This is a genomic window from Pantoea anthophila, from assembly GCF_006494375.1.
GTDB classification, from domain to species: Bacteria; Pseudomonadota; Gammaproteobacteria; order Enterobacterales; family Enterobacteriaceae; genus Pantoea; species Pantoea anthophila.
Genome location: NZ_VHIZ01000050.1, coordinates 343,124 through 399,720 on the forward strand (window position 1 = coordinate 343,124; position 56,597 = coordinate 399,720).

Below are 56,597 nucleotides of genomic sequence, written 5' to 3' on the forward strand. Positions count from 1 at the left end.
CAACCTGGTGCCGCACTGGGCAAACTGGGATCACTTCCATGAGCTGGATAAAGCGGGCCTGATGATGTACGGCCAGATGACGGCAGGCTCCTGGATCTATATCGGTGCGCAGGGCATCGTGCAGGGCACCTACGAAACCTTTGTCGAAGCGGGACGTCAGCATTACAACAACGACCTGAGCGGACGCTGGATCCTCACCGCCGGACTGGGCGGCATGGGCGGCGCGCAGCCGCTGGCCGGGGTGCTGGCCGGCGCCTGTGTGCTGGCGATTGAGTGCCAGGAGTCGCGCATCGATTTCCGTCTGCGCACCCGCTACGTCGACTACAAAGCCACCACCCTGGATGAGGCGCTGGCGTTGATCAGCGACGCCACCGCCGCGAAAAAAGCGATTTCTGTCGGTCTGCTGGGCAATGCCGCTGAGATTCTGCCGGAGCTGGTGAAACGCGCCAGGGCGGGCGGGCCGAAGCCGGATATCGTGACCGATCAGACCTCGGCGCACGACCCGATCAATGGCTACCTGCCGATTGGCTGGGATCTGGCGCGCTGGGAGCGGGAGCGTGTTTCCCAGCCGAAAGCGGTAGAGAAAGCGGCGCGCGCCTCAATGGCGGTCCACGTCCAGGCGATGCTCGACTTCTGTCATATGGGCATTCCGACCGTGGATTACGGCAACAATATCCGCCAGGTGGCGCTGGATGAGGGTGTCAGCAACGCCTTCGATTTCCCCGGCTTTGTGCCCGCCTATATCCGTCCGCTGTTCTGTGAAGGCAAAGGCCCCTTCCGCTGGGTGGCGCTGTCAGGCGACCCGGAAGATATCTATAAGACCGACGCCCGACTCAAAGAGCTGTTCCCGCATCACAAAACGCTGCATCGCTGGCTCGATATGGCGCAGGAGCGCATCGCCTTCCAGGGATTGCCTGCCCGTATCTGCTGGCTGGGGCTGGGTGAACGGCATCTGGCCGGTCTGGCGTTCAACGAAATGGTGCGCAACGGCGAGCTGAAAGCGCCGGTGGTGATTGGCCGCGACCATCTCGACTGTGGCTCAGTCGCCTCACCGAACCGCGAAACCGAGGCGATGAAAGATGGCTCTGATGCGGTTTCTGACTGGCCGCTACTGAACGCGCTGCTGAACACCGCAGGCGGCGCGACCTGGGTCAGCCTGCATCATGGCGGCGGCGTGGGTATGGGCTTCTCTCAGCACTCGGGTGTGGTGATTGTCTGTGACGGCAGCAAAGAGGCGGATGCGCGTCTGGGTCGGGTGTTATGGAACGATCCGGCGACCGGGGTGATGCGTCATGCCGACGCCGGGTATGAGCTGGCGCAGCAGTGCGCCGCAAAGCACGACCTGAACCTGCCCATGCAGAAGTAACATCCTGACCGGGGCAGGCCGCAGCCTGCCCCGGCTTTCAACCTCACGCTTCGCCCCTGGCGGCAGGCCGCTGACATCACTTCCTTATTACTTATTCCATTTTGATTTAGCCTATAGCCCGATTTAAGCCTGACGGCGATAGACGCCGCGCCAGACGACCTCTAAAGTGAAATCTTCTCATTCTGTATGGAGCGCGACTCTGCATGACCCTTTCCCCTGCCCTGCTTGAAGATGCCCTGCGCTGGCGCCGTGAGTTTCATCGCCACCCCGAATTAGGTTACCAGGAACAGCAAACCAGCCAGTTTATCGCGGAGGAGTTAGCCCGGGCGGGATTGCAGGTGTTTCGTGGCCTGGCGGGCACCGGGGTCATCGGCACGCTGGAGAATGGTCCTGGCCCGGTCATTGGCCTGCGGGCGGACATGGATGCACTGCCGATCACGGAGAAAGGGGAAGCGGCGTGGCGCTCTGCCACACCGGGCGTGATGCACGCCTGCGGCCACGATGGTCACAGCGCCACGCTGCTGGCCGCTGCCCGCCAGCTGGCTGCGACGCGCCAGTTCAGCGGCACCGTGCATTTCATCTTTCAGCCTGCCGAGGAGAACCTCGGTGGCGCACGCAGAATGGTGAAAGAGGGGCTGTTCCAGCGCTTCCCGATGGATGCCATCTACGCGATGCATAACTGGCCGGGGCTGCCGCTGGGGTCACTGGCGGTGAATCCCGGTGCCATGATGGCGTCGCTGGACTCGTTTGAAATCACCCTGCACGGCAAAAGCTGCCACGCGGCGATGCCGGAAAGCGGAGCCGATCCGATGGTAGTCGCCGCCGAGCTGATTCTGGCGCTGCAGACGATCCCGTCGCGTCGCCTGTCACCGCTCGCCTCGGCGGTGGTGAGCGTGACCCAGATCCACGGCGGCGAGGCGATTAACGTTATCCCCGAGCAGATTGTGCTGCGCGGCACGGTGCGCTGTCTGCAGACCAGCGTGCGCGATAAGGTGCGCGGACTGATTGATGAGTTTGTGGCGACTCTGCCGCGTCCGTTTGGCGTCAGCGGTGAAGTGCACTGGTTGCCGGGCTATCCGGTGACCGCTAACCATGCGCTGCCCGCTGAGCAGGTGCACAAGGTGGCGCTGGCGACGCTGGGTGCCGGACAGGTTCACTGGCAGGTGAATCCGTCGATGGCGTCGGAAGATTTTGCCTGCATGCTGGAAGCCTGCCCTGGCGCTTACTTCTGGCTGGGCGCAGATGGAGAAACCCCCTCTGCGCCGCTGCACAACGCCCGCTATGATTTCAACGACGCGCTGCTGCCGATTGGCATCCGTTTCTGGCAGGATCTGGTGGAACAGGCCCTGCCGCAATCCTGAGTCAGTAACCGGCGGCGCGGATCTGCTCCTCCGCCGCCGCCAGTGAATCGCACTGACCGCTGGCACGCAGGCAGCAGGCGATCTGCAGCCGCAGCGACGCGGGCAGCGGGCGCTGCTGATTCAGCACCTCCTCAATCCAGCGCGCCGTCACCTCTGCCGTTTTATCTGTCGGCAGTTCAACGGCCACTTCTGGCTGACGCTCCACCCAGACTTCGGTTTCGGCTCCCGCGCCCTGAATCATGCTGATCGCCGGGCAGCGCTGCGGATTCGCATACACTTCCCCTTCGGTGCCATTAAGCAACAGGGCTGGCGCATCGATGTCGCTGAAGAATTTCGCCACACGCGGCACATATTCCGGATGCGAGACGCTCGACAGACGCAGCGCCGCCCGCTCCGCAAACGGGGTCGCCAGTTTTGCCAGCGTGTGCGCACTGTTACGCACGCCCATTCGCCAGCGCAGAGACAGCTGCTTCGCCATCGGCGGGCAGAGGTGATCGATGGTGATAAAAGCCAGCTCGCCCTGATCCAGTCTGGCCTGCGCCGCCTCTGCCGTGGTGACCGGTGCGATGCCAAGCGCCGCAAACACCGCCTCGCTGGTAATGCGCGTCGCGTCGTCGCTGACGCCATGCACCAGCACCGGAAAGCCGAATTTTACCAGCAGCAGCGCCAGCAGAGGCGTCAGGTTGCCCTGACGACGGGCACCGTTGTAGCTGGGGATGACGATCGGCATGGGCCGGTTTTCCGGCGCACGCAGCGGCATCATCTGCGCCTGCATCGCCTGATAAAAGCCGCGCATCTCCGCTTCGCCTTCGCCTTTGATGCGCAGCGCAATCAGGATACCGCCCAGTTCCAGATCGGGCACCTCGCCCGCCAGCATGGCGCTGTAGAGCGCCACGGCACTCTCAAAATCGATATCGCGGGCATGATTTTTACCGCGACCAATCTCTTTAATAATTTTATTCAGTTCCATCACTCGCTTCCGGTTAAGTGCGCGGCTCAGCGCCGCGTAGGACGTCGTTTTCGCACGCTGGTTTTGGGCACCACGGCGGCCGGTATCGCTTCCGGCTCGGGCGCTTCCGGCTGCTCAATCGGGAAGACGGGCAGCGCCGCCAGCAGGCGGCTGCCGTAAGCTTTGCTCAGCAGCCGGCGGTCATAAATCACGATCTCGCCATAGCATTGATGGCTGCGAATCAGGCGTCCGACCTGCTGAATCAGGGTAAATGAGGCGCTGGGCAGACTCTGCACCTCAAACGGATAGCGCTTCAGGCTTTTCAGCCACTCGCCTTCGGTCAAAATTACCGGACTGTCTACCGGGGGAAAAGCGATTTTGTGAATATGCACCTGACTCAGCAGATCGCCTTTCAGATCCAGGCCTTCAGCGAAGGATTGCAGGCCAATCAGAATACTGGTTTCGCCTTTAGCAACCCGCTGCCGGTGCAGATCGACCAGGCGGCTGCGCGGCTGATCGCCCTGCACCAGCATCGACAGCCGCAGATCGGGCAGCGCGGTGACAAACTGCTGCATCGCCCGGTTGCTGGCAAACAGCACCAGCACCCCCTTGTGCTTTTTCTCTTTCATCTGCTGGCGGAAGAAACCGGCCATCTCGGCGATATGCTCCGCCTCATGCGACATCAGGGGTTCATAGCGCATCTGCGGGATGACCAGCTTGCCCTGCTCGACGTGGTTGAACGGGGAGTCGAGCGCCACAAAGCGGTCGCCCGCTTTTTCGCTCAGTCCCGACATCTCCTGCAGGCGGTTGAAGCTGTTGAGCGAACGCAGCGTGGCGGAGGTGACCACCACATGCGGGATTTTGCGCCACAGCATCTTCTCCAGCTGATCGCTGACGCGGATACCGGCGCAGTGAAACAGCAGGTGCGCCTGTCCTTCGCGCAGCTCGCGGGTGATCCATTTTGAAACCGGTGCACCGGAGGCTTTCTCCATTGCCGCCAGCCGCCACAGTTTGCTGATCGATTCGAACCAGCCAAACTGGCGATTGAGCTGCAGCAGATTACGGTGCAGCCGCACCACGTCGACCTTGCCCGTCTGCTCGCTCAGCGCATTGATCAGGCCTTCACTCAGCCCGCGCAGCGCGTCACTGAGTTTAAACAGCCGGGCGCAGAGGTCGAGTAACTCCTGCGGCAGCGCCCCGAGCACAAAGCGATGTTCGCCCGGCTGGTTATGGGGCGGCAGCAGCGGATTCAGCGCCTGGGCGGTCACCGTAAGCAGTTCGCGCAGCTCATCGCAGTGCGCTTTCAGCCTTTCCGGGTTTGCCAGCGGCGGCGGCGACTTCGGCCGCATCTGGGTCATGATGCCGTCGACCAGCCGGATAAAGAGATCGAGCTGCAGGCTGCTCCAGCCCGGCGTGATATCGGCGCTCATCTCCAGCGCATCGCGGGCCACTTCCGGCAGATGATGCCCTTCATCCAGCACCAGCATCAGGTTTTTAGCGGGCGGCAGTACCGACTCATTCTCCATCGCGGCCATCACCAGCGCATGGTTCGCCACCACCACATCCACCTGCTCAATCTCGCGGCGCGCGACAAAAAAGGGGCATTCACGATACCAGCGGCAGTGCGCGCCCAGGCAGCTCGCCTTGTCGGTGGAGAGCCGCTGCCACAGGCTGTCGCTGACGTTCTCCTCGCTGTGATCGCGCAGGCCGTCCCACTGATAGCGATCCAGCGACTTCTGCAGGCGGCCACACTGCGTCTGCTCCTCTTTGGTGCTGCTGACGGCGTCGTCGTCCAGATAGAGCAGCAGATCGCCCTGCTGATCGTCATCGGCTGCCAGCGCGGCCAGATTGCGCGGACAGACATAGCGTCTGCGTCCAAAGGCGGCAGTAAAGGTCAGATCGGGAATGATTTTTTTGAGCAGCGGCAGATCTTTGGTGAAGATCTGATCCTGCAGCGCCACGTTGGCGGTGCTGATCACCAGCCGTTTTTCCTGGGCGCGGCTGGCCGCGATGCCGGGAATAAGATAGGAGAGCGTTTTGCCCACGCCGGTCGGCGCTTCCACCGCCAGGTGGCGCGCATCGTCACCAGCCAGACATTTTGCCACTTCGGCGATCATCTGACGCTGCGGCGCACGCGGAATGAAATCAGGCACCTGCTGCGAAAGCGCTTTATACCACTGCGCTATCTGGCTTTTTACTGCGGCTGTCAGGGCCATGAGTTGCGTTACCACACCGAAAAAATGGCCTGTATTTTTACACAGTATCCCGGCGGCGTCAGCTTTCGTGCTGAATTTTTCGTGCGCCGTCGGAAATTTCAGCGGATAGCGTGGAGGCGTTCAGCGCCGGGTCGTCCGGCGCGGAAGCAGCCTACGCCAGCACCTTATACATATAGGTAGTGGCATCCAGCACGCCCGCTGTCGACTCGGCATAAAAGGGGATCGACCCTGCCACCTGCCAGCCCAGCGAACGATAGAGATCGCTGGCAACGTCACCGCTGCGAGTATCCAGCACCAGCAGCGTTTTTCCCTGCCCGCGGGCCAGCTGCTCAGCGCGCTGCATCAGTTCGCGGGCAATCCCCTGACGCCGCGCCTGCGGATGCACCAGCAGCTTGCTGACGTCGGCCCGATGGCGGCCATTCGGCATCGCGCTGCGACTGAGGATCACCGTCGCCACAATCCGGTTGTGCTGACGCGCCACCAGCAGTTCGCTCTCCCCGCTGGTCAGACTGGCTACCCGCTGCTGCCAGAAGCGCGTCATCACCGCCACATCGGCGGCATCCACGAATCCGACACTGGCGCCATCGGCCACGCAGGCCTGAAGCACTGCCGTCAGCCCATCGATCTCCTGTTGTGCCTGTTCAGGTGAAAGCCTCTGATAATCGATCATGGTTTTGCCACCGCCAGCAGATAGTGTGCGCCTTCGGTCAGATGCGCCTCGAAAGCCGATTTTCCGGTGAGGTGAAAACGTAAACAGTCACCGGGCTTCAGCGTCCACTGCTGTTCGGCCACCGATACGGTCAGGCCGCCTGCCTGTAGCAGGATATGTTGCTCCAGTCCCTGGATGGGTGGCGCATCATATTCAATGCGTGCACCAGGCCGTAATTTGCCCTCTACCAGTTCGCATCTAAAATGAAGTGCGGGCGGTGAAACATTGCGGCGGATAAAACCGCTGGACGGGTCATGCCAGACCGGTTGCTGATCATAAGGCACCAGCAGACTCGACGACTCCTCAACCTCACTCAGCAGGCGAGACATGGTTAATCCGTAGGCGGCACACAGCCGGTTAAGCAATGCGGCAGTAGGGCTGGTCTCGCTTCGCTCAATGCGCGATAATGACGCGCGACTGATGCCGGTGGCGACAGAAAGTTCATCCAGTGACCAGCCGCGTTGCAGGCGTAATTCTGCCAGCCTTACCGCCAGTCGTTGCTCCGTATTCAGCTCCGGCATGGTATTTTCTCATATAAGGGAAAAATTCTCTGAAATGAGATATAGCTGAAAACAGGCGTATCAGTCAAGTTGTACATTGCGAAATGTATTGTACAACTTAACTGGCTTCGTTATGGTAATCGCACTCAGACCAATCGAAAGAGGCATTTATGACCTTATACAGTATCGGTGACGTCGCCGAGCGCTGTGGCATAAACCCAGTCACCCTGCGCGCCTGGCAGCGTCGTTATGGCTTGCTGAAGCCACAGCGCACCGAAGGCGGGCATCGTCAGTTTGATGAAGAAGATGTACAGCGCATCGAAGAGATCATGCGCTGGATTGAAAGCGGCGTGCCGGTCGGTAAAGTCAAGGCACTGCTGGAAGGGGGCGACGTGGATGCCCATGATGGCTGGACAACCCTGCAGGATGAGCTGATCAGCGTGCTGCGCCACGTCAGACCTGCAAAACTTCGTAACAAAATTGCCGCGATTGGCCGCGAGCATCCGATTGATGCGCTGATCGACCACGTTTTTATGCCGGTGCGCCAGAAGCTGAGTCTGGACCAGAACACCGCCCGCACGATGTGCAGCCTGCTGGATGGTCTGCTGATCGACTATGTCGCGTTCTGCCTGACGGGCAGCCGCAAAAAATCGGGCAAGGATGCGCTGATCATCGGCTGGGGTATCGAGGATCGCACCCGCATCTGGCTGGAGGGCTGGCGTCTGTCGCAGCACGGCTGGCGGATTGATGTACTGGCCGAACCGCTGGACGTGCCGCGTCCTGAACTCTTTCCCGGCATGAACATGTTTGTCTTTACCGGTAAAAAACTGACCCGTCGCCAGCAGGAACAGCTGTCACACTGGCAGGAACAGGGCTATTCCGTGCGGTTGCACGAACCCGCCTGATAAAAAAAAACGCACGCCGGGCGCTTTGCCTGCTGCCTCGCGCGCGCTATTATCCCCGCCTCACTGTTAACACGCTCAGGTTTTCTCCATGAACTGCAAAAAAGCCTTTTTCGCCACGCTCTTTTTTATCATGGCCGTCGGCGGCACCAGCGGACTGATGCTGGTCGGATACTCTCTCATCGTTCACTCACGCTAAGCCAGCGTTGCAGGCGCTCAAACAGGCGGTCGCTGACGATAGCCAGCAGCGCCACCAGCAACGCCCCCTGAATCACATACGCCGTATTAAAACCGCTTAAGCCGATAATCACCGGTGACCCCAGACTTTTCGCCCCGACCGTCGAGGCGATGGCGGCGGTGCCGATATTAATGATCACCGAGGTGCGTATTCCGGCGATGATCACCGGCGCAGCCAGCGCCAGCTCGATCTGCCACAGCCGCTGCCAGGGGCTCATACCCAGCCCGGTGGCGATCTCCCGGCTGCTGGCGGGCACGCTGTCGAGCCCGGCCAGCGTGCCCTGTAAAATCGGCAGTAACCCATAGAGCAGCAGCGCAACGACGGCGGGCCAGGTCCCAAAGCCCATCACCGGCACGGCAATCGCCAGCACGGCCACCGGCGGAATCGTCTGCCCCGCCGCCACGATCGTCTCCATCAGCGGCCGGAAGGCGCGACCGGCGTGCCGCGTGACCAGCACACCGCTGCCGATGCCCAGAACGATCGCCAGCAGGCTGGCCGTGATCACCAGCAGCAGATGCGCCAGCGTCAGCTGCCAGAAGCTCTCCTGCTGATAGAGTGGCCGCGCCAGGTCGGGAAACCATGTGTGAAACAGCGGCCCGCTGTAGGGCATCAGGGCCAGCAGCGCGCCGTAGAGCAGCACCAGCCACAGCAGCGGATCTTTCAGCCAGCGCATGCTAATCCCTCACGCAGTTGCAGCAGATCGCTAAAGTGCAGCACGCCCAGCGGCTGCTGCTGATCGTCGACCACCGGCAATTTATCGGTGCGCCGGGTGATAAACTGCGACAGGGCGTCACGCAGCGTTAGCGTCGCGGCGATGGGTTCGCCCGTCAGCCACTCGCCGCGCCGGACGGCATCCCCGGCGTGCTCCAGCGACAGCAGTCTTACCCCCATTTCCGTGCGACCAAAGAAGTCGCGGACAAAATCATTTTCTGGCCGGGTCAGCAGCTCCACCGGCCTGCCCTGCTGAACAATCCCGCCGTTATCCATCAGTACAATGCGGTCCGCCAGGGTCAGCGCCTCGTCGATGTCATGGGTCACCAGCACGATGGTCCGCCCCGACAGCCGGTGGATACGCAGCATTTCCTGCTGCAGCGCGCCCCGCGTTACCGGATCGAGCGCCCCGAACGGCTCATCCATCAGCAGCACCTCCGGATCGGCGGCCAGCGCTCGCGCCACGCCGACCCGCTGCTGCTGCCCGCCGGAGAGCTGATGCGGATAGCGCTTCAGCAGCTGTGCGTCCAGATTCAGCAGCGCCAGCAACGCCGTGATGCGTTCGTTGATCTGCGCGCGGGGCCAGCCCAGCAGTTCGGGCACCGTGGCGATATTTTTCTGCACCGTCCAGTGCGGAAACAGCCCGATCGACTGGATGGCATAGCCCATGCGGCGCCGCAGCGTGCGGGCATTCAGCTGGCGAATTGATTCACCGGCAAAGCGGATATCACCGCTGTCGAACTCCACCAGCCGGTTGATCATCTTAAGGGTGGTTGATTTACCGGAGCCGGAGGTGCCGAGCAGCACGCAGAACTCCCCTTCCGCCACCTGTAACGACAGATCTTTTACCGCCGTTTTGCCGTTAAAGGCGCGGGAAACGCCCCTGAACTCAATCATCTTTTCTCTCCAGCAGTGAGATCAGCAGGCGGAACAGCGCATCGATCGCCACCGCCAGCGCGATCACCGGGATCACCCCCAGCAGCACCAGATCGAGCGCACTGCTTAACAGGCCCTGAAAAATAATCGCGCCAAAGCCGCCTGCACCAATCAGCGCGGCGACCACCGCCATGCCCAGCGTCTGTACCACCACTACCCGCAGACCCGCCAGCCAGACCGGCAGCGCCAGCGGCACATCGACGGCGACAAACTGCTGCCAGCCGCTCATCCCCGTGCCGCGCGCGCTTTCGCGCACCTCATGTGGCACCTGCTGCAGCCCCACCACCACGCTACGTACCAGCGGCAGCAGGGCGTAGAGCACCAGGGCGATCAGCGCCGGGGCCATGCCGATGCCGCTGATGCCCCAGGCCCCGAGCCACGGAAAGTGATTTGCCAGTCCGGCCAGTGGCGCAATCAGCAGGCCAAACAGCGCCACCGACGGCACCGTCTGGATCACATTCAGCACGCCAAAGACGCCGCTCTGCCAGCCTGGCCGCCGGAACAGCAGGACCCCCAGCGGCAGCGCTATCAGTAACGCCGGCAGCACCGTGCCGGCCAGCAGCGTGAGATGGCGTCCCAGTGCGGCATCAAACACCGCATGGCGGTTGGCATACTCTTTCAGCAGGGAGAGGTCGCTGAGCTGACCGCTGAAGAGCAGCAGCAGAGGCAGCAGCCAGACCTGCAGATTGAGCAGCAGCTGAGCCAGCCGGTGACGGGTGATCTGCCGCACCCGATCGGTGATCAGCAGCAGGAGCAGCGCGCCGCTGCACCACAGGCCGCTGGCAAAACTGGTGCGTGCCAGACGACTCCCCTGCTGGCTGAGCAGCGTGGCCTGATGACCACTGAGCCAGAGGATCGCGGCCAGCATCAGCTGCGCGGCCAGCAGCGCCAGCACCAGGTTTACCCGCGTCGGCGGCCGCCATAACAGCAGCCAGAGCGTCAGCAGCGGCACAAGCAGCAGCCCGAACCGGCTGATGTGCGATCCCATCAGCGGTTCCCCGGCCACCAGCCGGTTCGGGGCGAAGTTAAGAAACGGCAGCGCCGCCAGCGCCAGACTCAGCAGCGTCAGCAGCAGCAGGGCCACCGGCTGCTGCAACGGGCGACGTATCGCTTCCCGCGATAACACCATCGGTTACAGCAACTTCTTCTGCTGCAGCCATTCGGTCGCGACGCTGCTGGCATCCTGACCGTCCACGGCGATTTTCGCGTTGAGCTGTTGCAGCGTCTTCTCGTCCAGCGCGCTGAATACCGGCTTCAGCCATTCCGCAATCTGTGGGTACGCTTTCAGAACCGATTCGCGGATCACCGGTGTCGGGGCGTAAATCGGCTGAACGCCTTTCGGATCGCTGAGCGTCTGCAGACCCAGCGCCGCCACCGGCCCGTCGGTGCCATACGCCATCGCCGCGTTCACCCCGGAGGTCTGCTGCGCCGCCGCGCTGATGGTCACCGCGGTATCGCCGCCAGCCAGCGACAGCAGCTGATCCTGCGTGAGGTTAAATCCGTAGGCTTTTTCAAAGGCGGGCAAGGCGTCGCTGCGTTCAATAAACTCTGCCGACGCCGCCAGCTTGAAGGTCCCACCTTTTTTCAGCCAGGCGCTGAGGTCGGCCAGAGAGGTAAGCTGATTCTTTTCGGCCAGATCTTTTCGCACAGCGATGGTCCAGGTGTTGTTAGCCGGTGCCGGTGTCAGCCAGACCAGATGGTTTTTCTCCGCATCGAGCTTTTTCACCTTCTCATAGCCCTGGGCGGCATTCTTCCAGGCGCTGTCTTTTTCATCGTTAAAGAAAAACGCGCCGTTGCCGGTATATTCCGGATAGATATCCAGTTCGCCCGCCGTGATCGCGCCACGCACCACCTGAGTGGTGCCGAGCTGGATTTTATTCACGGTTTTCACGCCATGCTTTTCCAGCACCTGAAGAATCACATTTCCCAGCAGCGAGCCTTCCGTATCAATTTTTGAGCCGACCCGCACCGGATCGGCTGCCTGTGCTACCCCGATGCTGAGCAGTAAGGCGCTGACGCCGATCCAACCCCGAATTCTGACCATGACCTTTTCCTTATCGCATTATCGCGTGTTGTTATAGCGTGATGTTTTCGCGAGGCGTCAATGGTGCGCCTGAGCGATCAGACTGCTCTCCTGCTTTCTGAGTCGATGCTGGCAGGGCGCGAAGCGGTAAATTCTCTGCCTTAAAAGCGTAGCCTGGCGCGGCGGTGATGCCGCTGACTTTCTCGCAAACTGATAACGATTTGAGATTATAAAATAATTTTATATAACTCAAATGAATTTACGTCTGGGCGTCTAAACGGCTATTCTCGAAAATCTGTTTTTATAATAAAAGACGCATAACATCATGTCCGACCTGATTTCTTCTGCCCATGTGGCGACTGCCGGGCGTTCGCCCGCCGGGGAAACGCAATGGATTCGCAGCGCCGCTGACGTCTCCCGTTTAGTGAACAGCGGCGACAGCGCCCGTAATAATGCCCGCATCGTGGTGGCGATTGCGCTGGGAGGCGTGTTTCTTGACGCCTACGATCTGGGTGCGCTGGCTTTTGGCATCAAAGATGTGACGCGCGAATTTCATCTTACGCCGACCGGCACCGGCATGATCGCCTCCGCCATTACATTCGGGGCGATCGTGGGTGCGCTGCTTGGCGGCTACCTCACCGATAAGATTGGCCGCTATCGGGTCTTTATGGCCGATATGTTCTTTTTCGTCGTCGCGGCTATCGCCTGTGCTTTTGCTCCCAATGAGTATGTGCTGGGTGCAGCGCGCTTTGTGATGGGCCTGGGTGTCGGCATCGATCTGCCGGTGGCGATGGCCTTTCTGGCGGAGTTTTCGAAGCTGCGCGGTAAGGGGAATAAAGCCGCCAGCGTGGCGATGTGGTGCCCGACCTGGTACGCGGCAATCAGTATCTCCTATCTGCTGGTGCTGCTGCTCTATGCGGTATTGCCGGAGAGCCATACCGACTGGCTGTGGCGGCTGATCCTGGGGTTTGGAGCCGTGCCGGCGATTGTCATTATCGCTATCCGCAGTCGTTACATGAGTGAGTCGCCGATCTGGGCGGCCAATCAGGGCGACCTGAAAGGGGCGGCGGCGATTTTACGCAGCGCATGGAATATCAACGCGCAGGTGGCACCCGATGCCGCGCTGACGCCGGTTACGCCGGTGCGCAGGGCGAGCTGGCGCAACTATGGTGCGCTGCTGCAGGGCGTCTATCGCCGCCGCACGCTGCTGGCGACCATTACCTCTATCGCCTCATCCTTTGCTTATAACGCCGTCGCGTTTGGCCTGCCGGTGATCATCACCAGCTTTTTTGCCCAGTCGATGCTGACCACGATTCTGGTGTCGCTGGCGCTGAATCTGCTGTTCGCCTTTGTGGGCGGGCTGCTGGCGGTGCGTCTGGTGCCGCGTCTGGGTGCCTGGAAGATGTCGGTGGCAGGTTACAGTTGTCAGTGTGTGGCGCTGCTCGGACTGGCGCTGATTGGTCGCCCGGAAGGGGGGCAGGAAGCGGCTGTCGCGATCGGGATGCTGGCGCTGTTCCTGTTTGGTCAGGGATTCGGGCCCGGCTCGCACACCATGACCTTTGCGTCACTGAGCTACCCCACGTCGCTGCGGGGTGTGGGCGTCGGCTTCAATCAGACGCTGATGCGCGGCAGTTCGACCGTTTCACTGTTTCTGTTCCCGGTGCTGGTTGCGGCGCTCGGCACCGGCGTGTTCTGGGTGATCTTCCTGGCCCCGCTGGCCGGACTGCTGGCGCTGCTGGCCATCCGCTGGGAACCATCGGGCTATGATGTGGATGCAGAGGATTTTGAGCTGCCGCGATAATCCGCGCTGAGGGCGTGGACAGAGCGCAGGAAAACCGCACCTCAGTGCGGTTTTTTTATGCCGTAACGGCCGGGAAAGGAAACTGCTCCAGATAGTCCGGGATACGCGGGAAGGTATGCAAAAACCACGGCGTGAACTGCTCTGGCTGCTGCTGCATCTGCTCTTCAATCAATGCCATCGGGCGATAATCGAAGGCGTCCGCTTCCTGCGGATTGAGCTGCGGCAGGCTGTCACAGACGGCAAAAAAGACGTGACCATATTCATGCTCGGTCAGGCCATTACTCAGCTTCAGGTTGTAGCTCAGCTCAAACACCGGCGTCAGCGTCACCACCATGCCCATCTCTTCGCGCAGGCGGCGTTCAGCGGCGTCACGGGTCGATTCATGAGGATACGGATGCCCGCAGCAGGTATTACTCCACAAGCCACCACAGTGATATTTATCGCTGGCGCGCCGCTGCAGTAACAGCTCCTGCCGGGAATTGAAGACGTAGACCGTCACCGCGCGGTGCAGTAGTCCTTTTTCATGCACTTCCAGCTTTTCCATTTTGCCGGTGGGACGATCGAGGTGGTCAACGAGGATAACTTCAATAGCAGACATGGCGTTTCCTTGAGATTATTCTCAACTATTCTGGCACAAGATTCGCGGTTTGGGCGTAACAGAAAGGAATTTTTACCCTTATCGGGCGGCGGTAAGCGGATGACGCCAGACGAAAATCAGGCCAGCAACGCTGGCCTGAGGAAGAATTACAGCCGGAAGCTCTGCACCACCTGCTCAAGCTGGGTACTCTGCGCCTCCATCGCCTGAGCCGCAGCGGAAACCTGCTCCACCAGTACGGCGTTCTGCTGGGTTGTGCCATCCAGCTGCGTAATCGCCACGTTAACCTGCTCGATCCCCATGCTCTGTTCGCGGCTGGCTGACATGATCTCGCTCATCAGCGTCGTCACGCTGCTGACGCCCTGCATCAGCTCATCCATCGTCTGACCCGCCTGCTCCACCAGCGCGCTGCCGGTATCAATGTTCGCCACGGACTCTTCAATTAACTTTTTAATCTCACGCGCCGAATTGGCTGAGCGCTGCGCCAGGTTGCGCACTTCTGACGCGACCACCGCAAAACCGCGCCCCTGCTCACCGGCACGGGCCGCCTCGACGGCGGCGTTCAGCGCCAGGATATTGGTCTGGAACGCGATGCTGTCGATCACGCTGATGATGTCGACCACCTTACGTGACGAATGGTGGATCTCGCCCATGGTGGTGACGACCTGACGCACCACTTCTGAACCGCGTGCGGCAACCTGCGAGGCATCGCCCGCCAGCTGGTTGGCGTGAGTGGCGTTATCGGCGTTCTGACGCACGGTGCCGGTCAGTTGCTCCATCGACGCCGCCGTTTCCACAATCGAGCTGGCCTGATCTTCAGTGCGCGAAGAGAGATTGGCGTTGCCGCTGGCGATCTCGCGCGACGCGGCGGTGATCGCCAGCGCGCTGTCGCCCACCTGCTGGATTAACCCCTGCAGATAGCTGATGAACTGGTTAAAGCTCTGCGCAACGGCGTTGAACTCCGGGCTGTTGCTGGCGGGCAGACGCTGGGTCAGGTCCGCGCCGCCGGTCGACAGCGCTTCGATGTTGCTGTTCAGCACGCTGAGACGCTTCATCATGGCGCGGACAAAGCCCAGCGACACCAGCAGCAGGATCACCGCCAGCGGAATCTGCACCAGGCCCAGACGCGTCAGCATGTTGTGCGACTGCGCTTTCAGCAGGCTGGTCGGCAGGCTGCTGGCGAGAAACCACGGGCTGCCGGGAATGGCCTGCAGAAACAGCGTCTGCTCGCCTTCGCTGCTGTCATAAGTGGTTTCCAGCGGCTGGGTGCCCGCCCCGCTCAGCAGCGCTTTCAGGGGCGCTGCCATCGGCGTCTGCACATCGGCCAGGTTCTCCAGCTTCGGCGCGGCATTCACCAGCGCACCGTTACCGACAACTTTGCCATCCGCTTCGACGATCAGCACGTTGCCCTGAATGGTTTCGCCCATCTGCTTCGCCAGCTGGTTAAAGAATCCCAGCGTCACGTCGATGGTTGCCACCCCCCAGACGGTGCCGTTGCGGTAGATCGCCATGGCACAGTTGGTTCGCGGCTGTGGGCTGGCGGCATCCTGATAGGCTTTTGCCCAGGCACACTGCCCTTTCGGGGCGGCCAGGCCATCCTTATACCAGGGTTGCTCCCAGTATTTGTCGGCGGCATCGGAGTTCCAGTAGGTATTGACCTGCAGTTCGTTGCTGGCATTGCGGGCAAAGAAGCTGCTGTTTTTCTCTTTGGCGGGATCGCGACGATTTGGCAACGGCCAGATGCCGCCGCCGAAGACATTACTGTCCTGATACTGGTTAACCAGCGTCGGTAACAGGATGTCAATGGTGGCGCTGTCCATGACGGAGGCCGCTTCGGTAATCGCACGCTGCTGAGCCTGAACGCGGTTCATCTGCTCGACGATACCGGAGGCCAGTGAATCGACCTGATAACGCACCAGACGGCTTTCGCTGTCGACCAGCTGCGGTGCGACAAACTGATTGATGACCCAAACTGTAACGAGTAAAAGCGCAACAAAGAACGCGATCATTGTTGCGGTAAAGCGGGATTGTGTTGTTTTAAACATCTTTGTTCCCCTGAACCTGGTATGGCGCGATTGCCTGATCCGGGTTAACGGCTCGCTTACGGGGAACTTGAGGTGAGCGGGATCACAGAATTAATAAATGTTTAATTTTTGTGAAAATTTAATTTCATTGCGGGATTATCACCTCCCCGGCGCGAGCCGGGGAAGGGGCGGAGAGGCCTGTTTTGCCTGCCCTAGCCTTCTGAATCGACAACCTCCTGACGCGGACGGAAGATGTGGTTACTGCCGCCAGCGGTTAAGAATTCCCGTAACTTCTGACCGCCATGCTCATCCGCCTGAGCGAACTGCCGCTCCGCTTCGGTGATCGGCGTGGTCCAGAGCAATGTGGGACGATCGCCATCGCGCTTGGGCAGTTTAAACTGTGCCGGTTCGCTGGCCAGCTCATTTGCCAGCAGGAAGCTCTCAAAGCCGACCGGCGCGACTTCCGATGCCAGCGTATGCCCCTCCCCCAGCCAGGTAAGGCGCGCCCACGGCAGATGCACAAACTCCGCCAGAGCACTCGCCATCTGCACCGCATTGCCTTCGGTCATGACCTCGCCATCCACCGCCATCCCCAGCTCGATACGGCGATACTGCGGTGCCAGCTCATCAAACAGGTAGTCGACCTGCGGCATCGGCCGGATGCTCATGCCAATCGTCAGGAAGTACCAGACGCCCTGATGCCAGTGCTGGGAGATCGCCATCGGCGGCCAGCTCCCCTGATCGATCGCGTAATATTTCACCGACTCGCCAAAGCGGCTCTGATAGCAGGCCATGAGATCCTGCTGAACCTTGTCCCACTCGCTGCCATCGTGCCATTCGCGCCAGAACTGACGCTGCTGCTCTGCACGGGCATAGTAGTCATTGGTCGAGGCCGAACCCAGCGGGGCCGTCAGCCGGTTCTTTTTGATGCAGCCCGCAGAGAAGCTGACCTGCTTATCCTGGTAAAGACTCCAGCCGGGGATCACCGCCAGCAGCTGACCGTAATACCAGAGCGCCGCGCCATCATCGCTCGGCTCCCAGAGAACCTGCAGCCCGGCGGGATTCAGTGCAGGCTCCGCTTCCAGGTTACGGCAATATTCGGCGCTGAGCAGCGGCGCAATGCCCTGCTCCATCGCCTCGCGATCTTCCTGCGCCGGTGCGGGCAGCAGGTTTCGCAGCCAGCAGCCGCGCACCGCATACTGACTGCGGAACAGGTCGGTGGGCCAGATGTAAAAATAGGCGGTGCGCGCATCCTGTTCGACAATAGCGGTGAGGGTGCGCTGCTGATTGTGGACTTCAGCAATCAGGGATTTGTACGTCATAGTGCCTCGACAAAGCCTGGAGGAATCCATTTTCCCCGAGAATAGAGCAGGATCGTGACTGCTGCACGCGGAGACAAGGGTAATAGTCTCAAAGTGGGAAGGATGGACGGAGACGACACGAATTTTAGTGCGTCGGCGACCTTTCCTGATGCCGGCCCCCAGCTCAGCAGGGTCATAACAGGATTATTCGATAAAGCCACTGCCAGAGTGCCGCAATCGCCCCGTGATCCCGATCAGCAAATCAACATCTTCAGGTGTCAGTCTGTCGAGAAAATGTTGCCTGACACTCTCTGCATGCACCGGTCGCGCTTTTGCGAGCGTCTGACGCCCTGTATCTGTCAGGCTGACCGAAATGCCAGCCGGGTCATGACGATTTCTCAGCACAAGTTGCCGGGAAGCCATACGTGAAAGCTGGTGTGAAAGCCGGGACTTGTCCCACTCCAGGTATTCCAGCAATTCACGCTGAAGCAGTGCGCCCTGCGGACTTTTACTGATTTCCATCAGAATCATGAAATCCGCGCCGGACAGACCGGTTGCCTCAGTAATATTTTTGACAATACGACCCGTTATGACTTCTGCAAGCCGGCGGTAACCCCGCCATGCCATCCACTCTTTATCTGAAATCTCAGTGCTATCCATCTCTGTCTGACCCTTCAGGTTGATATGTCAACTTTGTGATTATAGAGTATACACTCCACAGCTGAGAGAAATCCCTATGCCGAACAAACCGAATATCGCGATTGTTGGTGGTGGTCCAGCCGGACTTACTGCGGCCGTCATACTTCAGCGCAATGGTTTTGACGTCCAGGTGTTTGAATATAAGTCAGGGGATTCTGAACGAAACCAGGGAGGATCGCTGGATTTGCATCCTGACAGCGGTCAGGAAGCTCTGCGCAGAGCGGGCCTGCTGGAACCCTTCATAAAAATAGCCAGGCATGAGGATCAGGAAAGCCGGATGCTGGATTACCGCACCGGAGGGGCGGTAGATGACAGCCTGATGCCGGAAGGTGAAATCAATAAACCCGAAATTGACCGCGGAGAGTTAATCAATTTGCTGCTGAGTGCCCTTGCGCCAGAGTCCCTCCAGTGGGGGCATAAGCTTCATCACGTCGATACTGGCCTGAATGGCAGGTACAGGCTGATTTTCGGAAACGGAAGAGATTCTGAGGCAGATATTATCATCGGTGCGGATGGGGCCTGGTCACGGGTAAGAAGCTACCTGACGCAGACGCGTCCTGAATACACGGGCATCACCTTTTTTGAAGGCTGGATAGATCGCCCCTCCCGACGAATCGATGGTATCGCTGGAAAAGGAACCGCTTTCAGCTTTGGAGGGGCTGAGGCTTTGGTCACACAGCGCAACGGGGGCGGAAGGATCTGCGTTTATGCGGCGATGAAAAGAGATATTGAACGTATTGAGCGGGATAGTGCGTGCAGCGATATCACTTCATATGTGCGAGACGCTTACCAGGAGTGGGCTGATGCCCTTCAGGCCGTTGTTAATGCCCCTGCTGAATATGTCAGACGTCCCATCTACAGCCTGCCTGCGGATTTTAGCTGGACACCGCGTCCGGGCATCACGCTCATTGGGGATGCTGCTCATCTGATGCCACCGGTCGGCGTCGGTGTCAATCTTGCCATGCTTGATGCCACTGATGTCGCCCTGGCCATTTGCGCGTCATCAGAACCGTTCGACGGATTACGCAGTGCGGAAAAAAAGATTATGGAACGCGCGCGCGGCATGATGCCCGATGCCCTGTCTGGTTTTCAGAACTGGTTCAGCGAAAAAGAGTAAACCGATGGCCTTATGAAAGCCGTTTGCGCATAAACAGACTCAACGGGTCGGGCATATAGGGTGGGAACGCCTCGCATAGTGCGTACCCGCATCGGCGATAGAGTGCGATAGCCGGTTGCTGATGAATCCCGGTTTCAAGCCGCAGTTCGCGCGAACGGTTTTCTGCAGCTATCGTCTCGATGGCGGCGATGATCTGCTCGCCGAGCTTCCTGCCCCGGTAGGCCGGCCGGATATAAACCCGCTTGATCTCCGCAAAGCCCGCCTCCTGAAAGAGTAAGGCCCCACAGCCTGCCGGCAAGCCCTGCTCATCACGCACGATAATGCACTTCAGCTGCTCATCACCGACGGTTGAGAGATCCAGACAGTGATTGCTTTCTGCCGGATAGAGTTCGCGCTGAAAAGCATCGAGTTCGCCGACCAGGCGCACCAGGTCGCTATCCCCTTTATCGACTTCTGAAATGCTGAACATCTGTTCTCCCCGTCAAAGGTCGCTTCCGGAACGACTCTGCCCGTTGATTTACTTCAGCTTAACGCCTTTTGTTTCTGGTGCCATCCAGACCACAATCATCGCGGCTACAAAGGCCAGCACGGTAGTGGCCAGCCCGGCGGTGAAGCCGCCAATGCTGGCCACATAGCCGATGAGCAGCGGCGCAATAAAGCCGCCCAGACGCCCCCCGTTGTAAGCCAGGCCCATCAGAAAGCCGCGTGACTGGGTGTCGCCAATAATCTCGGCCAGGAAGGGGCCGGAACCGGCGAAAATACCGTTAACCCCGAAACCGGCCATAAAGATGGCCACCATGAGAATCAGCGGCTGCGTCGTCACCAGATATAATCCGACCGCGACCGCACCGATCAGGAGATAGAGCAGAAACATCGGCCGGCGTCCCCATTTATCGGCCATGAGTGAGAACACCAGGAAGCCCGCAATCGCACCGGTCTGCAGGGCCAGCACAAACTTCAGGCTGTGAAGAAAATCGAGATGCTTCACTTCACGAAGATAAGTGGGCGTCCAGGTGAAAACCCCCCAGAACAGATACTGAATGAAGAAGATAAAGGTAAACGCCAGCAGCAACCCTTTGATGTTCGTGTTGCCGGCGCTGGCCTTTTTAGTCTGCCGCTGTGCGCGTTCCTGCTGGCGCGCCAGCCATACCGGCGATTCCGGCGTAATGTACGCAATAACCATCATGATAAAAACCGGCAAGGCGCCAATCATGAACAGGTAGCGCCATCCCCCGTGTTCCAGCCCACCGGTCATTGCCGTGACCAGTGCCGTCAGGCCAATCGCCAGGATTGCGCCCACCGGTAGCCCCATCTGCATCAGTGCGCCGCCGCGCGCACGGCGCTCCGGACGCCAGGTTTCAGCGATGAGCGCCGCGCCTGATGTCCACATCCCGCCCATCCCGAGCGCACCGCAGAATCGCAGCAAGGTAAAGATCTGCTGATTGTGGGAAAACGCCAGCAGACCGGAGAAAAGCGAATAGATGGCGATGCAGATCAGGGCCGTTCTTACGCGTCCGATTTTATCGGCCACCAGCCCGAAGAGGATGCCGCCAATAATCTGCCCGCCAGCCGTGGCGCTGATAAACACGCCAAGTTCCGTTTTGCCGAGGCCAAATACCACGCCCAGCACGGGTAAGAGCAGAGAGAGCAAAAAAGAGTCGTAGCTTTCAAATGTCCACCCTAACCCGCCCAGCGCCAGGGTCCTTTTTTCAGCCGATGAATAGGAGAGCACTGAACCGGAGGCGTCCGCATCGAGAGGATGCGCCTCATGCACTTTTGATTTCATATTCATCCATATTCTCCAGGGAGGATAAGCGATAGGTTGATGCCGCGGTGCGCCAGAAGAGATGCGCCTGTTCGGCCGCAGAAGCCTGCTCCGCCAGCCTTTTGCAGGCATTCCAGAACACACCGTAACTGAACATGCCTTTGTCGACCGGGAAGTTGCTGGCAAACATGCAGCGCTGCACGCCAAATGCCTCAACCAGCGTTTCAAACAGCGGTTGCCAGGCCCGGGAGAGCGTCAGGGAGTCAGGTGGTGTGTCGTGTTGCGCAAAGGGATAGCCCATGACCGTCATGCCAAAACCGCTGATTTTGATGCGCACGTTGGGCAGCGCCGCCAGGGCGATAATCGCCTTTTTCCACGCCTGAAAAACGGCATCCTGTTTACCGGCATAAGGCCCCGTTCCAATCGGTCCGCCGCAGTGATCCACAATCACCAGCAGATCGGGCTGCGCGCGGGCCAGTCCGGCAATTTCATCGAGCTGAGTGTGATAAACCCAGACATCCAGCGAAAGTCCGTTGCGGGCAAGGCAGGCTGCCCCGCGCTGGAATGCGGCACTGGCCGCCAGACCGGCGGGCGGCGTGACGGGACTGGAGCTGACGCGGGGATCAGGATGCCAGGCCAGCGGATTCCGCATCCCGCGCAGTCGTCCTCCCGATCGCGCCAGCATAAGTTCCACGACGGGCAGCAGGTCGTCCCCAGCCAGCAGGCTGGCACCGCCAACGATGGCTTCACAACCTGCGGCTTCGCCATAGTGACCGCTTTCAAACATCGCGGCACAACCGCCTGCAAACTCGACCTCTCCGACGGGTCTGAACGCTTCAGGCCCGTGACGGCGCAGCATGGAGCGGCACTGAACATACACCGTCGAGAGAATCCGGTGACCGGACTGTTCGATATCCTGGCTGAGCTCCGGTGCCAGGTAGCGGCCTGACTGGCGATCCCACAAATGATGATGCGCATCCACGACCGGAAGTTCGGGCATCAGCGCCTCTTCATGATGACGCGCGAGCCACGCTTCCCGAACGGGCAGATGCGGTGCATTAACAATCTCCATAACGTCCTCTTAACCTTCTGATTAAAATCAGATCCCGACATTTTTCGCGTGGCGGACAGGTGAACAGACCCGAACCGTATTGTTTTATCTGATAAAACTCAGTTTTACTGAATAAATCCACTATAGGCTCAGCGGATAAAGTTCAGCCAGCAAAAAAAGGAGGCGCTTAATGTAAATACGATGTTAATCACAAATATTTTACTTTCTGGGTACATCGTGCTTCAGAGCCAGCTGCTGCTCAGCGGCGGTGCACTAATGACCGGGCACGGGAGAGCGGATGCGGTTCAGGGACGCCCCGTTTCGGGAGACGGGAAAGAGAGCGATGAAGAAAAGTCGCGGTGTGAAATCAGTAAAAACCGCGACGTTTCAGAACAGGCACAGATGCGTGTTCTACGCCTGACGGATGATAAATTCTGGTTCACAGGAGACAGGAAAATTCACCGATCTGGCGATAAAACAGACTTTATGGATCTCATGGTGAATAGCCGTGGCTGCATCAAGATTTGTCCCCTCTGCTACCGTGATCGTCGGTCTCAGCACCGCCGAAATAAAGCGCCCCGCCCCGCCTTTTGATATTTCACCTGTCGCTAAGGGAGAATCTTCATAGCCGAGAACCGTAATCCCGGCATCGGAAGCCAGATGCAGATACCAGAGCATATGGCATGCCGAAAGAGAGGATATCAGGAGGTCTTCAGGATTCATTTTACTGGCGTCGCCACCCAGCAGGGGATCATTGGAGCAATGGATGACCTCTTTCCCGCTGATGGCGATATCCCACGTCCTTGCATACGCTTTATAACCCGACGTCCCCGTTCCCAGATTGCCGGTCCAGAAGATGCGCGATGTGTAGTGATGTTCCATTATTCTGACTCCTTTATTGAGGATAAAACGGGGAAAACAGAGCGGGAGCTTCTGCTGTTTACTAAACCACACTCTGTCGGGTGATAAAATCAGCACAATAAAAACGCGTGCAGGTCAGCTTCAGGTACAAAGCTGGGAGTGACGGGCCAAATTCATTGTGGGAGCGGTTCGGTGATATGCTCAGGATGGCCTCTGGACGTAGAGAAGGAACGCGATAGATTGCGCAGAACGTTATCGGGACAGGAAGCGGACTCCGGCATGAACTCGCGTTGCCGGACGCACTATTCTGATTAATCGTAATTATACAGCCCTGTTCAGTGCTCTCTGGAAACAGGTTTCGACAAGGAGATCTTATGCGCCGTCGCCCCTCATCCCGATTGATCGTTCTGTCCCCTGAACATCACGTTCTGCTGTTTTATTTTTCTCATCACGATGATGCATTAACTGGCCGATCATACTGGGCGACGCCTGGTGGAGGGCTTGAGTCGCTGGAGACATTTGAGCAGGCAGCGCTGCGGGAGTTGCGGGAAGAAACCGGGCTGGTAAGAGACTCAGCAGGCGTAGCTGTCGCATCACGGACATTTCCGATGACGCTGTCGGATGGGGAAACCGTACTCGCTGAAGAACGTTTCTTTCTCATTCGCACGGAAAAGAGAGAGATTGACTGTTCAGGATGGAGTCAAAATGAAAAGCGCGTGATTCAGCATTACCACTGGTGGACAGTAGAAGAGCTGCGAGACACTACCGACACCATTTTTCCCCATGATCTGATCACCGACATCCTCTCCAGAGAGCGAGCCTGAGCAATCGCCTTTATCTCTTTAAGTTATTCCTGACGCGTCTTTTGACTGCGTAACCGCGCGGCAGGCCAGCTGTCATTTTTTTCGATAATTTTCAGTCAATAAGCAAACCGGCGTTCTGTCCGAACAGGCGGTTTATCCTCTCCGACGCCGATGAGTTTGCAGACGATCAGACAACCCGCCCGGCTGAATCAGCGCTCTCTGTCGGGGAGAGCAACCCCTTTATCTGTTCAAATCAGACTTGACCTGTAAATTAAAATATGTAAATTAGGGCGACCGCTCTAATTTTAAGATGCCAGCATCAGACAGCGTTTAATATCTGTTTATTTATCCCCTATCGGAAGTTAAGGACTGTGTAATGAATGTTGAAAAATTCCGTTGCAGAAGAAATACAAACACTTTTTTCTTTACTTCAGCCTTAATTTTATCGCTGGCAGGGTATTTTCCCGCAACCTGTTCTGCGGAAGAAAAACCCATGAACATCGCTGTTTACAGAGGAGAGGCGGGCTGTACAGGCTGTTCAGAAATGGTCGTTAAATCGCTTATCAGTACAGGGAAAAATTTCTCTATCAGTTACATAGGCGAAAATGAAAAGCTCAAGCTAAATAGCAGAAACCTTAACAAATTTGATATGTATATTCAGCCGGGTGGCGGACAGGATATTCCTGCGGCTTATGATGCGATAAGCGATGAGGGAGCAGAAGCGATCCGTAATTTTGTTCGCTCTGGTAAACGTTTTCTGGGAATTTGTATGGGCGCCTATCTGGCGGATAAAGACTGGATAGGATTGATCGACGTCCCTCTGGATAGCGAAGTGGGCAGGCCTGGTTCAGAGGCCGCTGATGAGGGGGATTACACATTGTCATTACTGTGGGGAGGCAAAAAAGAATCCGCTTACTTTCAGGATGGTCCTTATCTGAGTAACAGTTCAGCCAGCAAAGGGTTTACACCCATCTCCTGGTACAGCAATGGCGATGTTGCCATGGCGGCCTATACCTATGGAAAGGGAAAAGTCGTCCTTTCGGGACCGCATCCCGAAGCGGATGAAAGCTGGATCGATGCCACTATGCCAGGCTATATACCTGCCCGGAGCAAAATGATCAGAATATTGAATTACCTGAACACAGAAAACAACTGAACGCGGGTAAAGTATAAGAGCCTGAAATGGCCTTTATCTCAATATCTGAAGAGAAAAATCAAAAATTTCTTCAAGAAAGAGTGCGCGCTTCTCATCCGAATAATCAAGTATGATCATACTTGAATAGCCATCGAGCACAGCCGCAATTTTGCGGGCTGAGATATGACTATCTGCGGAGGAAAATTCCCCGGACTCTGTACCACGCGTAATGATATCTTCAACGATTTCATTACACTGGATAAAGTTGCCATGAATAAGGTCAGCATAGCGCTGATCTCGTGCTGAAAGAGGCCATATTTCAAGATATAATATCCAGTGAGAAGAGGGCGCGTTCGGAAGGAAATAATCCAGGAAAAAGAGCAACTCTTCAGAGATTTTTTCGATACCCCGCTCTTTTTTCATTGAAAAATAATCGATGATATCGTCATCGAGCATTTTTTTTATGGCGTCGAGCTTAACCTCTTCCCAGTTACTGTAATAATGGTACATATGGCTTCTGGAAATATTAAGCCGTGTGTTCAAATCACGCGTCGAAACATTGTTGAGCCCTTTCTCTTTAAAAAGGCTCAACGCTGTTTTCTTTATGATATCTTTAAAGGAGTCGACTTTCATTTCCAGGATTTTTTTAGTTTCAGATGGCGGCATAATACCATTTTAAGAAACTCAGCGCTAACGGCGGTAAAATACCCCCTCATGCCGGGAACCGGCCGAACAGAATATGCTATCCATGCGTCATCACGAGGATGGCATGGCCCTGCCCTTACCCCGGGTCCCGTCCCATCCTCACCATCGCCCGATACCAGGCTCCTCTCTGAATCGACCAGCGCAACCCGACCGCAATCGCATTAATCTTTCGATCAATCATCGCCTGCTGAAAGCGCCCTGTCTCACGGCCGGACATCGCCTGCGCCCATGCTGGCATCAGCCCGAACCCCGACATCAGCATCACTTTCATCACCGGCTTCGCCTGCCAGCTCGGGGCTGGCGCATTCATCAACAGTCGCGTCACCTCAGCAGTGCGCGCATCAAAGCGTAACTCCGGACGCATCTGCTGCAGATAATCCGCCACATCCACGACGCTTTTCGGCACCCGCTCCGCGCCCAGCGACTCAGCAATGAGCGCCGCTTCCTGATAGTACCGATCCTGTTCGGCACGCGTGAGGTGAGGATTTTTGTAGCGCAGATGGGCCGCCAGGAAACGGCTGGTCTCTGCCACATGTACCCAGGTCAGCAGATGCGGATCGCTGGCGGCATAGGGTTTGCCTTCGCTGTCGACGCCGCTGACTTTAAGGTGAATGCGTTTCACCCGGTCGATCAGCGTCTGCGCATCCTGCTGATTACCGTAGGTGGTCACGGCGATGAACTGACTGGTACGCCGCAGCCTGCCCATCATATCTTCGCGGAAATTGGAGTGATCCCAGACCCCCGCCAGCGCCGCCGGATGCAGCATCTGCAATAGCAGCGCGCTGATCCCGCCGCACATCATGGAGGTAAAGTCGCCGTGGACGCGCCAGATCACGCTGTCCGGGCCAAACAGGCCGGGATCGCCAGGCGGCTGGGAGAGGTCAAACTCATTCATCGACAGGCCGTTAAGGCGAAAGACCTGCTGCTGAATACGGTCTCGCAGATTTATCATGGTGGCTCTGATAGTGAAATGACGCGGCGCGTCGTAGCAGGACGCTAACGACGCGCCGCACCCCCTTTCTCAGGAGAAAGGCGGGCGGTTACAGATAGTTGAACTGCGCATCCTGAGTACGAACGGAATCGAGTCCAATCATCACGTTGAATTTGCCGGGCTCCGCCACATGCTGCATCTGCTGGTTCCAGAACTTCAGCGCATCGACGTCGATCTTAAAGGTCACGGTCTGAGACTCGCCCGCTTTCAGCATGATGCGTTTGAAACCACGCAGCTCCTGCACCGGACGGCTGATGGAGGCGACCGGATCGTTGAGGTACATCTGCACCACCGTCGCACCGTCGCGCTGACCGCTGTTGGTCACCGTCACGCTGGCTTCGATGCTGCCGTTAAGCGGCATGGTCGGCGACGACATTTTCACCGGAGACACGGTAAAGCGGGTGTAGCTCAGGCCGTAACCAAACGGATAGAGCGGGCCGTTAACCGCATCATAGTAGTGCGACGTATATTTGTTCGGCTTAGCAAAGTTGTAAGGCCGGCCGGTGGGCAGATGGTTGTAGTAGATCGGAATCTGCCCCACGGAACGCGGGAAGGAGACCGGCAGCTTGCCCGACGGGTTATAGTCGCCAAACAGGACATCGGCGATGGCGTTACCGCCTTCCGTCCCGCTGAACCAGGTCTCCAGCATCGCATCGGCCATACGATCTTCATTCACCACCGACAGTGCGCGTCCGTTCATCAGCACAATCACCAGCGGTTTGCCGGTGGCTTTCAGCGCGGCCAACAGCTTCTGCTGGCTTGGCGGGATCACCAGGTCACTGCGGCTGGAGGCTTCGTGGGCCATACCCTGCGCTTCACCCACGGCGGCAACGATGACATCCGCCTGCTTCGCTTTGGCGACCGCGTCATCGATCATCTGCTGCGGTGAACGCGTGTCGATGGAAACCGCCGGTTCATAGAGGTTCAGGAAGTCCTGAATGCCCTTATTATCGGAAACGTTGGCGCCCTTCTCATAGAGCAGCGTCGCTTTGCCTTCGGTGGCGTTGCGCATCCCCTGCAGCAGCGAGACAGATTGTTTCGCCACGCCGGCCGCGGACCAGCTGCCCATAATGTCGCGCTGGCTGTCGGCCAGCGGCCCGATCAGCGCAATGGTACCCGATTTCTTCAGTGGCAGCGTTTCCAGCCGGTTCTTCAGCAGCACGATACTCTTGCGCGCTACGTCGCGCGCTTCGGCCCGATGCAGACGGCTCTCGGCGTTGGTGTCCTGCGGGTCGCTCTCTTTCGGCCCTAAATGGCTGTAGGGATCGTTGAACAGCCCCATATCATATTTAACGTTAAGCACATGACGCGCCGCATCATCAATTTCGGCCATGCTGACTTCGCCGCGCTTCACCAGATCCGGCAGATATTTGCTGTAATACTCGTCGCTCATGCTCATGTCGACGCCCGACTTCAGGGCGATGCGCACCGCGTCCTGCGGATCGCTGGCGACGCCATGCTTAATCAGCTCTTTAATGGCGCCGTGGTCGCTGATGGTAATGCCTTTGAATTTCCACTGACCGCGCAGCAGATCCTTGAGCAGCCAGCTGTCCGCCGTCGCCGGTACGCCATTAATGGAGTTCAGCGCCACCATAACGCCGCCGCTGCCCGCATCCAGAGAGGCTTTATAAGGCGGCAGATAGTCCTGGAACATGCGCTGCGGACTCATATCCACCGTGTTGTAATCCCGGCCGCCTTCGACCGCGCCATAGAGCGCGAAATGCTTGACGCTGGTCATCACGCTATAGCGATCGGCGGCGCTTTTACCCTGCATCGCCTGCACCATGCTGCGGCCCATCTCGCTGGTGAGATAAGTATCTTCACCAAACCCTTCCGAGCCCCGCCCCCAGCGCGGTTCACGGGTGACATCCACCATCGGTGCCCAGGTCATATTCAGGCCATCGTCGGCTGCCTCATAGGCGGACACGCGCCCCACCTCTTTCACCGCATCCAGATCCCAGCTCGACGCCAGCGCCAGGGGAATAGGAAAAATGGTGCGCTGGCCGTGGATGACGTCGAAGGCGAAAAAGAGCGGGATCTTCAGCCGGCTGAGCTGCATCGCCTGATCCTGCATGGCGCGGATATCCGGGCGGGTCACCGTGTTAAAGATCGCACCAACCTGACTCTTCTGAATCATGTCGCGAATCGCTTCTTTGGGATTATCCGGTCCGACGCTGATTAAACGCAGCTGACCGATCTTTTCGTCCAGCGTCATTTTTTTCAGCAGCTGGTTAACGAAGGCATCCCGCGCCTGTTCGGTCATCGGGTGGTGACCTGGCACGGTCTCAGCCAGTGCCGGTTGCATCGCGAGGGAAACAGCGAGACTAACAGAGTAAATCCATTTCATCAGGTTGGGTTCTCTTAAGTAACTGCGCAATATCGTATTAACAGGCGGCAGTGTGCCACAAGATGAGAATAGCAGGTAGCCTGCCGCTGTCACACTGCGAGGAGATGAGCGGACGTGCTACAGTTAAGGCGCACTGATAAGACAAGGGAATTGCTCATGATACCAACCTCTGCCCTGCTTTCTGACCTGCGCCGCCTGGTCGGCCCCTCTCATCTGCTGACTGAACCTGAACAGACCGCCCGCTATCGCAAAGGCTTTCGCTCCGGCGAAGGAGATGCGCTGGCCGTGGCGTTTCCCGGAACGCTGCTGGAGCTCTGGCGGGTTCTGCAAACGCTGGTCAGGGCAGATGTCATCATTCTGATGCAGGCGGCGAATACCGGCCTGACTGAAGGCTCGACGCCGCATGGCGACGACTACGACCGCCCGCTGGTGATTGTCAGCACCCTGCGGCTGGATAAGCTGCAGCTGATCGACAACGGCCAGCAGGTGCTGGCTTTCCCCGGCAGCACCCTCTATCAGCTGGAAAAAGCGCTGAAGCCACTGGGACGCGAACCGCACTCGGTGATCGGCTCCTCCTGCATCGGCGCGTCGGTCCTGGGCGGCATCTGCAATAACTCCGGCGGATCGCTGATCAAACGCGGTCCGGCCTACAGTGAAATGGCCCTGTTCGCCCGAATCGATGCGGAGGGCAAACTGCGGCTGGTGAACCACCTGGGCATTGAGTTAGGCAGCACGCCGGAAGAGATTCTGGGGCGGCTGGATGACGATCGCTGGCAGCCCGGTGATGTGCAGCACGATGGCCGCCACGCCTCTGACCACGAATATGCTGACCGGGTGCGTGACGTAAATGCCGATACGCCCGCCCGCTATAACGCCGATGCGCGCCGTCTGTTCGAAGCCTCGGGCTGTGCCGGCAAGCTGGCGGTGTTTGCCGTGCGACTGGACACCTTTGCCAGTGAACCTCAGCAGCAGGTGTTCTATATCGGCACCAACGAGCCTGGCGTCCTCACCGATATCCGCCGTCATATCCTGGCGCACTTCACCCATCTGCCGGTGGCGGGCGAATATATGCACCGCGACATCTATGACATTGCGGAGGTCTACGGCAAAGATACCTTCCTGATGATCGACAGGCTGGGCACCGACAAAATGCCGCTGTTCTTCACGCTGAAGGGACGGGTCGATGCCTGGCTGAACAAACTCGCCTTCGTTAAACCGCACTTCACCGACCGCCTGATGCAGCGCCTGAGCCGGCTGTTCCCGGCGCATCTGCCCAAACGCATGAAGCAGTATCGCGACAGATATGAACATCATCTGATGCTGAAGATGTCTGGTGAAGGCGTTGCGGAAGCGCGTAACTACCTGCGCGACTACTTCCGTGAAGGCGGAGGCGAATTCTTTGAGTGCGAAGGCAAAGAGGGAGCGCACGCTTTTCTGCATCGGTTCGCGGCTGCAGGGGCGGCCGTACGCTATCACGCGGTGCACGCTGACGAGGTCGAGGATATCCTGGCGCTGGATATCGCCCTGCGTCGCAACGATGCTGACTGGTTTGAAACGCTGCCTGAAGCGATCCGCGCTTCGCTGAGCCATCGCCTCTACTATGGTCACTTCTTCTGTCACGTCTTCCATCAGGATTACATCGTCAGAAAAGGCGTCGATGTGCACGCCCTGAAAGCGCAGATGCTGGAGATTCTGCAGGCGCGCGGCGCGGAATACCCCGCCGAGCACAATGTGGGCCATCTCTATCAGGCGAAACCGCAGCTGGCGGCCTTCTATCGCCAGCTCGATCCCACCAACAGCTTCAATCCCGGCATCGGCAAAACCAGCAAGCAAAAAGGCTGGGCAGTAAAGCAGCCGTAATCGGCTAACCGGCCCGCCTGCTCATCAGAGCCGGCGGGCTGATTAAGGCTATTCAGATAACATCCGCATTAAAAACAGTTAACCTCCTTTCTGATATTCTCCCTGATTATTTATTAAGCGATTCTGTTCTGCGTAATATCTCACAAAAGATTGCCCTGCCAATTGATCATCTGTCAGCCGGAAAATAGAGTGCCGTTGAAAAATAACATAAAAAGAGAGAATGCCTTATTCAGGCAGCGCTAACCCTTACGGGTGGCGCACTATCCGTTTCAGCAGGGATGAATCATGATGTTAAAGCGATACCTTATGGCGCTCACGCTGCTGAGCCTTACAGCCTCAGCTTACGGCAGCGCCTCAGTTCAGCGGGGAGTGGATCCAATCCGTCACTTCAGGCTCACCTGTCAGGTCAACGATAATCAGGCTGCCCTTCATGGCACCGACTGTGCCGCAGTGGGTGGCGACTTCGCCGCCTGCAATCGCGCCACCCTAACTCTGACTAACAACGGCCCGGCCCTGACGGACAGGCACTGGGCCCTCTACCTGAGCAACGTCCACCAGAGACTGCGGGTCGAACATGACCAGTTCAGAATGACCCACCTTGTCGGCGGTTTAACCCGGCTGGAGCCGACAGAGAAGTTCACCGGCCTTGGCGCAGGTGAATCGGTGCAGGTTCCCGTCGTCAGCGAATACTGGCAGTCGTTCGCGCACAAACGCCCGGACAGAGCAGAGGATCCCTCCTCGCCTCGCTGCGCTCGCGGAACGACGATCAGGGCCGGTAAAACCCGGCCCTTTTGCCTTAAACCAGCTTCTCTTCGGGTTCTGCATCCGGCTGCTGACGGCGTTCGATAATCATGGTCTGCGGTGTGGAAAGCAGGATGCCCTCTTTACGCAGGCGCGTCAGAATATCGAACAGCAGATCGCTTTTGGCGCCGGAAATCTGGCGCTGTCCGGCCACGTTACCGGTCACGCTCAGCACAATGCCCTGCTGGGTCAGATCTTTAAACGAAACAGATGGCTCTGGCGTCTCCAGAATGCGTTCGTTTTCGTTGTAAACATCGAGCAGAATATCGCGCACTTTCACCGGATCGATGTTGAGCGGGAAGGTCAGCGTAATCGTCACCACACCCTGCGCATTGCCCATCGTGGCGTTGCGCACGTTCTGCGAGATAAACTGCGAGTTCGGCACGATAACCGTGGATTTGTCACCCAGCTGGATCTCGGTGGCACGCACGTTAATCCGGCGGATATCCCCTTCGATGCCGCTGATGGTCACCAGATCGCCCACCTTCACCGGCCGCTCGGTTAGCAGAATCAGGCCCGAAATAAAGTTCTTCACGATCTCCTGCAGGCCGAAACCGATACCGACCGACAGCGCACTGACGATCCAGGCCAGCTTGTTCCACTGCAGCCCCATGATCGACAGGGTCAGCAGGATGATCAGCACATAACCGATGTTGCTGAACAGCGTCACCAGCGACACCCGCATCCCCACGTCCATGGTGGTTTTTGGCAGGAAGTCGGTGTCGAGCCAGCGGCGCACCGAGCGCAGCACATAGATGCCGACAATCAGGCAGATCAGCGCATTAACCATGTGTGCCGGAACGATATTCAGGGACTCCAGCCCTTTCCCGCCCCAGAACTCAATCACCTTCTGCAGCAGCTCAATCGGCGTTGAGGAGGCAAACGTCCCGTTGACCAGCGCCAGCGCCACAAACAGCACCAGGATGGTCTTACCAATCGCCGTCAGCAGCGTGGCGGTTTGCTGCAGATGACGCTCATTGATGTTGAGCGAACTCTGAATGCGGCGGCCGGTTGCATTGCTGGTCGAAAAGAGACTCTCACAGCCATCGTTGAGCAGATGGCTCAGGAAGTAGAAGGAGCCAAACAGCAGGCCACACCAGATCACCTCATAACTCAGGAATCGCGCCAGCGTGACATAACCGACCAGCAGCGAGATCAGGATGGCGAGTGCGGTCAGGGTCAGCCCCAGCTGGATCAGCCCGACCAGCGTAGAGCGGGCTTCCGGCGGCGTGCCTGCCAGCGTCATGCGACGACGAACGCGGTTGGTTCGCATGCTGATGGCCAGCGCGGTGCTGCCTATCAGCAGCGCCGTCAGGCCGTTGGCGAAAATGGTGGTATTCAGACTGGTGCCGACGCTGTAGTTAAAGGCCTCCACCGTCTGGAAGATAAACACCAGCACTGCGGTAATGGGCGGAAACGGTTTGAGCGCCAGCGCCACTTCATTGGAGATGGTGGGCAAACGCCAGCTCGGCCGCCGCGTAGAGAGAAACGCACGCCCCAGTCCGGCGATCAGGCCACAAAAGACGCTGAGCTGAACCAGCCGATCGACAAAGTCCTGCACATTTTCCGAGACCTCATCGCGGCGGGTAAACGCCAGAGCGATAAAGTTAAAGGTGAGTACTACCGCCACCAGCGTGGTCAGGGCGATCGCGGCCGCCAGGAAGCTGCGGCGCAGTTTGCCTTCCGGCATTTTATGAATGCTGACCCAGGCGAGAAACTCCTCGCTGTAGCGACGACCCACCGTCATCACCAGCAGCGCCGCCAGCAGCCAGAGCGTACTGCCTATCCGCCAGCCCGGCTCCCAGGAGAGCGCCGCGGTGTCCTGCAGCTCCTGCAGAAACTCGCCGATCTTCTCACCGTCCAGGTCCTGGCTGTTGGTCAGGGGAGACCAGAAACGCGCACCGAGAATGGTACCGGAGTTGAGCGCCAGCTGACTTTTCAGCTGGTCACGGCGCAGGTTAACAATCTGCGACGACAGCGTTAAGGCACCATTTTTAATGCCCTCTGCCTGCTTGATCTGGTCGTCGAGTTTGCTTTTCTGACTCTCCAGCGCGTTTCGCTTGCGCGTCACCTCCGGCGTCTCTTTTACCCCGCTGTCAGCTTTGGGGGCCGGACCCAGCACCTGCAACTGCGCTTCCAGCTGCTGGCGATCGGGGATCAGCGCCTGACCCAGCGTGTCGGCATTGCCGGAAAGCTCCAGCGCCATCTCATTCAGCTGATTCAGTTTGTTTTCGCCCGCGTCGCCTGACACCTGGCTCTTAATCTTATCGAGGATCTTCTGCATTTTCGGCAGTTCAACCGAAGCATTCAGCTTCGGCTGGGCATCCTGTTCCTGTTCCTGTGCCGCCGCGGTGATATCATCCGCCGCCTGCGTCACCGCCGGGGCAAACACCACCAGCGTCAGCATTAACCATGCAAAAAAGGATCTTATAAACATATGAGTAAAATTCCGGCAGCTTATATCAGGCGATCGTCCCTCGCCAGTCGCGCGTAGTGTAGGACTTTGCAAGGGATGGCAATATAGGAATAACGGGTATTTTTCGGGCTAATTCCGGGCAGACCGCGCGCGTTACGCCGCTGCCCGGCTCGCCCGGCGCGTCTGCTCAGACAGCAGACAGCGCCGGGTAACACAGCAGACGTTCTCTGCTCTCTTTACTCCACGCCGGCACTGCTGTCCCCGTTGCTGGCGACCTGGCCCGACTTCTGCTTTTTGTACGCCAGCGCAGCCGCAGGCACCGGCGCGGCTTTGCCGGTCTCGATCCAGCTACGCAGACGGTTGGCATCCGCGAAATGGGTATATTTGCCGAAGGCATCCAGCACCACCAGCGCCACCGGACGATTGTTGATCATGGTGCGCATCACCAGGCAGTGCCCCGCCTCGTCCGTGTAACCGGTCTTGGTCAGCTGGATATGCCAGTCATTTTTGTAGACCAGATGGTTGGTGTTGCGGAACGGCAGTGCATAGCTCGGATGGGCAAACACGGCCGTCTCTTCTTTGGTGGTGCTGAGGGCGCCGAGCAGCGGATATTCGCGCGTCGCCTTGAGTAATTTGACCAGATCCTGAGCGCTGGAGACGTTTTGCGTCGACAGGCCGGTCGGCTCCACGTAGCGGGTCTGTTTCATACCCAGCGACCGCGCTTTGGCATTCATCGCCCGGATAAAGGCGTTGTATCCGCCCGGATAGGCATGAGCCAGGCTGGCGGCAGCGCGGTTCTCCGAGGACATCAGCGCCAGCAGCAGCATGTTACGGCGGCTGATCTGGCTGTTGAGCTTCACGCGTGAGAAGACGCCACGCATTTCCGGCGTCTGACTGATATCGACGGTTAACATCTCGTTCATCGGCAGGTGCGCATCCAGAACCACCATCGCCGTCATCAGCTTGGTGATAGAGGCAATCGGCCTGACCCGATCCGGGTGACTGGAGAAGAGCACTTTATTAGTGGTGAGGTCGACAATCATCGCACTGCCAGAGGCAATCTGCGGCTGAGCAATAGGCGTAAGCTGCGACAGGGAGGTGGTCGCCTGAGCCGGAAGTGAAACAATCTGCCCGGAAACGAGCAGTGCCAGCGAAAGCAGGCTGGAACGAATTTTTGCAGACATCGTAGAAAAACCCGGTTGGTGTTATGTACTGTGCCAGAGAGACACAGGCCGCCCGCCTCAGTCACGTCGGCGCGCGGGCTGGCAGCAGCATCATACGCGGAAGGTTAAGAAATTTCCTGGGGAGAGTGTATCCGGGCGTAAAAAGAAAACTGCCGCCAGGCCGGCGGCAGCGGTTGTCTAGAACAGGCGGGGACCATATCCCCACAGCACCACGGTCAGGGCCAGTAACACTTCAAACACCAGCACGCCGATCGCCAGGGTAGAACCGGAGAAGCGCAGGCTCTCTTCACGGTCGATGTTCAGAAACAGCGGAATGCCGATATAGAGCAGGTAGCCGGTGTAGAGCAGCGCCAGCGCACCCGCCAGCACGCAGAGCCAGACCAGCGGATAGAGCGCTACCAGCCCGCTGAGAAACAGCGGTGTCGCCACATAACCCGCGAAGACGGTACAGCGCTGCACGCCGGGCCGCTGCGGATAATCACGTGCCATCCAGTGGATCACCCGCCCCATCACCGCGACGCCACCGAGAATAATCAGATAGAACAGGATGCCGAGCCCAAGCCCGGTCGCCAGGTTAAGTTGCACATATCGCCCCTCGCCCAGGTTCCACCCCAGCTGAGTGGTCCCGATGAAGGCGCAGATCACCGGGATCGCCGCCATCAGCAGAACATGGTGGGTATAGTGGTGCGATACACTCTCATTCTCTTGCTTGATATCACGCATTTCCTGATTCGGATGCGCCAGAAGTCCCCAGACATGGTTCATACAGTCACTCCTCTGATGCAGTGGGCCGCCCGATGAGCATGCGTCTTTGGGGGCAGCGTCTTCTCAAGTATAAACGGCAGCAAAACTTTCGTGACGACCGGACAAAAAAACAGCAGAAATAAACGCACCCGCGCGGCCGGGCGGAAGCGAAGCCAATTCGCGTATAGACTTGAAGAAACAGCCACCGAACAGGGAGTGTCACTTTGCATCTGGATATCAACGCATTAATTACGCAGTACGGTTATCTGGCACTGTTGATTGGCTGTATTGCCGAGGGGGAGACATTTACCTTACTGGGCGGCGTGGCTGCCCATGAAGGACTGCTGCACTATGCGGGCGTGGTGCTGGCTGCGATGGGCGGCGGGATCATCGGCGACCAGCTGCTCTACTGGGTTGGCCGCCGCTGGGGAACCCGCATCCTGCGCCGCTTTAAAAAGCATCAGGATAAGGTGGTGAAGGCGAACCGCCTGATCAAACGCCGTCCCAGCCTGTTTGTAATCGGCGTGCGCTTTATGTATGGCTTTCGCCTGATTGGTCCCATCATCATCGGGGCCAGCCGCCTCAATCCGATGAAATTTTTTATCCTCAATATCATCGGTGCGGCCATCTGGGCGCTGATCTTTGTCACCCTGGGCTATTTTGCAGGCGGCATTATCGCGCCGTGGCTGCATAAACTCGATCAGCATCTGAAACATCTGCTCTGGCTGGTGGGTGCGGTGGTGTTCGCCTTTGTCCTGCGCTGGGTGATCCGGCGCTGGCATAACCGTCGGGCCGATCAATAAGCGCTGACAGCTGCCCAAACGAAGCCGCATCGGCATGCTCAGCTATAGTTAACAGCACACTGACAGGGAGATGAGCATGAGTAAGGTAAAACGTAAGATTGAAGAGCATGGCGTCATTGGCGATCTCCGCACCTGTGCACTGGTGGCGAATGACGGGACGATTGATTATCTCTGCTGGCCTGAACTCGACAGCCCGTCGGTCTTCTCTGCCCTGCTCGACAGCGACGATGCCGGCCTCTTCTCCCTCTCGCCGGACTGGCCCGATGCGCGCCGTCAGCAGCTCTACCTGCCCGACACCAATATTCTGCAGACCCGCTGGCTGGATGAGCAGGGGGTCGCAGAAATTACCGACTATATGCCGATTTGCGATGACAGGGAGAAACTGCCGCGTCTGATCCGGCGGGTCAAAATGGTACGCGGCAGCGCGACCTTTACCCTGCGCTGTTCACCACGTCACGACTACGCCCGGGCGCAGACGCGCGCCGAGGCCCATCACGGCTGTATCGATTTTCATGCCGAAGGTCAGCCCTCGCTGCGCCTCGCCGCCAGCGTCGTCATGACGCTGGAGGATGAGAGCGCGACCGCCGTCTTTACCCTGCAGCCGGGCGAACATGCGCAGTTTGAATTTGGCAGCGTCGACGATGCGCATATCGAAGCGCTGGCGACCGAACACTGCTTTGAAGATACCCTCAACTACTGGCGACGCTGGAGCGCAAAGAGCACCTATCAGGGACGCTGGCGTGAAATGGTGCAGCGCTCCGCGCTGGTGCTGAAGCTGCTCACCTCACATCAGTATGGCTCCATTGCGGCGGCGGCAACCTTTGGCCTGCCCGAAGAGCTGGGCGGTGAACGAAACTGGGACTATCGCGCCTCCTGGATCCGCGACGCCTCATTCAGCATGTATGCCCTGATGCGGCTGGGCTATACCGATGAAGCCAAACACTTTACGGAATGGGTGGGTCGCTGCGTCGAGAACAGTCATCACGACGAGATGCGCCTGCAGGTGATGTACCGGCTTGACAGCGGCACCGAACTGCATGAGATGGAGCTGCTCAACCTCTCCGGCTACGGCGATTCCCGGCCGGTGCGCATCGGCAACGATGCCTGGCAGCAGACCCAGCTCGACATCTATGGCGAGCTGATGGATGCGATCTATCTGGCCAATAAATATGGCGAGGCGATCTCTCAGCGCGGCTGGGAGCACGTAGTGAAGATGATCGACTGGCTGAGCGAGAACTGGGATCAGCCCGATGCGGGGATCTGGGAGATGCGCGGTGAACCGGAACATTTCCTGCATTCCCGCCTGATGTGCTGGGTGGCGATGGACCGCGCGCTGCGTCTGGGCATGAAGCGATCGCTGCCGATGCCCTATCAGCGCTGGGATGAGGCGCGGCGTAAGATCCGCGAAGATATCTGGGCCAATTTCTGGAACGAGGAGCGCGGGCACTTCACCTCCACGCGTCACGGCGACTATCTCGACGCCTCCATGCTGCTGATGCCGCTGGTGCGCTTTGTCGGTGCCACGGATCCGGACTGGCTCTCTACGCTGGACGCGATCAAAAAGGACCTGGTCAGCGATGGCATGGTGCGGCGTTACAATATTCATGAAACCCCGGCCGATGGCCTGCAGGGAGGGGAAGGCTCTTTCGGTGCCTGTTCCTTCTGGTATGTAGAGTGCCTGGCGCGCGCAGGCCGGATACAGGAGGCGCATTTTGAGTTTGAGAAGCTGCTGAGCTACGCCAATCCGCTGGGCCTTTACGCCGAGGAGTTTGACAGCCACGGCCATGCGCTGGGCAATACGCCGCAGGCGCTGACGCACCTGGCGTTAATCAGCGCCGCCTTTTTCCTGAACCGGAAACTCAGCGGCGAACAGACCCAGTGGCAGCCTTAGTCATCGCGGTTTTCAGCGCCCTCTTTTCCCGAAAGGCGCTCATCTCTGCACGGTTTTAGGTAAAGTATTACTGTCAGGTTAAAATCCTGATTCACAACATCAGATCAATGAACATATAATGCGCAGCAGGTCACATTGGCCGGCATGAATTCGATACTTTGACCAGCCTGAAACAGGGCGATAAAGACTTGTAAAATATGAAAATGATTCGCGCTTTCGCTTCAATCGCACTGGCTCTGGCGGCGTTCAGCCAGTCAGCCTTTGCTGTGGTTTACCCGTTACCGCCGGCTAACAGCCGTCTGATCGGGGAAAATATTGAAATTACCGTTCCTGAAGACAGCAAATTGCCGCTGGAAGCTTTTGCGGCGCAGTATCAGATGGGCCTCAGCAACATGCTGGAAGCCAATCCGGGCGTTGACGTTTATCTGCCGAAAGCCGGCAGCAAAATGATTATCCCACAGCAGTTGATCCTGCCTGACGCCCCGCGCGAAGGCATTGTGATCAACAGCGCCGAGATGCGTCTTTACTACTATCCGAAAGGCAGCAAAACCGTGGTTGTCCTGCCGATTGGTATCGGTGAGCTGGGTAAAGATACCCCGATCAACTGGACCACGGCGGTTGAACGCAAAAAAGATGGCCCGACCTGGACGCCAACCAAAGGGATGCACGCCGACTACGCCGCTCGCGGTGAAACGCTGCCTGCCGTCTTCCCGGCTGGCCCGGACAACCCGATGGGCCTCTATGCGCTCTACATCGGTCGTCTCTATGCGATTCACGGCACCAACGCCAACTTCGGTATCGGCCTGCGCGTGAGCCACGGCTGTGTGCGTCTGCGTGCGGATGACATCAAGTGGCTCTATCAGAATGTGCCGGTCGGCACCCGCGTTCAGTTCGTTGACCAGCCGGTGAAAGCCTCGGTTGAGCCAGACGGTTCACGTTACCTTGAAGTGCACAACCCGCTGTCGACCACCGAAGAGCAGTTCAACTCCCGTGAGCTGGTGCCGATCACGCTGACTCAGGCCGTGACCAAAGTGCTGGCTGATGGCAGCATCAATCAGGATCAGGTTAACGCCGCGATTCAGGGCCGTACCGGTATGCCGGTAAAAGTGAACGGTGTGGAGAACAACGTTCAGACTGCGCCTGTTCAGGTGCCGGAAAACTCACAGGCCGCCCCTCAGGAGCAGCCAATGACTCCGGTTACGCCTCAGGGTGCCAGCAGTGATGCTGCGCAGCCTCAGCAGCCTGCGACAGAAGCGGCCCCGGTGACCCCGGCCGCCCCGGCTGCCGCCACGAATAACAATTCGTAACGGACCGCCTGTTCTCAGAAGCCAGCGCCTGTCGCTGGCTTTTTTATTGCCCGCGCTATACCGCCCTCTCCGGCTAAATTTCCTGCCTGCCCATCATTTTTCTGTCATATAAAGCGCGTATCACACAGCGATAACCCGGTGCAAATCGGCATCCGCTATCCGCCACATGAGGTACACCATGAGTGAAAACAGTCTCCCCTCATCCGTCCGGGGCCGGCCTGATTTCAACGGCAAAGGCAGTCGCTTCAGTAAACCGCTGTTTTTTATTCTGCTGGTCGCGGGTCTCGCGTTCGCCGGCCTCAATCTGGTCAGTGACGTTGAAGAGACCAACATGCCGGTCACCAGCCTCCTGCCCTTCTTTCTGCTGGGCCTGGCGCTGCTGATTGCGCTCGGCTTTGAGTTCGTCAATGGTTTTCACGACACCGCCAATGCCGTCGCCACGGTGATCTATACCCATTCGCTGACGCCCGGCGTCGCCGTGGTCTGGTCCGGTTTCTGTAATTTTATGGGCGTGCTGCTCTCCAGCGGCGTGGTGGCGTTTGGCATTATCTCGCTGCTGCCGGTGGAGCTGATCCTGCAGGCCAGCAGCGGCAACGGCTTCGCGATGGTCTATGCACTGCTTTTTTCCGCCATTATCTGGAATCTCGGTACCTGGTATTTTGGCCTGCCCTCCTCCTCCTCCCACACCCTGATTGGCTCCATCATCGGCGTCGGCGTCGCCAACGCGATGCTGCACGGGCGCAACGGCCTGAGCGGCGTGGACTGGGATCAGGCGCTGAAGGTGGGCTATGCGCTGCTGCTCTCGCCGGTGGTGGGTTTCGTCTGTGCCGGGCTGCTGCTGTGGGTCATGAAACGCTTTATCCGCAATCGCCAGCTTTACCGTGCGCCACAGAGCGATCAGCCGCCGCCGGTCTGGATCCGCGGCCTGCTGATCCTGACCTGTACCGGCGTCTCTTTTGCACACGGCTCTAACGACGGGCAGAAAGGGATGGGGCTGATTATGCTGATCCTGGTCGGCACCATGCCGATCGCCTACGCCCTGAATCGATCGCTGCCCGCCGACCAGATCCCCCGCGTGGCCGCGCTGACCGAAGTCACCGCACATCAGCTGCGCCAGCTGCAACCGGCGGCGGCACACCCTTCGGCGGCCCGCGAGGTGCTGACCGGTTTTGTCGGCAGCAACCGGATGAACAGCGAGGTGTTACCGGCGCTGGCGATGACGCTCAATGAAGTGGGTGATGAGATTCGCCGCTATGGCTCGATGGATAACATCCCCGCCCAGGCGGTGACCAACACCCGCAACCAGATGTATCTGGCATCAGAGTCGATCAAGCATCTGCAGACCGCAAAGGTCACGCTGCCGCAGGAGACGGAACGCAATCTGAAAGCCGTGAAAAGCGAACTCGACAGCGCCACCCGCTTTATTCCGATGTGGGTAAAAGTGGTGGTGGCGATTGCGCTGGGGCTTGGCACGATGGTCGGCTGGCGCCGGATTGTGGTCACGGTGGGAGAACGCATCGGCAAAACCCATCTCAGGTATGCGCAGGGCGCCAGCGCCGAGCTGGTGGCGATGGCGACCATTGGCGCGGCGGACGGTTTCGGTTTACCGGTTTCCACCACCCATGTGCTCTCCTCGGGCGTGGCGGGCACCATGGCGGCCAATCGCTCCGGCCTGCAGCTTGCCACGCTGCGCAACCTGGCGGTCGCCTGGGTCTTAACCCTGCCGGTCTCCGTTCTGCTCTCCGCCCTGCTCTACTGGCTGTTTACCCGTTTCTGATGACCCGGCGGCTCACCCGCTGGTAAGCCGCTGTTGAGCGCAGAGCCGCAGGGTAATCAGCAGCGCACCCAGGACCATGATCGCCGCCGCGAGGTAGACCGACCGCATGCCCCAGTGTCCGATAAAGAGTCCCGCCACCGGGCCGGTTAAGCCCAGTCCCAGATCGAGAAAGGCGGAGTAGGTGCCGAGCGCCGATCCCTGATCCTGGCGCTCAACCCGCTTAACGGCTTCCACCCCCAGGGCCGGAAAGACCAGCGAAAAACCGCTGCCGGTCAGAAACGCCCCCGCCCCCACCAGCCAGGCGCTGTCCGCCTGCCAGATCAGCAGCAGTCCCACACACTCCAGCAGAAAGGAGAACAGCGAGACGCGCAGTCCGCCAAAGCGGGTGATAAAGCGCCCGAAGCCGAGACGCACCAGCACAAAGCCCAGGCTGAACAGCGTCAGCGCATAGGCCGCGCCCTGCCAGTTGCGGCTGGCAAAGTAGAGGGTAATGAAGGTGGCAATCACGCCAAAGCCGATGGTGCCGAAGCCCAGCGCCAGACCGTAGAGCCAGACGCGGGAAAAGACGCGATGAAACGGAATGCGCTCGCCCAGGCTGACGGTGACGGCGGGTTTGCGGCTCGCCATCAGATAGCCTGCTATCCCCATCACCGCAATCAGGCCAGCAAAGCCGCTCATGCCGAACTGACCGTTGAGCATCACGCCCAGCGGTGCGCCCACCGCCATCGCCAGATAGGTGGCGACGCCGTTCCAGGAGATCACTCGGGCGGTCTGCAGCGGCCCGACGATGTTCATGCCCCACAGGGTGGAGCCGGTGCTGCTGAAGCTTTCGCCCACCCCAAGAAACAGCCGTCCGACAGCCAGCAGCGTCAGGCTCAGCCATGGCCAGCTGCTCAGCAGGGCGGCGACGATGGTCAGCACCCCGCTCATGCCGCAGCAGAGCAGCCCCAGCATCACCACGCGTTTAGGGCCAAGCCGGTCGGCCAGACGGCCCGACTGAGGACGGCTGAGCAGCGTCGCGAAATACTGAATACTGATAATCAGCCCGGCGATGAATGAGCTGAAGCCGAGGTGATTTTTGACAAAGCCAGGCAGCACAGCCAGCGGCAAGCCGACGGAGAGATAGCAGAAGAAGGTGAAAACGATAACGGAAAGGATACGTTTGTTGAGCTGGCTGTTGCTCAACACGGCGGTGTCAGACATAGCAGAGTTGCGGTGAAGGAAATTTGGCTCACTATACCGTCAGGCCGCTAAGGGGTCGCCTGATTTTTTATCACAAACCATGAACCGTCGCGTGACGATCGATCGCCTGTGCAATATCGCCCGACGATTTTAACGCCCGGATTTCGCTGAACAGGCCATCCGCTTCTGCATACGCTTTGCGCAGATAGCCAAGCCACTGTTTGATGCGCGCAACGTGATAGAGTCCGGTGTCACCCTGCTTTTCCAGCCGGCTATATTTCTGCAACAGGCGCACCACCTCAGGCCAGGCCATTGGCGGCTCGTTATATTTGACCACCCGGCTCAGGTTAGGGATGTTCAGCGCACCGCGGCCAATCATCACCGCATCGCAGCCGGTGACCGCCATACAGTTCTGCGCGCTCTGCCAGTCCCAGATTTCACCGTTAGCAATCACCGGAATGCGCAGCCGCTGACGAATCTCGCCAATCGCCTGCCAGTTGATCGCCTCGGCACGATAGCCCTCTTCCTTGGTTCGTCCATGCACCACCAGCTCACTGGCTCCCGCCTGCTGTACAGCATCGGCGATCTCCAGACTGCGGGCGCTGGAATCCCAGCCGAGCCGCACTTTCACCGTGACCGGTAAGTCAGCAGGCACCGCTTCACGCATCGCTTTCGCGCCGCGATAGATCAGATCGGGATCTTTAAGCAGGGTCGCCCCGCCCCCGCTGCCGTTGACCAGCTTAGAGGGACAACCGCAGTTGAGATCCACCCCCCAGGAGCCCAGCGCCACCGCACGGGCGGCGTTCTCGGCTAACCATTCGGGATGCTGCCCCAGTAGCTGCATCCGCACCCGCGTGCCGGAAGGCGTGCGGCTGTTGTTATGCAGCTCGGGGCAGAGACGATAAAAGGATTTTACCGGCAGCAGCTGATCGACCACGCGCAAAAACTCGGTGATGCAGAGATCGTAGTCGTTCACTTCCGATAACAGCTGGCGCACCAGCGAATCAAGCACGCCCTCCATCGGCGCCAGTAAAACCCTCATACTCAGACGTTCCCGGTGCGCTTCGGTGCCGGACGACGCGGACGGGAAGCGGGCTTGTCGCCCTGAGGCGCAGGCTGTCCCTGACGACGAGGCTGAGAACGCTTGTCGCCGGATGAACGTGGTGCACCCGCACCCTGTCCGCCCTGACCACGACCGCGCCCGCCGCCTGCACCGCCGCGCGACTGCTGCTGGCGACCGTTGATGATAGGCTCTGCTTTGATGCTCGGATCGGGTTCATAACCCGGAATCGCCAGGCGCGGGATTTCACGCTTCAGCAGGCGTTCGATATCACGCAGCAGTTTATGCTCATCGACGCAGACCAGTGACAGTGCCGCACCGGTGGCCGCCGCACGGCCGGTACGGCCAATACGGTGCACATAATCTTCGGCGACGTTGGGCAGCTCATAGTTGACCACATGTGGCAGCTCTTCGATATCCAGGCCACGCGCCGCGATATCGGTCGCTACCAGCACGCGGATCCCGCCGGATTTAAAGTCAGCCAGCGCACGGGTACGGGCACCCTGGCTCTTGTTGCCGTGGATCGCGGCGGCGGTGATGCCATCTTTGCCCAGCTGCTCGGCAAGGTGGTTAGCGCCATGCTTGGTACGGGTAAAGACCAGCACCTGCTGCCAGTTCCCTTCGCCAATCAGCTGCGACAGCAGTTCCCGCTTGCGCTTCTTATCCACGAAATGCACCTGCTGAGCAACCTGTTCAGAGGCGGTGTTGCGGCGCGCCACTTCCACCATTTCCGGGTTGGTCAGCAGTTTTTCAGCCAGGCCTTTGATCTCATCAGAGAAGGTGGCCGAGAAGAGCAGGTTCTGACGCTTAGCCGGCAGACGCGCCAGCACGCGACGGATGTCGTGGATAAAGCCCATATCGAGCATCCGGTCCGCTTCATCCAGCACCAGAATTTCGACCTTAGAGAGGTCAACCGCATTCTGATGCGCCAGATCCAGCAGACGACCCGGTGTCGCCACCAGCACGTCGACGCCGCCACGCAGTTTAACCATCTGCGGATTGATGCTGACGCCACCAAACACCACCATCGACCGCAGCGGGAGATATTTGCTGTAGTCACTGACGTTTTCGCCGACCTGCGCCGCGAGTTCACGGGTCGGGGTCAGGATCAGGGCGCGCACCGGGCGACGGCCGCGCACCGGCGTGGTGGTCGCAGAGAGTTTTTCAAGCAGAGGTAAGGTAAAGCCGGCCGTCTTGCCGGTGCCGGTCTGGGCGCTCGCCAGCAGATCGCGGCCTGCCAGCACCACAGGAATCGCCTGGCGCTGGATAGGTGTAGGTTCGCTGTAGCCTTGTTCGGCGACCGCGCGCAAAATATCGGCACTCAGGCCGAGAGAGTCAAAAGACATTACGTGATTTACTCCGGTCCGCTCTGTCCGTGATTCACGGTGTAGTTTTCAGAGGGATAGTGACGGCAGCTGGGGCTGACGCGTGAAAAGGGCACAAACTACGATGCGTAAGCGGGCGAGTGTAGCAGCTTTAGAGCAAGTGTGCGAGATAGCTCACATTTACACACACATCTTCCCTGCCCCATAAACAGGAAGGCCACCTTTCGGTGGCCTTCAACTTAGCTACGTTTTTTTTCAATGCGCCGTGGCGGTTCTTTCGCCAGCAGCGACACCAGCGCCGGACCCAGCAACATCACCACGCCGAGGCACGCCAGCAGCAGGTTGTTGTGGTAGATCCGCGACACCAGGAACAGTGTCATCATGGCAGCGCCAAAGTAGTAAGTGGTGGTCGCTTCTTCAAGATAATCGCCAAGGGTCCGTAAACGGGCGATGCGCTGTGTTGCCAGCATGGCAACAAAAACCAGTGCGTAGACGGCCACCAGCGTGCTGCAGACATCGACCAGGGCCTTGTGCTTCCAGCCCCAGATCAGCGCAGCGATCACCAGCAGATGCATAGCGATATGCATGTATGTCTGACCCGTGATGATTTGAATACGATTAGACCATTTCATTCAGTTCTCCTGGCAGACCCAACAGGTCGCCCAAGTGCTACCGGCACAAGCCGGAAACGGTTTCCTCAATGTAAAACAATTTTCGGATAACGCCTTAATTATCGCCCTCTCTCACCACCCATTTGTGACAAAGACTACACTTTGATTCTGGTGATGATGAAAAGGAGTGCGTCGCGAGTATGCCACAAAACACGCAAGGATTTTCAATAAAAGTCCTGACGATCAATACACACAAGGGTTTTGCCCCGTTTAATCGCCGCTTCATCCTGCCGGAATTACGCGAAGCCGTTCGCGCAACGTCGGCGGATGTGGTCCTTCTGCAGGAGGTGATGGGCACGCATGCCATCCATCCGCTTAACCATGACGCGTGGCCCGAGGCGCCACACTATGAGTTTCTGGCCGACACCATGTGGAACGATTTCGCCTACGGGCGCAATGCGGTCTACCCGGAAGGACATCACGGCAATGCCGTGCTGTCGCGCTTTCCGATTGCAGAGTATGAGAACCGGGATATCTCGGTGGCGGGCAGTGAAAATCGCGGCATGCTGCACTGTCAGATCGCCCTGCCCGAGCCGCATGGCACGCTGCACGTTATCTGCGTGCACCTTGGCCTGAAGGCCTCGCACCGCCGCGCGCAGATGAAGATGATATGTGAAATGGTCACCTCGCTGCCGCCCGACGCGCCGGTTGTGGTGGCGGGTGATTTTAACGACTGGCAACGACGCGCTAACGCGATCTTAAAACAGGGCGCAGGCCTGAAAGAGGTATTCAGCATGAAAACCGGACGCCCGGCGCGCACCTTCCCGGCGCGCTTCCCGATTCTGCGGCTCGACCGCATCTATGTACGTAATGCCACCGTCACTCATCCGTGGGCGCTGCCGCGTAAGCCGTGGTCCCATCTCTCCGACCATGCGCCGCTGGCCGTGGAGATTCACCTATGAATTTCAGCTGGCAGGAAGGCAACCGGCTGCTGTTGCTGGAAAATGGTGAGGCGTTTTTCCCGCGCGTCTTTGGTGCGATACAGCGGGCCGAGCGCACGGTGCTGATTGAAACCTTTATTCTGTTTGAGGATGAGGTCGGCAATGCCCTGCATCGCGAACTGCTGGCGGCGGCCCAGCGTGGGGTGCGGGTTGAAATCATGGTCGATGGCTACGGCTCCGCCGAACTCTCTGACAACTTTGTGAACAGCCTGACCAGCGCGGGCGTGCGCTTCATCTACTACGATCCGCGCCCGCTGGTGATGGGCATGCGTACTAACGTGTTTCGCCGCCTGCACCGCAAAACCGTGGTGGTGGATGATGTGGTGGCCTTTGTGGGCGGCATCAACTTCTCTGCCGAGCACAACACCGACTACGGCCCCGAGGCCAAGCAGGATTATGCGGTGCAGGTCAAAGGGCCGGTGGTGGGCGACATCGCCCGCTATCTGCAGCAGGCGATTGGCAGTGAACAGCCTACCCGCCGCTGGTGGGGGTCGCGGTCTCACCGTCCGGCGGTCAATGCCAGACCCGGCGATGCCCAGGTGCTCTATGTCTATCGCGACAATGACGAACATCGCGACGACATCGAAATGCACTACCTTGAGATGCTGCGCGAGGCGAAGCGGGATGTGATTATCGCTAACGCCTACTTCTTTCCCGGCTACCGGCTGTTGCGTGAGATGCGCAACGCGGCGCAGCGCGGCGTCAGGGTGCGGCTGATTGTGCAGGGCGAGCCGGATATGCCGATTGTGAAAGTGGGCGCGGAGTTGCTCTACAACTATCTGGTCGATGGCGGGGTTGAAGTCTATGAATATATCCGTCGTCCGCTGCACGGCAAGATCGCGGTGAAGGACGATCAGTGGGCCACCGTCGGCTCCAGCAATCTCGACCCGCTCAGCCTGTCACTCAACCTGGAAGCCAACCTGATCATTCACGACCGGCCGTTTAACCAGACGCTGCGTGACAACCTTGAAGCGCTGCTGGCAAATGATTGTCAGCGGGTGCAGGAGGATCGTCTGCCCCCGCGCAACTGGTGGCAGCTCAGCAAAAGCGTGGTGGTCTTCCACTTCCTGCGCCATTTCCCGGCTATTGCGGGCTGGTTACCGGCGCACACACCGCGGCTGGCCCAGGTGGCTGCCCCGGTGCAGCCCGAGATGGAGACACAGGATCGCGTAGAAGCCGACAACCAGGGAGCAAAATCCTGATGGCAAAAAAACATCCACGCTGGCAACTGGCAAAAAAGATCCTCACCGTGCTGTTCTTTATCGCGGTGGTGGTGCTGCTGGTGGTTTATGCCCGCAAAGTGAACTGGGAAGATGTTTATGACGTCATCGTTAACTATAACCGCTTTGTGGTGCTGACCGCCGCCGGACTGGTGGTGCTGAGTTACCTGGTCTACGGCTGCTATGACCTCATCGGGCGCGCCTACTGCGGACATAAGCTGGCGAAGCGGCAGGTCATGCTGGTGTCGTTTATCTGTTACGCCTTTAACCTGACGCTGAGCACCTGGGTCGGCGGTGTGGCGATGCGCTACCGGCTCTACTCCCGTCTGGGACTCGACAGCGCCACCATCACCCGCATCTTCTCCCTGAGCATCGCCACCAACTGGCTGGGCTACATTCTGCTGGCTGGCGTGGTGTTCAGTGCGGGCATGGTCTCCATCCCCAGCGGCTGGTTTATCGGCGAGACCACCCTGCGGCTGATCGGTGTGGTGCTGCTGGTGCTGGTGGCGATCTACCTCTGGGCCTGTGCCTTCTCGAAACAGCGACGCTGGACGGTCAAAGGGCAGACGCTGCAGCTCCCCTCGCTGCGTATGGCCCTGCTGCAGTTTGGCGTCTCCTGCGCTAACTGGATGGTGATGGGGGCAATTATCTGGCTGCTGCTGGGGCGCGATGTCGGCTATCCGATGGTGCTGGGCGTGCTGCTGATCAGCAGTATTGCCGGGGTGATCATTCATATTCCGGCGGGGATTGGCGTGCTGGAGGCGGTCTTCCTGGCACTGCTCAGCGGTCAGCACGCGTCGCATGGCACCATTATCGCGGCGCTGCTCGCCTATCGCGTCCTCTATTTCATCCTGCCGCTGCTGCTGGCGCTGGTGCTCTATCTGGTTCTGGAGAGCCGGGCGAAGCATCTGCGCCAGAAGAATGAGCAGAAGCTTCAGAAGTCATCATAAAACGGGGGAGGCGCAACCGCTGCGCCTCCCCCTTTACATCTCAGCCGTTCAGCGCGGCGCTGGCCGCGAAACGGGTAGCCTGACTCAGCGACGGTTGCCCATAATCCGCAGCAGCATCAGGAAGAGGTTGATGAAGTCCAGATAGAGCGTTAACGCCCCCATGATCGAGTAGCGACGCAGGTTTTCCGTGTCGCGCGCATCAATCTGCTCACCGATATTTTTCAGCTTCTGGGTGTCATAGGCGGTCAGGCCGACAAACACCACCACTCCGATGTAGGTAATCGCCCACATCAGCGCCGGGCTCTTCAGCCAGAAGTTCACCAGCGACGCCAGCAGGATGCCGATCAGCGCCATAAACAACAGACTGCCAAACCGGCTCAGATCGCGTTTGGTGGTGTAGCCGTAGAAGCTCATCGCGCCAAACATTCCGGCGGCGACAAAGAAGGTGCTGGCGATGGAGGAGTAGGTGTAAACCAGGAAGATGCTGGCCATCGTGACGCCGGTCAGCGCCGAATAGAGCATAAACAGCCCGGTCGCCACCGCCCCGCTCAGGCGATGCACCATGCCTGACAGGAAGAACACCAGCGCCAGCTGCGCGATAATCAGCCCGAAGAAGGTGATCCGGTTGGCGAAGACCAGCTCCATGACCGCAGGCGTACGTGCAGCGAACCAGGAGACAAACGCCGTCAGCAGCAGACCACAGGTCATCCAGCCATACACCTGGGCCATGTAAGCCTGAAGCCCGCGCGAGGCGGGTTGAACGATAGAATCATGTCGTGGATATCGATCCATGATGCACCTCTTGATAAAGGGATGAGTAGTAAGACGCTCCACAGGGAGCCCTGTCAGATTTAAGTGTGGCACAGCTCAGCTCAACTGCGCCACAACATGCCGTTTAACGCCGCGACAGACACTGCTGATAACGGCTGTCGACGCGCTGCGCAAACCACGCCGTCGTGAGATTGCGGGTAATTTTCGGGCTCTCCAGCTTAATGCCTGGCAGCATTTCACGCGGCAGCTTACGGCCCGCCATTTTATCCGCCAGGGTAAAGACCTGCTTCCAGAGTTCGCTGTCGCTGAACGACGCTTTCTCCCCTTTCTCCAGATCGCGCCGGATGGCGCTGTTGCTCATGTCGATCTGCTTCGACAGGGTGCGCACCGCCAGTTCGGTGCCGCCCGCCGCGTCTGAGCCATAGAGGATCAGATCGCCATCCAGCGCCAGCTTCATCCCGGTCGCCTTCGCCACCGCCGCCTGGAATGCCGCGTTGCGACTGGCGTACCAGCCCGCATTAAAGTCCGCGAAGCGGTAGAGCGGCTGGCTGTAGTCAGCCGGGTAGCCGAGCAGGTGCATGGTGCCGAAGTAGATCCCGCCGTGACGGGTAAAGACTTCACGCCGGATCGTGCCATCAACCGGCCACGGATAGCCTTTGGCATGCGCCTCGGCAAAGGCAATGCTGACCTGCATCGGCCCGCCCGTGTGGATCGGATTGAGATTGCCAAACAGCGTCTGGCCCATCGGCACCATGTCGATCAGGTCATCAAAGATGGCGCTCAGCTCTTTTTCACTGCGCACTTTGTCGAGCCGCGCCGCGTAACTTTCGCCGGTCGGGGATTTAATCAGCAGCGCCGTGCGCACCAGAAAAGCCGGCACGTGGACTTTGGCCGCCCGGCGATTGATCTCACCCCAGGCGATTTTAGGCAGGCCGGGCACGGCCGCCTCGGCGCTGAAGTTGCTCTCCTGATCCGCCACGGCAATCACCGCGCAAAGGTTGCTGGCGCTGGGATCGATCTGCTGGGTGCGGAAAGAGGTGTAGATATCGTCGCTCCATGCCGCTTTGTTGCTGACATGCGACGGCAGCAGCCGCTGGATTTGTGCTTTCACATCCTCAGGCTGCCGGACCGGCGCCTCGGGGGTTTTCTTGCTGCTACAGCCCGCCAGCACCAGCGCGGCGACCAGTGTCAGACGTTGCAGAATCGGGGTGGATGACATGCCTGTCCTCAGAATGAACCAAAACCCTACTCTATCATCGCCAGCGTTTCACAGGCAGGCGGGAACTGAACTAAGGTTACCTTTTTTAACGTTAAAGGAACTTACGATGTTTAAACTCTGGCCTGTTGCGGCGTTCAGCCTGTTATTAACCGGCTGCGGCGCCAATAATACGCCTGCTCAGGTGCAGTCACCGGGCGCGCCCACCTCCTCCTCGCTGAAGCTGCTGGAGACCGGCGCCAGCGTGATGCAGTCACGACCGCCGATTGAGGCGATCAACACCTATCTGGATGGCTTCCATTTTTACAATGGTGACCAGAACGGTCAGATGGAGGCACACCACTACGTCACCGTGCTGAACGAGGATGTGATGCAGGCGGTGATCTATGACGGCAACACCCGCGACGCGCGGCTGATGGGGGTGGAGTACATCATCAGCGAACGGCTGTTCAACACCCTGCCCCCGGAGGAGAAGAAGCTGTGGCACAGCCACCAGTATGAGGTGAAGTCGGGCACGCTGATTGCGCCGGGCTTACCCGCCAGCGCCGATCACGCCCTGATGAAACGCATCGTGAATACCTACGGGAAAACCTGGCACACCTGGCATACCGACCGCGATAAAACGCTGCCGCTCGGCATTCCGGCACTGATGATGGGCTTTACGGCGGATGGTCAGATGGATTCCCGGCTGCTGGCCGACCGCGATCGCCGCTTCGACGTCGACAGCAAAGCGATTCGCGCCCAGCGCGCCGATATCGTGGCGCACCCGGCGGCGGCGGGTGCGAACGCGTGGCAGCAGGGCCAGGTGATCCAGCTGAAGCGGACGACGGGCGGCGGTGAGCACAGTCACGGCCAGACCCGCTTTGGCCCGGCGGAGCAGCTGAAGCAGCCGTAGTTCCGCGCTACTCCCAGCGCTGAGCGGCCTGGTGATCGCTGTCGCGGGCATCCACCCAGCGGTCACCCTGCTCTGTCGCTTCGCGTTTCCAGAAGGGCGCGCGCGTTTTCAGGTAATCCATGATGAATTCGGCGGCGGAAAAGGCGCTGCCGCGATGGGCGCTGGTGACGCCGACCAGCACGATTTCATCGCCGGGAAACAGCTCGCCGACGCGATGGATCACCGTGACGCGCTGCAGCGGCCAGCGTTCACGCGCCGCCGCCACGATCTCCTGCAGTGCTTTCTCGGTCATACCGGGATAGTGCTCCAGCGTCAGCGCCGCCACATCACTCCCCAGATTGTGGTTGCGGACTTTACCGGTAAAGGTCACCACCGCGCCATCTTCATCACAGGCGGCCAGCCAGCGATACGCTTCCGCCATGTCAAACGGCGCGGGGCCGACGCGAATCTGCGTGTCCATCTCAGCCTCCGGTTACGGGCGGGAAAAAGGCCACTTCATCACCGGCGCGCAGGGGATGCGTCATCGGCACCAGCGTCTGATTGACCGCCGCCAGCAGCTTACCCGACGCCAGCGCCAGCGCCCAGCGGTCGTCCCGTGCAGCGAGGGATGCGCGCAGTGCCGCCACGTCCGGATAGTCCGCGCTGACCTCCAGTGCGGCCGTGCCGGTCAGCTCGCGCACCTGGGCAAAAAACAGCACCTTAATCATGGGCCACCGCCTGAAAATCGCCGCTTTTGCCACCGCTCTTGCTGATTAAACGCAGCTGATCGATGACGATATCTTTCTGCACCGCTTTGCACATGTCGTAGATAGTCAGCGCGGCCACCGAAGCCGCGGTCAGCGCCTCCATCTCCACGCCGGTTTTGCCACTCAGGCGGCAGAGCGAGGTAATGCGGACCCGGCTGTGTGCCGGTTCTGCTTCGAGGTTCACTTCCACTTTGCTCAGCATCAGCGGATGGCAGAGCGGAATCAGCTCCCAGGTGCGTTTCGCCGCCTGGATACCGGCGATGCGGGCGGTAGCAAAGACATCCCCTTTATGGTGGCTGCCCTCAATAATCATCTGCAGCGTTTCCGGCTGCATCAGCACCAGCACTTCTGCCCGCGCTTCGCGCACGGTTTCAGCCTTGGCGGAGACATCCACCATGTGCGCTTCGCCCGCGGCGTTAATGTGTGTAAGTTGAGACATGCTTATTGTTTCTTCAGATGTGAGACAAAATTACAGGGCGCAGTGCGCGCATCAAGCTGGTCGGCAATAATGCGCTCCCAGGCGGTACGGCAGGCGCTGGTCGAACCCGGCACGGCCAGAATCAGCGTCTGATTCGCCAGACCGGCAATGGCGCGTGACTGCAGGGTCGAACCGCCAATCTCCTCGTAGGAGATCATCCGGAACAGTTCGCCAAATCCCTCAATCTCGCGGTCAAACAGCGGCAGCAGCGCTTCCGGCGTGCTGTTCTTCAGGTTAAACCCGGTGCCGCCGTTCACGATCACCACCTGCACATCGTCACTGGCGATCCAGCGCGACACGGTGGCACGAATGCGATAGAGATTCTCCGGCACGATAGCGTGATCGACCACGCTGTGGCCCGCTTCCGCCGCCGCGCTGCGCAGGTAGTCACCGGAGGTGTCGTTGCTGGCATCGCGACGATCGGAGACCGTCATCACCGCAATCTGCACCGCCTGAAATTCGCTGGCTGGTTTACCCATACTGCCTCCTGAAATTAGCCGCCAATGTAAGAGAGATTCTGTGTGATGCCGGTGTTGCCCTGATGGAGAAAATGGGTCTGCTTCTTCTGCCCCAGGCTGCTGGCAATGCGCGCCTGCAGTTCAGCCTGCTGGTCGTCCGACGCCAGCAGATCGCGCAGCGGAATGCCGCCGTCGCCAAACAGACAGAGGTGCAGATTGCCCTGCGCGGAGACACGCAGACGGTTGCAGCTGGCACAGAAATCTTTAGCGTAGGGCATAATCAGGCCGATCTCGCCGACATAGTCGGGATGGTAAAAAACCTGCGCCGGGCCGTCACTGCGTTCGCTTTCGCGACGCTGCCAGCCCTGAGCGATCAGCTGGTCGCGGATCACCGCACCGGAAACGTGCTGATCGCGGAACAGCGAACCGCCGTCACCGGTTTCCATCAGTTCGATAAAGCGCAGCTGAATCGGACGGGTGCGGATCCAGTCCAGGAAGGTGGCGAGATTGCGGCTGTTAAGATCGCGCATCAGCACGCTGTTGACTTTCACCTGGCGAAAACCGGCGTCAAAGGCGGCATCGATGCCGCTCATCACCTGATGAAATTTATCCTGACCGGTAATGGCGTGAAACTGGCGGGCATCCAGACTGTCCACACTGACGTTCAGCGCGGTTAAGCCTGCCTCGCGCCACTGCTTCACGTCACGCGCCAGCCGGTAGCCGTTAGTGGTCACCGCGATCTGTCGAATGGCGGCGTTTTCACGCACCGCGGCGATGATGTCAGTGAAATCACGGCGCAGCGACGGCTCACCCCCGGTCAGCCGCACTTTTTCCGTGCCGGCTGCCGCAAAGGCCCGCGTGACACGGCGGATTTCATCCAGAGAGAGAAAGCTTTTGTTACGAATTCCCTGCGGCTTGTAGCCGTCCGGGAGACAGTAGGTACAGCGGAAATTGCAGACATCCGTGACCGACAGGCGCAGGTAATAGAACTTACGCGCGTATGCATCAGTAAATTGTGACACCAGAACACCTTTCCAGATTGGGAGATGCAGTCATTTCTTCCTGCACCCTGGCAGCTCGATGGCTACGGCCTGAACCCCCTATCCGCAGACTTAGGCATTCAGGCTTGAGTGTACGCTGACCCGTTGATCAGCGCGGTAAACATGATGGTAGCGTGATTCACGCCACTCTTCCATTCGCTGTTTTCGCTATATATTCTTATACATATCGAATTTTCACCGCATTTTCGCGACAGGATACGTTAAAATGCCCGCCTGATTTTGACGTAAGTCATCCGCGCGGGCTTAGCGTTTAGAGCCTCGCCACGCGAAAGGAAAGTAAGGAGAAGTATGAATCGCACACTGGCCGATCTTGATCGCGTTGTGGCACTGGGCGGCGGACACGGTCTGGGCCGCGTGATGTCTGCCCTTTCCCCGCTGGGCTCGCGTCTCACCGGCATTGTCACCACCACCGACAACGGCGGTTCAACCGGCCGTATCCGCCGTTCCGAAGGCGGGATCGCCTGGGGGGATATGCGCAACTGCCTGAACCAGCTGATTACCGAACCCAGCGTCGCCTCTGCGATGTTTGAGTATCGTTTCGCCGGTAATGGCGAACTGGCCGGGCACAACCTGGGTAACCTGATGCTGCGCGCGCTGGATCATCTCAGCGTGCGCCCGCTGGAGGCGATCAACATCATCCGCAACCTGCTGAAGGTGGATGCCTTTTTAATCCCGATGTCGGAGCAGCCGGTGGATCTGGTGGCGATGGATGCGGAAGGCAACATGGTTTACGGCGAAACGGCGATTGACGAGATGAAGCAGCCGCCGCAGGAGCTGATGCTGCATCCCAATGTCCAGCCTACGCGGGAAGCGCTGCAGGCGATTGGTGAGGCGGATCTGATCCTGATCGGGCCGGGCAGCTTCTACACCAGCCTGATGCCGATCCTGCTGATGGATGAGATGGCGCAGGCGCTGCGGCGCACGCCCGCCACCATGGTCTTTATCGGCAATCTGGGCCGCGAGCTCAGCCCCGCTGCCGCCAGCCTGTCGGTGGCTGACAAACTGGCGATGATGGAGCGTTACATTGGCAAGCGGGTGATTGATGCCGTGGTGGTCAGCCCGGCGGTCGATACCCGGGGGATTGACGATCGGCTGATCGTCCGTGAACCGCTGGAGGCCGCCGACATTAAATATCGTCACGACCGCCAGCTGCTCAGGGTGGCGCTGGAACACGCCATTCAGGGTTTTAACGGCGCTATGAGGCCGCAATAAACAGCGTACGCAGCTCATGCAGCTGATCGCGCACGTTCGCCGCCTGCTCGAACTCCAGGTTCTGCGCATGCTGCTGCATCTGTCCCTCCAGCTCGTGGATCTTCTTCTGCAGCGCCTGAGGCGTTAAGGTCAGCAAATCGGCCTGAGCCTGCGCTTCGCCCGGGCGGGCCGGTCTGGCTTTGCCACGGGTTTTCACCACGTTGTTGCCGAGTTCCAGAATATCGGTGATCTTCTTGTTGAGGCCCTGCGGCACGATGCCATTCTTTTCATTGTGCAGCTGCTGCTTCTCACGGCGGCGTTCGGTCTCTTCAATGGCACGCGCCATCGACGGCGTAATTTTATCGCCGTAGAGAATCGCCTTACCGTTAACGTTTCGTGCCGCACGACCAATGGTCTGGATCAGGGAACGTTCTGAACGCAGGAAGCCCTCTTTATCCGCATCCAGGATCGCGACCAGCGACACTTCCGGCATATCCAGCCCCTCACGCAGTAAGTTGATGCCCACCAGCACATCAAACTCAC

Annotated in this window: 53 protein-coding genes and 1 riboswitch (2 of these 54 running past the window's edge); of the genes, 19 read left to right on the forward strand and 34 right to left on the reverse strand. The window is 59.0% G+C overall.

Annotated features, from left to right (window positions below):
• Positions 1-1,366, forward strand: the 3' portion of a protein-coding gene (gene hutU, locus FJW00_RS13795; protein WP_140924494.1) for a urocanate hydratase. It extends 320 nt beyond the left edge of the window; 1,366 of the gene's 1,686 nt are visible here — the last part of the coding sequence; its start codon lies beyond the left edge, outside the window; it ends in the stop codon at positions 1,364-1,366.
• Between the two features lie 203 nt (positions 1,367-1,569).
• The gene (locus FJW00_RS13800; protein ID WP_140924497.1) at positions 1,570-2,727 is read left to right on the forward strand and encodes a M20 aminoacylase family protein; all 1,158 of its coding nucleotides are present in this window, start codon (positions 1,570-1,572) and stop codon (positions 2,725-2,727) included.
• A gap of 1 nt (position 2,728) precedes the next feature.
• Here FJW00_RS13800 and ybiB read toward each other — a convergent pair whose 3' ends face one another.
• The 4 genes from ybiB to FJW00_RS13820 all read right to left on the reverse strand — a co-directional run bounded on the left by ybiB (position 2,729) and on the right by FJW00_RS13820 (position 7,122).
• Entirely contained in the window at positions 2,729-3,697 is a 969-nt protein-coding gene (gene ybiB / locus FJW00_RS13805; protein WP_140924499.1) for a DNA-binding protein YbiB, read from the reverse strand.
• Between the two features lie 26 nt (positions 3,698-3,723).
• Entirely contained in the window at positions 3,724-5,892 is a 2,169-nt protein-coding gene (gene dinG / locus FJW00_RS13810) for an ATP-dependent DNA helicase DinG (RefSeq protein ID WP_140924641.1), read from the reverse strand.
• 151 nt (positions 5,893-6,043) lie between these two features.
• Entirely contained in the window at positions 6,044-6,562 is a 519-nt protein-coding gene (locus FJW00_RS13815; protein ID WP_111208964.1) for a GNAT family N-acetyltransferase, read from the reverse strand.
• Positions 6,559-7,122, reverse strand: coding sequence for a helix-turn-helix transcriptional regulator (locus FJW00_RS13820; RefSeq protein WP_058957719.1), 564 nt, complete (start codon positions 7,120-7,122; stop codon positions 6,559-6,561). Before FJW00_RS13820 ends, FJW00_RS13815 begins: the two co-directional genes overlap by 4 nt.
• A gap of 149 nt (positions 7,123-7,271) precedes the next feature.
• Here FJW00_RS13820 and FJW00_RS13825 point away from each other — a divergent pair, with 149 nt between their 5' ends.
• Both FJW00_RS13825 and FJW00_RS22850 read left to right on the forward strand, forming a co-directional pair.
• A complete protein-coding gene (locus tag FJW00_RS13825) occupies positions 7,272-8,006 on the forward strand; it encodes a MerR family transcriptional regulator (RefSeq protein ID WP_009091268.1) in 735 nt (244 codons plus the stop codon).
• Positions 8,007-8,094: 88 nt separating this feature from the next.
• On the forward strand, positions 8,095-8,202 hold the full coding sequence (locus FJW00_RS22850) for a YohO family small membrane protein (protein WP_009091270.1): 108 nt from the start codon (positions 8,095-8,097) through the stop codon (positions 8,200-8,202).
• Here the strand turns inward: FJW00_RS22850 and FJW00_RS13830 are convergent.
• Genes FJW00_RS13830 through osmF form a run of 4 tightly spaced genes read right to left on the reverse strand, consistent with a single transcriptional unit; the run spans position 8,183 to position 11,932 of the window.
• Positions 8,183-8,914 carry an ABC transporter permease gene (locus FJW00_RS13830; protein ID WP_140924501.1) on the reverse strand — a complete coding sequence of 244 codons (732 nt, stop codon included), beginning with the start codon at positions 8,912-8,914 and terminating at the stop codon, positions 8,183-8,185. The genes FJW00_RS22850 and FJW00_RS13830 overlap by 20 nt on opposite strands.
• Positions 8,902-9,849, reverse strand: a complete 948-nt coding sequence (locus FJW00_RS13835) for an ABC transporter ATP-binding protein (RefSeq protein ID WP_046101478.1) — start codon at positions 9,847-9,849, stop codon at positions 8,902-8,904. Before FJW00_RS13835 ends, FJW00_RS13830 begins: the two co-directional genes overlap by 13 nt.
• Positions 9,842-11,017 carry an ABC transporter permease gene (locus FJW00_RS13840; RefSeq protein WP_140924503.1) on the reverse strand — a complete coding sequence of 392 codons (1,176 nt, stop codon included), beginning with the start codon at positions 11,015-11,017 and terminating at the stop codon, positions 9,842-9,844. The genes FJW00_RS13835 and FJW00_RS13840 overlap by 8 nt, the downstream gene beginning before the upstream one ends.
• A gap of 3 nt (positions 11,018-11,020) precedes the next feature.
• The gene (gene osmF, locus FJW00_RS13845) at positions 11,021-11,932 is read right to left on the reverse strand and encodes a glycine betaine ABC transporter substrate-binding protein OsmF (protein WP_058957722.1); all 912 of its coding nucleotides are present in this window, start codon (positions 11,930-11,932) and stop codon (positions 11,021-11,023) included.
• A 304-nt stretch (positions 11,933-12,236) separates the two neighbouring features.
• Here osmF and FJW00_RS13850 point away from each other — a divergent pair, with 304 nt between their 5' ends.
• On the forward strand, positions 12,237-13,712 hold the full coding sequence (locus FJW00_RS13850) for an MFS transporter (protein ID WP_140924505.1): 1,476 nt from the start codon (positions 12,237-12,239) through the stop codon (positions 13,710-13,712).
• A gap of 55 nt (positions 13,713-13,767) precedes the next feature.
• Here FJW00_RS13850 and idi read toward each other — a convergent pair whose 3' ends face one another.
• The 4 genes from idi to FJW00_RS13870 all read right to left on the reverse strand — a co-directional run bounded on the left by idi (position 13,768) and on the right by FJW00_RS13870 (position 18,292).
• Positions 13,768-14,310, reverse strand: coding sequence for an isopentenyl-diphosphate Delta-isomerase (gene idi / locus FJW00_RS13855; protein ID WP_009091282.1), 543 nt, complete (start codon positions 14,308-14,310; stop codon positions 13,768-13,770).
• 146 nt (positions 14,311-14,456) lie between these two features.
• Positions 14,457-16,352 (reverse strand): methyl-accepting chemotaxis protein, encoded by a 1,896-nt coding sequence (locus tag FJW00_RS13860; protein WP_140924507.1) that lies wholly within the window; start codon positions 16,350-16,352, stop codon positions 14,457-14,459.
• Positions 16,353-16,543: 191 nt separating this feature from the next.
• Entirely contained in the window at positions 16,544-17,653 is a 1,110-nt protein-coding gene (locus FJW00_RS13865; protein ID WP_140924509.1) for a suppressor of fused domain protein, read from the reverse strand.
• A gap of 183 nt (positions 17,654-17,836) precedes the next feature.
• On the reverse strand, positions 17,837-18,292 hold the full coding sequence (locus FJW00_RS13870) for a MarR family winged helix-turn-helix transcriptional regulator (protein WP_140924511.1): 456 nt from the start codon (positions 18,290-18,292) through the stop codon (positions 17,837-17,839).
• A gap of 76 nt (positions 18,293-18,368) precedes the next feature.
• On the opposite strand from FJW00_RS13870, the gene FJW00_RS13875 reads away from it, so the two are divergent.
• Complete coding sequence (locus FJW00_RS13875; RefSeq protein WP_140924513.1) at positions 18,369-19,448, forward strand: FAD-dependent oxidoreductase; 1,080 nt, start codon at positions 18,369-18,371, stop codon at positions 19,446-19,448.
• 10 nt (positions 19,449-19,458) lie between these two features.
• Here FJW00_RS13875 and FJW00_RS13880 read toward each other — a convergent pair whose 3' ends face one another.
• The 4 genes from FJW00_RS13880 to FJW00_RS13895 all read right to left on the reverse strand — a co-directional run bounded on the left by FJW00_RS13880 (position 19,459) and on the right by FJW00_RS13895 (position 23,146).
• Positions 19,459-19,917, reverse strand: a complete 459-nt coding sequence (locus FJW00_RS13880; RefSeq protein ID WP_140924516.1) for a GNAT family N-acetyltransferase — start codon at positions 19,915-19,917, stop codon at positions 19,459-19,461.
• Between the two features lie 48 nt (positions 19,918-19,965).
• On the reverse strand, positions 19,966-21,240 hold the full coding sequence (locus FJW00_RS13885; RefSeq protein WP_111207699.1) for an MFS transporter: 1,275 nt from the start codon (positions 21,238-21,240) through the stop codon (positions 19,966-19,968).
• Entirely contained in the window at positions 21,215-22,285 is a 1,071-nt protein-coding gene (locus tag FJW00_RS13890) for an amidohydrolase family protein (RefSeq protein ID WP_140924518.1), read from the reverse strand. The genes FJW00_RS13885 and FJW00_RS13890 overlap by 26 nt, the downstream gene beginning before the upstream one ends.
• A gap of 390 nt (positions 22,286-22,675) precedes the next feature.
• Positions 22,676-23,146: an OsmC family protein gene (locus FJW00_RS13895; RefSeq protein ID WP_140028253.1), complete on the reverse strand. Its 471-nt coding sequence runs from the start codon at positions 23,144-23,146 to the stop codon at positions 22,676-22,678.
• A 353-nt stretch (positions 23,147-23,499) separates the two neighbouring features.
• Here FJW00_RS13895 and FJW00_RS13900 point away from each other — a divergent pair, with 353 nt between their 5' ends.
• Both FJW00_RS13900 and FJW00_RS13905 read left to right on the forward strand, forming a co-directional pair.
• Positions 23,500-23,949, forward strand: coding sequence for an NUDIX hydrolase (locus FJW00_RS13900; RefSeq protein ID WP_140924520.1), 450 nt, complete (start codon positions 23,500-23,502; stop codon positions 23,947-23,949).
• 355 nt (positions 23,950-24,304) lie between these two features.
• Complete coding sequence (locus FJW00_RS13905) at positions 24,305-25,084, forward strand: BPL-N domain-containing protein (RefSeq protein ID WP_140924522.1); 780 nt, start codon at positions 24,305-24,307, stop codon at positions 25,082-25,084.
• A 33-nt stretch (positions 25,085-25,117) separates the two neighbouring features.
• Here FJW00_RS13905 and FJW00_RS13910 read toward each other — a convergent pair whose 3' ends face one another.
• The 3 genes from FJW00_RS13910 to bglX all read right to left on the reverse strand — a co-directional run bounded on the left by FJW00_RS13910 (position 25,118) and on the right by bglX (position 29,106).
• A complete protein-coding gene (locus tag FJW00_RS13910; protein WP_140924524.1) occupies positions 25,118-25,696 on the reverse strand; it encodes a TetR/AcrR family transcriptional regulator in 579 nt (192 codons plus the stop codon).
• 148 nt (positions 25,697-25,844) lie between these two features.
• Entirely contained in the window at positions 25,845-26,720 is an 876-nt protein-coding gene (locus tag FJW00_RS13915) for an oxygenase MpaB family protein (protein ID WP_009091299.1), read from the reverse strand.
• A gap of 88 nt (positions 26,721-26,808) precedes the next feature.
• Positions 26,809-29,106, reverse strand: a complete 2,298-nt coding sequence (gene bglX, locus FJW00_RS13920; protein WP_140924526.1) for a beta-glucosidase BglX — start codon at positions 29,104-29,106, stop codon at positions 26,809-26,811.
• A gap of 156 nt (positions 29,107-29,262) precedes the next feature.
• Here bglX and dld point away from each other — a divergent pair, with 156 nt between their 5' ends.
• Together dld and FJW00_RS13930 are read left to right on the forward strand one after the other, a co-directional pair.
• Positions 29,263-30,966 (forward strand): D-lactate dehydrogenase, encoded by a 1,704-nt coding sequence (gene dld / locus FJW00_RS13925; protein WP_046101465.1) that lies wholly within the window; start codon positions 29,263-29,265, stop codon positions 30,964-30,966.
• 285 nt (positions 30,967-31,251) lie between these two features.
• Positions 31,252-31,815: a carbohydate-binding domain-containing protein gene (locus FJW00_RS13930; protein WP_258317039.1), complete on the forward strand. Its 564-nt coding sequence runs from the start codon at positions 31,252-31,254 to the stop codon at positions 31,813-31,815.
• On the opposite strand, the gene FJW00_RS13935 is transcribed toward FJW00_RS13930, so the two are convergent.
• The 3 genes from FJW00_RS13935 to FJW00_RS13945 form a co-directional block, all read right to left on the reverse strand.
• Entirely contained in the window at positions 31,763-34,204 is a 2,442-nt protein-coding gene (locus FJW00_RS13935) for a DUF3772 domain-containing protein (RefSeq protein ID WP_058957733.1), read from the reverse strand. The genes FJW00_RS13930 and FJW00_RS13935 overlap by 53 nt on opposite strands.
• A gap of 215 nt (positions 34,205-34,419) precedes the next feature.
• Entirely contained in the window at positions 34,420-35,367 is a 948-nt protein-coding gene (pbpG, locus tag FJW00_RS13940; protein WP_140924529.1) for a D-alanyl-D-alanine endopeptidase, read from the reverse strand.
• Between the two features lie 177 nt (positions 35,368-35,544).
• Positions 35,545-36,132 carry a Yip1 family protein gene (locus tag FJW00_RS13945; RefSeq protein ID WP_009091306.1) on the reverse strand — a complete coding sequence of 196 codons (588 nt, stop codon included), beginning with the start codon at positions 36,130-36,132 and terminating at the stop codon, positions 35,545-35,547.
• A gap of 203 nt (positions 36,133-36,335) precedes the next feature.
• Here FJW00_RS13945 and FJW00_RS13950 point away from each other — a divergent pair, with 203 nt between their 5' ends.
• The 4 genes from FJW00_RS13950 (at position 36,336) to FJW00_RS13965 (ending at position 41,889) form a co-directional block, all read left to right on the forward strand.
• Positions 36,336-36,914 (forward strand): DedA family protein, encoded by a 579-nt coding sequence (locus FJW00_RS13950; protein WP_009091308.1) that lies wholly within the window; start codon positions 36,336-36,338, stop codon positions 36,912-36,914.
• A gap of 76 nt (positions 36,915-36,990) precedes the next feature.
• The gene (locus tag FJW00_RS13955) at positions 36,991-38,805 is read left to right on the forward strand and encodes a glycoside hydrolase family 15 protein (protein WP_009091310.1); all 1,815 of its coding nucleotides are present in this window, start codon (positions 36,991-36,993) and stop codon (positions 38,803-38,805) included.
• Positions 38,806-39,002: 197 nt separating this feature from the next.
• Complete coding sequence (locus FJW00_RS13960) at positions 39,003-40,112, forward strand: L,D-transpeptidase family protein (RefSeq protein WP_009091312.1); 1,110 nt, start codon at positions 39,003-39,005, stop codon at positions 40,110-40,112.
• A 178-nt stretch (positions 40,113-40,290) separates the two neighbouring features.
• The gene (locus FJW00_RS13965; protein WP_140924531.1) at positions 40,291-41,889 is read left to right on the forward strand and encodes an inorganic phosphate transporter; all 1,599 of its coding nucleotides are present in this window, start codon (positions 40,291-40,293) and stop codon (positions 41,887-41,889) included.
• Between the two features lie 12 nt (positions 41,890-41,901).
• Here FJW00_RS13965 and FJW00_RS13970 read toward each other — a convergent pair whose 3' ends face one another.
• From FJW00_RS13970 to FJW00_RS13985, 4 genes are all read right to left on the reverse strand, one after another.
• Positions 41,902-43,092 (reverse strand): MFS transporter, encoded by a 1,191-nt coding sequence (locus tag FJW00_RS13970; RefSeq protein WP_140924533.1) that lies wholly within the window; start codon positions 43,090-43,092, stop codon positions 41,902-41,904.
• 70 nt (positions 43,093-43,162) lie between these two features.
• On the reverse strand, positions 43,163-44,113 hold the full coding sequence (dusC, locus tag FJW00_RS13975; protein WP_009091316.1) for a tRNA dihydrouridine(16) synthase DusC: 951 nt from the start codon (positions 44,111-44,113) through the stop codon (positions 43,163-43,165).
• A gap of 2 nt (positions 44,114-44,115) precedes the next feature.
• Positions 44,116-45,477: an ATP-dependent RNA helicase RhlE gene (rhlE, locus tag FJW00_RS13980; protein WP_009091317.1), complete on the reverse strand. Its 1,362-nt coding sequence runs from the start codon at positions 45,475-45,477 to the stop codon at positions 44,116-44,118.
• Positions 45,478-45,695: 218 nt separating this feature from the next.
• Positions 45,696-46,088, reverse strand: coding sequence for a YbhQ family protein (locus FJW00_RS13985; protein WP_009091318.1), 393 nt, complete (start codon positions 46,086-46,088; stop codon positions 45,696-45,698).
• Between the two features lie 179 nt (positions 46,089-46,267).
• Here FJW00_RS13985 and FJW00_RS13990 point away from each other — a divergent pair, with 179 nt between their 5' ends.
• The 3 genes from FJW00_RS13990 to FJW00_RS14000 are packed head-to-tail and all read left to right on the forward strand — an operon-like array spanning position 46,268 to position 49,238.
• Positions 46,268-47,029, forward strand: a complete 762-nt coding sequence (locus FJW00_RS13990; RefSeq protein ID WP_009091319.1) for an endonuclease/exonuclease/phosphatase family protein — start codon at positions 46,268-46,270, stop codon at positions 47,027-47,029.
• Positions 47,026-48,270: a cardiolipin synthase ClsB gene (gene clsB, locus FJW00_RS13995; RefSeq protein WP_009091321.1), complete on the forward strand. Its 1,245-nt coding sequence runs from the start codon at positions 47,026-47,028 to the stop codon at positions 48,268-48,270. Before FJW00_RS13990 ends, clsB begins: the two co-directional genes overlap by 4 nt.
• Entirely contained in the window at positions 48,270-49,238 is a 969-nt protein-coding gene (locus tag FJW00_RS14000; protein WP_009091322.1) for a lysylphosphatidylglycerol synthase domain-containing protein, read from the forward strand. The genes clsB and FJW00_RS14000 overlap by 1 nt, the downstream gene beginning before the upstream one ends.
• Before the next feature lie 84 nt (positions 49,239-49,322).
• On the opposite strand, the gene FJW00_RS14005 is transcribed toward FJW00_RS14000, so the two are convergent.
• Positions 49,323-50,030, reverse strand: a complete 708-nt coding sequence (locus FJW00_RS14005) for a Bax inhibitor-1/YccA family protein (protein WP_046101458.1) — start codon at positions 50,028-50,030, stop codon at positions 49,323-49,325.
• 103 nt (positions 50,031-50,133) lie between these two features.
• Positions 50,134-51,228 (reverse strand): DUF1615 domain-containing protein, encoded by a 1,095-nt coding sequence (locus FJW00_RS14010; protein ID WP_058958322.1) that lies wholly within the window; start codon positions 51,226-51,228, stop codon positions 50,134-50,136.
• Between the two features lie 106 nt (positions 51,229-51,334).
• On the opposite strand from FJW00_RS14010, the gene FJW00_RS14015 reads away from it, so the two are divergent.
• A complete protein-coding gene (locus FJW00_RS14015; protein ID WP_046101456.1) occupies positions 51,335-52,120 on the forward strand; it encodes an OBAP family protein in 786 nt (261 codons plus the stop codon).
• 7 nt (positions 52,121-52,127) lie between these two features.
• Here the strand turns inward: FJW00_RS14015 and moaE are convergent, their stop codons facing one another.
• The 5 genes from moaE to moaA form a co-directional block, all read right to left on the reverse strand.
• Positions 52,128-52,580 carry a molybdopterin synthase catalytic subunit MoaE gene (moaE, locus tag FJW00_RS14020; protein ID WP_009091326.1) on the reverse strand — a complete coding sequence of 151 codons (453 nt, stop codon included), beginning with the start codon at positions 52,578-52,580 and terminating at the stop codon, positions 52,128-52,130.
• A gap of 1 nt (position 52,581) precedes the next feature.
• The gene (moaD, locus tag FJW00_RS14025; RefSeq protein ID WP_111207710.1) at positions 52,582-52,827 is read right to left on the reverse strand and encodes a molybdopterin synthase sulfur carrier subunit; all 246 of its coding nucleotides are present in this window, start codon (positions 52,825-52,827) and stop codon (positions 52,582-52,584) included.
• Positions 52,820-53,305, reverse strand: coding sequence for a cyclic pyranopterin monophosphate synthase MoaC (gene moaC, locus FJW00_RS14030; protein WP_111207711.1), 486 nt, complete (start codon positions 53,303-53,305; stop codon positions 52,820-52,822). The genes moaD and moaC overlap by 8 nt, the downstream gene beginning before the upstream one ends.
• A gap of 2 nt (positions 53,306-53,307) precedes the next feature.
• Positions 53,308-53,823 (reverse strand): molybdenum cofactor biosynthesis protein B, encoded by a 516-nt coding sequence (gene moaB / locus FJW00_RS14035; RefSeq protein WP_111207712.1) that lies wholly within the window; start codon positions 53,821-53,823, stop codon positions 53,308-53,310.
• Positions 53,824-53,837: 14 nt separating this feature from the next.
• Positions 53,838-54,824 (reverse strand): GTP 3',8-cyclase MoaA, encoded by a 987-nt coding sequence (gene moaA, locus FJW00_RS14040; RefSeq protein WP_111207713.1) that lies wholly within the window; start codon positions 54,822-54,824, stop codon positions 53,838-53,840.
• Positions 54,814-54,947, reverse strand: a riboswitch (molybdenum cofactor riboswitch). It overlaps the preceding gene by 11 nt.
• Positions 54,948-55,151: 204 nt before the next feature.
• On the opposite strand from moaA, the gene FJW00_RS14045 reads away from it, so the two are divergent.
• Complete coding sequence (locus FJW00_RS14045; protein ID WP_009091333.1) at positions 55,152-56,075, forward strand: gluconeogenesis factor YvcK family protein; 924 nt, start codon at positions 55,152-55,154, stop codon at positions 56,073-56,075.
• Here FJW00_RS14045 and uvrB read toward each other — a convergent pair.
• Positions 56,059-56,597, reverse strand: the end of a protein-coding gene (gene uvrB, locus FJW00_RS14050) for an excinuclease ABC subunit UvrB (RefSeq protein ID WP_009091335.1). It continues 1,483 nt past the right edge of the window; only the last 539 of its 2,022 coding nucleotides appear in the window; its start codon lies off the right edge, out of view; the stop codon is at positions 56,059-56,061. The two genes, FJW00_RS14045 and uvrB, sit on opposite strands and share 17 nt — an antisense overlap.

Bases quoted from the DNA above. Each gene is read 5' to 3' on its own strand.
- FJW00_RS13965 (WP_140924531.1), top strand. From the start codon at position 40,291: ATGAGTGAAAACAGTCTCCCCTCATCCGTCCGGGGCCGGCCTGATTTC.
- FJW00_RS13990 (WP_009091319.1), top strand. From the start codon at position 46,268: ATGCCACAAAACACGCAAGGATTTTCAATAAAAGTCCTGACGATCAAT.
- FJW00_RS13915 (WP_009091299.1), bottom strand. From the start codon at position 26,720: ATGATAAATCTGCGAGACCGTATTCAGCAGCAGGTCTTTCGCCTTAAC.
- FJW00_RS13895 (WP_140028253.1), bottom strand. From the start codon at position 23,146: ATGGAACATCACTACACATCGCGCATCTTCTGGACCGGCAATCTGGGA.
- FJW00_RS13820 (WP_058957719.1), bottom strand. From the start codon at position 7,122: ATGCCGGAGCTGAATACGGAGCAACGACTGGCGGTAAGGCTGGCAGAA.
- FJW00_RS13880 (WP_140924516.1), bottom strand. From the start codon at position 19,917: ATGTTCAGCATTTCAGAAGTCGATAAAGGGGATAGCGACCTGGTGCGC.
- FJW00_RS13955 (WP_009091310.1), top strand. From the start codon at position 36,991: ATGAGTAAGGTAAAACGTAAGATTGAAGAGCATGGCGTCATTGGCGAT.
- dinG (WP_140924641.1), bottom strand. From the start codon at position 5,892: ATGGCCCTGACAGCCGCAGTAAAAAGCCAGATAGCGCAGTGGTATAAA.
- FJW00_RS13825 (WP_009091268.1), top strand. From the start codon at position 7,272: ATGACCTTATACAGTATCGGTGACGTCGCCGAGCGCTGTGGCATAAAC.
- FJW00_RS13930 (WP_258317039.1), top strand. From the start codon at position 31,252: ATGATGTTAAAGCGATACCTTATGGCGCTCACGCTGCTGAGCCTTACA.
- FJW00_RS13800 (WP_140924497.1), top strand. From the start codon at position 1,570: ATGACCCTTTCCCCTGCCCTGCTTGAAGATGCCCTGCGCTGGCGCCGT.
- FJW00_RS13985 (WP_009091318.1), bottom strand. From the start codon at position 46,088: ATGAAATGGTCTAATCGTATTCAAATCATCACGGGTCAGACATACATG.
- FJW00_RS13860 (WP_140924507.1), bottom strand. From the start codon at position 16,352: ATGTTTAAAACAACACAATCCCGCTTTACCGCAACAATGATCGCGTTC.
- FJW00_RS14005 (WP_046101458.1), bottom strand. From the start codon at position 50,030: ATGGATCGATATCCACGACATGATTCTATCGTTCAACCCGCCTCGCGC.
- FJW00_RS13840 (WP_140924503.1), bottom strand. From the start codon at position 11,017: ATGGTGTTATCGCGGGAAGCGATACGTCGCCCGTTGCAGCAGCCGGTG.
- FJW00_RS13850 (WP_140924505.1), top strand. From the start codon at position 12,237: ATGTCCGACCTGATTTCTTCTGCCCATGTGGCGACTGCCGGGCGTTCG.
- pbpG (WP_140924529.1), bottom strand. From the start codon at position 35,367: ATGTCTGCAAAAATTCGTTCCAGCCTGCTTTCGCTGGCACTGCTCGTT.
- rhlE (WP_009091317.1), bottom strand. From the start codon at position 45,477: ATGTCTTTTGACTCTCTCGGCCTGAGTGCCGATATTTTGCGCGCGGTC.
- moaD (WP_111207710.1), bottom strand. From the start codon at position 52,827: ATGATTAAGGTGCTGTTTTTTGCCCAGGTGCGCGAGCTGACCGGCACG.
- bglX (WP_140924526.1), bottom strand. From the start codon at position 29,106: ATGAAATGGATTTACTCTGTTAGTCTCGCTGTTTCCCTCGCGATGCAA.
- FJW00_RS13870 (WP_140924511.1), bottom strand. From the start codon at position 18,292: ATGGATAGCACTGAGATTTCAGATAAAGAGTGGATGGCATGGCGGGGT.
- dld (WP_046101465.1), top strand. From the start codon at position 29,263: ATGATACCAACCTCTGCCCTGCTTTCTGACCTGCGCCGCCTGGTCGGC.
- FJW00_RS13935 (WP_058957733.1), bottom strand. From the start codon at position 34,204: ATGTTTATAAGATCCTTTTTTGCATGGTTAATGCTGACGCTGGTGGTG.
- FJW00_RS13910 (WP_140924524.1), bottom strand. From the start codon at position 25,696: ATGAAAGTCGACTCCTTTAAAGATATCATAAAGAAAACAGCGTTGAGC.
- moaC (WP_111207711.1), bottom strand. From the start codon at position 53,305: ATGTCTCAACTTACACACATTAACGCCGCGGGCGAAGCGCACATGGTG.
- FJW00_RS13970 (WP_140924533.1), bottom strand. From the start codon at position 43,092: ATGTCTGACACCGCCGTGTTGAGCAACAGCCAGCTCAACAAACGTATC.
- ybiB (WP_140924499.1), bottom strand. From the start codon at position 3,697: ATGGAACTGAATAAAATTATTAAAGAGATTGGTCGCGGTAAAAATCAT.
- FJW00_RS13875 (WP_140924513.1), top strand. From the start codon at position 18,369: ATGCCGAACAAACCGAATATCGCGATTGTTGGTGGTGGTCCAGCCGGA.
- FJW00_RS13885 (WP_111207699.1), bottom strand. From the start codon at position 21,240: ATGAATATGAAATCAAAAGTGCATGAGGCGCATCCTCTCGATGCGGAC.
- moaB (WP_111207712.1), bottom strand. From the start codon at position 53,823: ATGGGTAAACCAGCCAGCGAATTTCAGGCGGTGCAGATTGCGGTGATG.
- FJW00_RS13960 (WP_009091312.1), top strand. From the start codon at position 39,003: ATGAAAATGATTCGCGCTTTCGCTTCAATCGCACTGGCTCTGGCGGCG.
- FJW00_RS14000 (WP_009091322.1), top strand. From the start codon at position 48,270: ATGGCAAAAAAACATCCACGCTGGCAACTGGCAAAAAAGATCCTCACC.
- FJW00_RS14010 (WP_058958322.1), bottom strand. From the start codon at position 51,228: ATGTCATCCACCCCGATTCTGCAACGTCTGACACTGGTCGCCGCGCTG.
- FJW00_RS13905 (WP_140924522.1), top strand. From the start codon at position 24,305: ATGAATGTTGAAAAATTCCGTTGCAGAAGAAATACAAACACTTTTTTC.
- FJW00_RS13815 (WP_111208964.1), bottom strand. From the start codon at position 6,562: ATGATCGATTATCAGAGGCTTTCACCTGAACAGGCACAACAGGAGATC.
- FJW00_RS13890 (WP_140924518.1), bottom strand. From the start codon at position 22,285: ATGGAGATTGTTAATGCACCGCATCTGCCCGTTCGGGAAGCGTGGCTC.
- FJW00_RS13835 (WP_046101478.1), bottom strand. From the start codon at position 9,849: ATGATTGAGTTCAGGGGCGTTTCCCGCGCCTTTAACGGCAAAACGGCG.
- osmF (WP_058957722.1), bottom strand. From the start codon at position 11,932: ATGGTCAGAATTCGGGGTTGGATCGGCGTCAGCGCCTTACTGCTCAGC.
- FJW00_RS13830 (WP_140924501.1), bottom strand. From the start codon at position 8,914: ATGCGCTGGCTGAAAGATCCGCTGCTGTGGCTGGTGCTGCTCTACGGC.
- FJW00_RS13945 (WP_009091306.1), bottom strand. From the start codon at position 36,132: ATGAACCATGTCTGGGGACTTCTGGCGCATCCGAATCAGGAAATGCGT.
- FJW00_RS14015 (WP_046101456.1), top strand. From the start codon at position 51,335: ATGTTTAAACTCTGGCCTGTTGCGGCGTTCAGCCTGTTATTAACCGGC.
- clsB (WP_009091321.1), top strand. From the start codon at position 47,026: ATGAATTTCAGCTGGCAGGAAGGCAACCGGCTGCTGTTGCTGGAAAAT.
- dusC (WP_009091316.1), bottom strand. From the start codon at position 44,113: ATGAGGGTTTTACTGGCGCCGATGGAGGGCGTGCTTGATTCGCTGGTG.
- idi (WP_009091282.1), bottom strand. From the start codon at position 14,310: ATGTCTGCTATTGAAGTTATCCTCGTTGACCACCTCGATCGTCCCACC.
- FJW00_RS22850 (WP_009091270.1), top strand. From the start codon at position 8,095: ATGAACTGCAAAAAAGCCTTTTTCGCCACGCTCTTTTTTATCATGGCC.
- FJW00_RS13865 (WP_140924509.1), bottom strand. From the start codon at position 17,653: ATGACGTACAAATCCCTGATTGCTGAAGTCCACAATCAGCAGCGCACC.
- FJW00_RS14045 (WP_009091333.1), top strand. From the start codon at position 55,152: ATGAATCGCACACTGGCCGATCTTGATCGCGTTGTGGCACTGGGCGGC.
- moaE (WP_009091326.1), bottom strand. From the start codon at position 52,580: ATGGACACGCAGATTCGCGTCGGCCCCGCGCCGTTTGACATGGCGGAA.
- FJW00_RS13900 (WP_140924520.1), top strand. From the start codon at position 23,500: ATGCGCCGTCGCCCCTCATCCCGATTGATCGTTCTGTCCCCTGAACAT.